The following is a 56,129-nucleotide window of genomic DNA, read 5'->3' as shown; positions in this document are numbered from 1 at the left end:
ATCAACAGCAAACGCTATTGATTGAATTTGGTTGCGGGGCCGGGTTTGTACCGGGCGGCGCATCCGTCGACGGCCTGAGGGTTATGATAAAGGAACCACCCAAACCATCGTAATGTGTTGGTTGCGGGGGCCGGATTTGAACCGACGACCTTCGGGTTATGAGCCCGACGAGCTACCAAGCTGCTCCACCCCGCGTCCGTATTGTGTCACCGTTAAGTACCGTGAGAACTTTCAAACTGGAGCGACACACGAGGTTCGAACTCGTGACCTCAACCTTGGCAAGGTTGCGCTCTACCAACTGAGCTAGTGTCGCATATCAACAGCAAACGCTATTGATTAAATTTGGTTGCGGGGGCCGGATTTGAACCGACGACCTTCGGGTTATGAGCCCGACGAGCTACCAAGCTGCTCCACCCCGCGTCCATAGTCACCATTTAAAGCATGATGAGAGCTTATTAATTTGGAGCGACACACGAGGTTCGAACTCGTGACCTCAACCTTGGCAAGGTTGCGCTCTACCAACTGAGCTAGTGTCGCATATTCTCATAAAGAGAATTGGTTGCGGGGGCCGGATTTGAACCGACGACCTTCGGGTTATGAGCCCGACGAGCTACCAAGCTGCTCCACCCCGCGTCCGTATTGTATCACCGTTAAGTACCGTGAGAACTTTCAAACTGGAGCGACACACGAGGTTCGAACTCGTGACCTCAACCTTGGCAAGGTTGCGCTCTACCAACTGAGCTAGTGTCGCTTTATGAACGTCTTTCGTTGTTCAGGGCTGCGAATTATAAGAGCATTTTTTTGTGATGCAAGTCCTTATCAGTAAAAAAATGATCTTTTTTTTCGTTTGATGAAAAAGCACACAATTTTTCGATATTTTTCCACCTATCGCAACCCAAAGTCCTTGTTTTTAACAAGTATTCAACGATCAAATAGTGAAAATAGTTTCACGATAGAACTTGAGTTCAGCAATCGACTCACGAATATCATCTAGAGCTAGGTGTGTGCCTTGTTTGGAAAAACCATCCAAAACCTCTGGTTTCCAACGACGAGTCAGCTCTTTGATTGTGCTGACATCTACGTAGCGGTAGTGGAAGTATTCCTCGAGCTCAGGCATATGCTTGTAGAGGAAGCGACGATCCTGACCAATACTGTTACCGCAAATAGGCGACTTACCTTTTGGCACCCACTTCTCCAAAAATGCGATCGTCTCACGAATGGCACTCTCTTCATCGTGTTCACTGGCTTGAACACGTGCCACCAGCCCACTTGCGGTATGGGTATTGGTGCACCAATCGTCCATTTTCGCGAGTTCGACTTCAGGTTGATGGATGGCAATAACCGGTCCTTCAGCCAAGATATTCAATTCGCTATCGGTCACAATGCTCGCGATCTCGATGATTTTGTGTGTCTCAGGATCCAGTCCAGTCATCTCTAGATCAACCCAGATCAAATTGTCATCGCTGAAAGACATAACGCCCTCGTCTATTTGTTTTCTGTCAAAAGAGGTACTATACCGAAATTAAATTCAGTAACCAAAATGGTTTGATGCGATTCGCATCAATGAAATATCGTGGCGAAAAAGAAAAAACTGACCAAAGGTCAAGTGCGTCGAGTACGCAGCAACCAAAAAAAGAAACTAGCAAAAGAAGAAACCATCCAATGGGATGAAACCATGCTTGGCGCTGTTAAGCAGGGGCTAGTGATCACTCGATTCGGCCAACATGCGGATATCGAGGACTTGGAAACCAAAGAGATCCACCGCTGTAACCTGCGCCGTGGTATTGAATCTTTGGTGTCTGGCGACCGCGTAAAATGGCGCATTGGTCTGGAATCAATGCATGGTATCTCCGGCGTTGTCGAAGCTGTAGAGCAAGAACATCCATGCTAACGCGCCCTGATTATTACGACGGCCTGAAGCCTGTCGCCGCTAACGTTGATCAAATGGTGATTGTTTCTGCGGTTGTGCCAGAACTTTCACTCAACATTATCGATCGCTACCTGATCGCCTCAGAGACATTGCAAATTGCGCCATTAGTCGTGCTCAACAAGATCGACCTGATCCCAGAAGAAGAGCGAGAAGCCTTCTATCAACTACTCGATGTGTACAAAAACATCGGCTATAAGGTGCTTTTGGTCAGTAAAGAATCGGGGGAAGGCATTGCTGAACTTGAGACGCACCTCAAAGACAAGATCAATATCTTCGTTGGGCAGTCCGGCGTGGGTAAATCCAGCTTAGTGAATGCGCTGATGCCAGAACTCGATGTAGAGGAAGGTGCTGTTTCTGAGAACTCAGGCCTAGGTCAGCACACTACAACCGCTGCAAGACTGTATCACTTTCCATCGGGCGGCGATCTGATTGACTCGCCGGGAGTACGTGAGTTTGGTCTTTGGCACTTAGAGCCCAATGAAGTCACTGAAGCCTTTGTTGAATTCAAACCCTACCTTGGCGGCTGTAAGTTCCGTGACTGCAAACACCTAGACGACCCTGGCTGTCTTCTGCGTGAAGCCGTAGAAGAAGGAAAAATCGATCCAGTTCGATTCGATAACTACCACCGCATCATTGAAAGCATGGGTGAAGGAAAAGCTAATCGTCAGTACTCACGTAGCAAAAAAGCCGATCTGTAGTTCTTAGAACGTTCTGTCATTCTGAGAGAGTCGGACGGGTTTAACAGTCTGTCCGTCTGCTTGTCACAATTTGCTGACATTTGAAGCGATTTCCATTAGTATCTCGCGCCCTGAAGTAATATCAATCAATTAACGTTGGAATTTTAGACAATGGATAAGATTAAAGTTGGACTGCAATACTGGATACCTCAACACGGCTTAACACGCTAGTAGGTAAACTGGCATCAGCAAAAGCAGGCGGTCTGACAACAGCGATCATTCGTTGGTTTATCAAGCAATATAACGTCAACATGGACGAAGCGCTGCACAGCGATCCAAAACACTTCAAAACGTTTAACGAGTTTTTCGTTCGCGAATTAAAGCCGGGAATGCGCCCTATCGCCGAAGGTAAGTCGGTTATCGCTCACCCAGCGGATGCGTGTGTTAGCCAATTTGGCCCTATCACCGACGGTAAGCTTATCCAAGCGAAAAACCATGACTACACCGCTCAAGAACTACTAGGTGGTAGCCCAGAGCTTGCAGCCGAGTTTGCTGAAGGTGAGTTTGCGACTTTGTACCTATCACCACGTGACTACCACCGTGTTCACATGCCATGTGATGGTACGCTGCGTCAGATGATTTACGTACCGGGTGACCTATTCTCTGTAAACCCACTGACGGCGGAGAATGTTCCCAACCTATTCGCACGTAACGAGCGTGTGGTTTGTATCTTCGATACCGAGTTTGGTCCTATGGCACAAGTGCTTGTAGGCGCCACCATTGTTGGTGCTATAGAGCTCGTATGGGCAGATACGGTGACACCACCACGTGGTAACACTGTATACACTTGGGATTACCCTGCAGAAGGCGATAAGGCTATCATCCTTAAGAAGGGTGAAGAGATGGGCCGCTTTAAGCTAGGTTCAACGGTTATCAACCTGTTTGCTAAAGACAGCATTCGATTCGATGACAGCATGGAAAACAATGCACCAACGGTAATGGGTACGCCTTTCGCGCATGCCCTAGGCCTTGAAACTGAAGCTTCTGAGACTTAAACCGACTCTTAATAGCTAATCAACTTAGTAAGCTTAATGATTGAGAACGGCGCCATGGCGCCGTTTTTTATTGCCTATAGCACATCCACCAGCAGCATCACTTCATGATTACCGCATTGATTCTTGACGCAAAACAAAACACGTTCCAAATCTTCCCTCGACTTTTCAAAACTTTAACGCCTGTCCAAGACCGAACGGCGTTTATATTTTAACCTATGCGGCAGTCTCACTTTTAACCCAGGTGCCGCCCCATGCCAAAAATGAATAGCGGGACACTAATTAGGCTACTTATCTGCTTTTTAGTGCCCTTTGGCGTCTTGATGATGCCAATTGATTGGATACCCATCGACGATCTCACGCTGATCCAACACCGTTTGTTGGCCATTTTCCTGCTCGCCGCCTTACTTTGGGTGCTAGAGCCCGTACCTGTCTTTGCGACATCGATATTAATTATCGCCCTTGAACTGGTAATGATTTCAGACAAAGGGTTGCATCTGTTCCGTACCCCACCAGCAGGCCATGATATCGGTGAGCTCTTAGTGTATACCGACATCTTCAGCGCCTTTTCTTCGCCGATCATCATTCTATTTATGGGCGGATTTGCACTGGCGATTGCCGCTTCCAAGTATGAGCTTGATAACAACCTAGCTCGAGTCCTGCTGCGCCCTTTTGGCAACCAACCTCGCTTTATCATGCTTGGCCTGATGTTGATTACCGCTGTGTTCTCCATGTTCATGTCCAATACCGCCACCACAGTGATGATGCTGGCGCTACTTGGTCCCATTGTGGCATCAGCGCCAAAGGGAGACTTAGGCATTAAAGCTTAGTGCTATGTATTCCTATCGCTGCCAATACGGGTGGTATCGCAACTCCTATTGGTACCCCTCCCAATGCCATTGCTCTGCAATACCTAACCGGTGAGAACAGCATCGACTTCCTGCAGTGGATGATGATGGGTCTACCTTTTGTGATTATTCAGCTCACCATCGCTTGGTTTCTGCTGCAAAAGCTCTTCCCTTCTTCAGAAGACAAAATGGTGCTCAAGCTTGAGGGGAAATTCCAGCGCAACTGGCGTGCTATGGTGGTGTATGCCACTTTCGCAGCGACCATCTTGTTGTGGATGACCACCAAATTGCACGGCATGAACACCTACGTGGTCTCAATCATCCCACTTGCCGTGTTCACCTTAACCGGCATCATGGGTAAAGAAGAGCTCAAACTGATCAACTGGGATGTGTTGTGGCTGGTTGCCGGTGGTATCGCCATTGGTATCGGTCTTGATAAAACTGGGCTCGCCGAAGCGCTTGCTCATGCCATTGACTACGAGTCTTTGTCACCGGTCGCAGTGGTGATTACTCTGTCGATTGTCTGTTGGTTAATGGCTAACTTTATGTCCAATACCGCAACCGCTAACCTACTCATGCCCATTGCCGCCGCTATTGGTGCCTCTATGGAGAGTTTGGCCGCCATAGGTGGCTTACAAGGCCTGTTGGTTGTCGTCGCGTTTTCAGCCTCTCTCGGTATGATTCTGCCCGTCTCTACGCCGCCCAATTCATTGGCCTACTCTACAGGGCTTATTGAGAGCAAAGACATGGCAAAAACCGGTCTTATCATCGGTATTATTGGCCTAATCATCGTCTACGCGGCGATGCTGATCTTTACCTAGCCCCCGAAGTGGAATCCTCTTGCCAAGGTGAGAGGATTTCCATTGCACTTTCCAAGACCTCATAGTAAAACCTAGTTAAATCATCGAATAATCAATGGTGCTCGCATCGCAGCACCGAGCAAGGACTAGGGATAGCAATGGGATTTGAATGGCTGGCACTGATCGCTGCCTTTTTGTGGGCAGTTTCAAGCATTATCTCGGTTAAGCCAGCCAAACATTTGGGCTCATTTTCTTATAGCCGATGGAGAATGGGCTGTACCGCCTTGATGCTTTCTTCAATGGCGGCCATCACTGGTGGTTGGGCAAGCGTTGAGTCCGTGCATATCACGCCAATGATGTTCTCGGGTTTAATCGGTATCTTTATCGGGGATACAGCGCTGTTCGCATGCTTGAATCGAATGGGGCCAAGACAGGCAGGATTGCTGTTCTCTTGTCACGCGGTATTCTCTGCCGTACTCGGTTATTTTCTTTTCTCAGAGACCATGTCACCCATTGAGCTTGTAGGTTCAGCTTTAGTTTTTTCGGGTGTTGCTACCGCCATTTTCTTTGGGCGTAGAGGCTCAAACAACAGTAAAACGAGTGAGCTTGAAACCATCAAAGGTAATGTTTGGTTTGGGGTGGGTTTGGGGATCACCGCTGCGCTGTGTCAGGCACTAGGCGGTATTATTGCTAAGCCTGTGATGCAAACCAGCATCGACCCTGTGGCTGCCTCTGCTATTCGTATGATCACCGCATTTGTTGCCCACAGTCTGTTCTTATTTACTGGCGCTAAGCACGCCAAGAGTTTGAACCCTATTAATTGGTCTATTTTTGGAATTACCGCGCTCAATGGCTTTCTCGCCATGGCAGTCGGTATGACGTTGATTCTGTTTGCGCTGCAGACAGGCAATGTAGGCATGGTCGCGCTACTCTCATCAACCACGCCGATTATGGTTTTGCCGCTACTGTGGATTTACACCAAGCAAAGACCCAATAAGTACGCTTGGCTTGGTGCCGTGTTTGCCGTCATCGGCACCAGTATTTTGGTGAGCTAGGCTACAGGGAACGGAAAAGCGACAACCTCATCGATATGAGTTGCGCCCAGCGCGAGCATAATGAGTCTGTCGATTCCCAGCGCGACGCCAGCGCAAGCGGGTAGACCTGCTCTTAACGCCTCGATCAAATGATGATCAATCGGCTGAGGTGTAAGACCCATTTGCAACCGCTTTTGATTATCTTCTTCAAAGCGCGCTAATTGCTCTTCCGGGTTGTCCAGCTCATGGAACCCGTTCGCCAGTTCAATGCCTTTGAAATAGACTTCAAAGCGATCAGCAACGCGCTCATCTTCAGGATTCACTTTAGCAAGCGCGGCCTGTGAAGCTGGAAAATCGTAAACAAAGGCAGGTGCGTCTTTGCCGATTTGAGTCTCAACACCCATACTAAACAGCAGCTGTAATAGCGTATCGCGATCTTGTTCTTTATCAGCAATATCACTCAAGCCTAGTGGTGCTGCAGCTTCTCGTAACGCAGACATCTCTGCACTTAAAGGACAAACGCCAAGGTGCGTGATAAACGCCTGCTGATAAGTCATGCGCTCAGCATGGCCGCAACCAAGTACCATCGTCAGTAACTCGTCCATCTCATCCATCAACTGATGGTGATCAAACCCAACACGATACCACTCAAGCATGGTGAACTCTGGGTTGTGATAACGACCGCTCTCTTCATTACGAAATGCTTTGTTTATCTGATAGATAGACCCACTTCCAGCCGCAAGCAGTCGCTTCATATGAAACTCAGGACTGGTCATAAAATAAAGCTGGCGACCATCGGCATAACCAGGGCCGACAAATTCCGTCTTAAAGGTATGTAAATGCACATCGGTCACCGTGGCATGACTCATCGCCGGTGTGTCGACTTCCATTACCTCTCTTGTCATAAAGAAGCTGCGAATTGACTGAATCAGCTCGGCGCGCTTTTTGAGTAACGCTATAGATGCTGTGGGCTGCCACTGGTTGGTAATCATTATCAAACTCATTAGTTAATGTTATTAATTATTGTAAGTGCGGACTCAAAAGTTCTCAATCACAAGTGATATTAATCACACATCATAGAAATACTATGCCTCGTCATGCATTACCGGAGCAAAAACCTAACTCAGTCAATTTTTTTGCCACGTCGCTTATCTAAACTGATTGCCTTAATAAAAAAGCTTTCAAGCCTTTAACTATAACTCGCGAGCAAAACTCGCTCTCACACACTGGAGGATAACTGTGAAAACAATTACCACAGATATCGCAGTCATCGGCGCAGGCGGCGCTGGTCTTCGTACTGCCATTGCAGCAGCAGAAGCTAACCCAGAAATGGAAGTAGCTCTGATCTCTAAAGTCTACCCTATGCGTTCACATACCGTGGCAGCTGAAGGTGGTTCTGCGGCTGTAATTAAGGATGAAGATAGCCTAGATAACCACTTCAACGATACCGTTGGCGGTGGTGACTGGCTTTGTGAACAGGATGTTGTTGAATATTTCGTTGAAAATGCCACACGTGAAATGATCCAGATGGAGCAATGGGGTTGTCCATGGAGCCGTAAAGAAAACGGTGAAGTGAACGTCCGTCGTTTCGGTGGTATGAAGGTAGAACGCACATGGTTTGCGGCGGATAAAACCGGCTTCCACATGCTACATACTCTGTTCCAAACGTCGATGAAGTACGATCAAATCAAACGATTTGATGAGTACTTTGTGGTTGACCTACTTGTGGTTGAAGGTGAGGTTCAGGGCCTGATTGCAATTCATATGTCTGAAGGTGAACTGGTCACTATCAAGGCAAAATCCGTTGTCCTAGCAACCGGCGGCGCAGGTCGAGTTTATCACTGTAATACTAACGGCGGCATCGTGACTGGCGACGGCATGGCGATGGCATATCGTCACGGCGTTCCACTGCGTGATATGGAGTTTGTTCAGTACCACCCAACAGGTCTGCCTGGTACCGGCATTCTGATGACCGAAGGTTGTCGTGGTGAAGGCGGTATCATCGTCAACAAGAACGGCTACCGTTACCTACAAGACTATGGCATGGGTCCTGAAACACCGGTTGGTGAGCCGAAAAACAAATACATGGAACTTGGTCCTCGTGACAAAGTGTCTCAAGCATTCTGGCATGAGCAGCAAAAAGGCAACACCATCAAGCACCCACTGGGTGATGTGGTTCACCTTGACCTTCGCCATCTTGGTGAAGAGTACCTGCAAGAGCGTCTACCGTTTATCTGTGAGCTTGCAAAAGCGTACGTCAACGTTGACCCTGCAAAAGAGCCAATCCCAATTCGTCCAACCGTGCACTACACCATGGGTGGTATTGAAACCAGTGGGACTTGTGAAACTCGTATCCAAGGTCTATTCGCTGTGGGTGAGTGTGCGTCCGTTGGTCTTCACGGTGCGAACCGTCTAGGTTCTAACTCTCTCGCTGAGTTTGTGGTCTTCGGCCGTGTTGCCGGTGAGCAAGCGGTTGAGCGCGCTAAAGCGTTCAAGGGCTGGGATGACAGCGCTATTGAAGAGCAAGTGAAGGCCGTAGAAGCACGCATTGCTGCGCTAATGAATCAAGAAGGCGATGAAAACTGGGCAGAAATCCGTACTGAAATGGGTCACACCATGGAAGCGGGCTGTGGTATCTACCGCCAAGAAGATCTGATGCAAGCGACGCTTGAGAAGATTGCCGAGCTAAAACAGCGCTATAAGAAAATCAGCATCAAAGACAAAGGCAAAGTGTTCAACACAGACCTGTTGTACGCCATCGAAGTGGGTTACGGCCTAGAAGTCGCTGAAGCTATGGTTCACTCTGCAATCTTGCGTAAAGAGTCTCGTGGTGCACACCAACGTCTAGATGATGGTTGTACTGAGCGTGATGATGAGAACTACCTAAAACACTCGCTAGCCTTCTTTAACGAAGACAGTGCACCAAGCATTGACTACAGCAACGTTACCATCACTAAGTCGCAGCCTAAAGCGCGTCTATACGGTGAAGCGGCTGAAAAAGCGGCGGCAGAAGAAGCAGCGAAGCAAGCCAACAAAGATCAAAATGCGGAGGAGCAAGCATAATGTCAGCAAACCGTATTCAGAAAGTGGAAATCCTGCGTTACGACCCAGAGAAAGACGCAGAACCGTATTTCCAAACCTTCGAAGTACCGTTCGATGAGACCATGTCTGTGCTCGATGCGATTGGTTACATCAAAGACCACCTAGACAAAGATCTGTCTTACCGCTGGTCTTGTCGTATGGCGATTTGTGGCTCTTGCGGCATCATGGTGAACGGCGTGCCAAAACTGGCGTGTAAGAGCTTCCTTCGTGATCATCAAAATGGTCTGAAGATTGAGCCTCTTGCGAACTTCCCAATCGAGAAAGACTTGATAGTCGACATGACGCCGTTTATCGAGCGCCTAGAAGCCATCAAGCCATACATCATTGGTAACGACCGTAAGCCAGAAGATGGTACTAACATCCAAACACCTGAGCAAATGGCGAAATACAAGCAATTTGCTGGGTGTATCAACTGTGGTCTTTGCTACGCGGCATGTCCTCAGTTTGGTCTAAACCCTGAGTTCATCGGTCCTGCTGCACTGACACTGGCGCATCGTTATAACCTCGATAGCGTGACAACGGTGCGGCTGAACGTATGAAAATGATCAACGGCGAGAATGGTGCTTGGGGCTGTACGTTTGTGGGCTACTGTTCTGAAGTGTGTCCGAAGAACGTTGACCCAGCAGCAGCGGTAAACCAAGGCAAAGTGGCGTCTTCACAAGACTTCGTTATTGCCATGCTAAAACCACAGGAGGCATAAAATGAGTAACAGAAAACCTTATGTTCGTGAAATGAAGCGAACTTGGTGGAAAGAACACCCATTTTATCGCTTCTACATGCTACGCGAAGCAACAGTACTGCCGCTAATTCTATTCACCATCTTCCTGACCTTTGGTTTAGGTTCGCTAGTGAAAGGCCCAGAAGCTTGGCAAGGCTGGTTAGACTTTATGGCTAACCCAATTGTTATCGCGATCAACATCGTGGCGCTTGCAGGAAGCCTGTTCCACGCGCAAACCTTCTTCAGCATGATGCCACAGGTTATGCCAATCAAACTGAAAGGCAAGCCAGTCGAGAAGAAGACCATTGTTCTTGCTCAGTGGGCGGCGGTTGCAGCTATCTCACTAGTTGTTCTCATCATTGTATAAGGAGTGAATCGTGATTAATCAAAACCCAAAACGCTCTGACGAACCTGTATGGTGGGGACTGTTTGGTGCCGGTGTACATGGTTTGCCATGATCACCCCTGTGACGGTACTTGTGCTGGGTATCCTAGTGCCAATGGGCATTATCAGCCCAGAAGCAATGAACTATGAGCGTGTGGCAGATTTTGCGACTAGCATTATCGGCGCGCTATTTATTATCGCTACCCTAGCACTGCCAATGTGGCATGCCATGCACCGCCTACACCACGGTATGCACGATCTTAAGATCCATGCGGGTGTGGTTGGTAAAATTGCTTGTTACTTCTTTGCAGCGCTAATCAGTGCACTATCGATTATCTTCATCTTTATGATCTAATCGCCAAGTAAAGATAAGGCCGATGAGCACTCTGCTCATCGGCCTTTTTTATAGTTGCTGTTTTTGTATTTACTGCTCAGGCACCAACTGCTTGGTCTGGTTCATTAGCCCCAAAGCGCCAAAACCGGTAATCACATCAAGATTAGTTGTCAAACCTTGATCTTGCCCACCACCGATGTAGTTTTGCGGCATTTGCACCTGAAAGTTAGTTAAGTTGTTATACAGCGAGTTCGCCACATCACGATTTAGCTCAGCCAGATACACCTCGTGGTTGGCTCCCAATGCGGCGTATTTCGCTTTCAGTACCTCAGCTTCTGCGCGACCCTTTTCTAAAATCGCCTTGGCTTCAAATTCTGCTGACAGCGCATTGGCTTTTTGAATCGCTAGGTTAGCCTCTGCAATGGCTAGCTCTTTCTCTTTATCTACCTCAGCCAGACGCTTGGTTTTCTCAACTTCTACGATTTCCCGCTCGGCAATTTGTCTAGCAACTTCAACTTCTTTTTGCTGCGAAATGATCGCCAGCTCTTTCTGGCGCTGCGCATCTTGAACTTCACGTGTACGTTGGATCTCTTTACGCAGTTGCTCCGTTTCGGCTTGAGCCTTTGACGTTTCTTGCTCTTGGATGGCACGAATACGATCGGCAACCAAACGCTTCTTGTCGGCAAGTAACTGATCAAGCTGTTTTTCCGGTTGCGGGTCGCCAATCGTCACTTGAGTCACCTGAATGCCATATTGCTGCAACGGGTTATCTTGACGTATCGGCTGACCCGTAGCGTCCGCAACGGGCACCGTTTTCCAGACTAACTGCTTAGTTCTCTGCAATTGATTAGCATTCGATTGATCGACCCCAACAGGAGCCAGATCCATCTCTTCCACTTCAACCTGCCTACGCTCTGTCAGGTAAATACCCTCACGCAACTGATCGCCAAGCTTAGATTTGAACTGGTTAAGGCCACCTTGGAAGAACTCTTCACCCGTGTATTGAGTTGCGGTAATGACCGTTACGTTGCGAGCATTTTTAACCAGAAGCGCGTCAATTAAGTTGCTGTTATTTCGAAACTCTCGATGCATTTTCTTCATCGCTTCAGGATCGTTACTGAGCTTAAATCGAAACGTGACGGGTATCTGCCCTATATAGGTGTCAGCAAATCGAACTTGAACCGGATCTTGCGCTTGAAGCCGCTGGTACAAATTCTCTTCAATACTATTACCGAAAGACACCGTGATGACTTGATCGTACTTAGTGATCTTCGATAGGAAAGGCATCCGAAAGTGAATTCCCGGCTCAGTGAAGACATCCAACTCACCTGTTAAGTTATTTTGATGGACATAACTGTAGCCAGCATCTGTCATTAACACCGAGCTATTCACTGTCAATCCAACCGCCAGAATGGGCACGGCATAGACCATTGTTTTAAGCGCACTGTGCAACCACTTACGACGCTCAGTTATTTTCAGGCTTTCTCCTATTCCACGACTTTCCATGTGTTTCTCCTGTTTGTTGTCGTTGCGAAAATTTGGCTTCAAGATTATGCAACTCATTGACAACGTAGTTAATGTATCAAAATGTTAATCACTATAAAAATCGAATAATTCGCTTATATAACAAGGAATAGACGAAGTAATTAACGAAGGAGAAACTTGCGAGTCATTAGACACCAAAAGGACTAATTTAGGGTCAGCGTGACTCAGTAAACATCTGGACACACTCATACATTGTCATTACCACGCTATCGATAAAATCATCAGCGATTAATGACAACAAGAGATGTAACAATGAAAAAGTCTATTTGCGTACTCATGATTTCCAGTGCGCTATTTGGGTGTGGTTCTACCGTCACTATGGAAAAGTCACAGGCAGTTTCCGAGCAGCCTGAATTACTGCTTAAAACCGATGGTACTTTTTGGGGCTTTGGTCCTGAAGGTACCTTCGATATCGCGGGTCGCTACCACGGTAAATACTCGCGCAGCGCTTCTACTAGTTCTTGGTTTAATACCATCAATACCAAAGAGGGAGAGATGGTTGCTGAGGTGACGCGTACTGATAATGGCGAAACTTGGACACTAGTGTGTAGCGGCGGTGGCACCAGCGTCGATATTGGCAGTTTCTCATTTGGCGGTAATGACCCGTATATTTGCCAAATCAGCGAGTCCGGTAAGAGTGTTGGCGAATACAAGATGGAGCGTAAATCGGAAGCCATCAGCTTATCAACCGCCAAAAAAGAACAAGGTTTTATCCGCTTGAACAGCACGCATTTTAACGTTGCTTCCGTGCACGATGGTGAGGGGCTAATGATGAGTGTTGATAACCCACTGGGTTACAGCTTTAGTCGTGGCAGCGTCGAAGTCGCGGCGGCGCAAACCAATGGAAGCATCACACTGCAAACATTAGCGGGTTTGCCAGAAGCAGAAATGGACACTCTTGCACTGGGCACGGTAGCCAGCGCGCTTAGTTGGCGCCCAGAAGAGTAACCGTCTGCCTAGCAACTTTGCTTTGCATCAAATACAAAAAAGGTCGCCATTTGGCGACCTTTTAAATTCTTCACTTTAAGCTGATTACTTAACGCGACCTACGTATTCCGCAGTACGAGTATCAACTTTGATCACTTCACCAATCTGGATAAATAGCGGTACACGTACCACAGCACCAGTTGTTAGTGTTGCAGGCTTACCACCAGTACCTTGTGTATCACCTTTCAGACCTGGATCCGTTTCTGTTACTTCTAGCTCAACAAAGTTAGGCGGAGTCACAGTAATTGGGTTACCATTCCAAAGAGTAATCATACAAGTGTTGTTTTCTACCAACCATTTCGCGTTGTCGCCAACCGCTTTAACGTCTGCAGCGATCTGTTCGAATGTTTCGCTGTTCATAAAGTGGTAGAATTCACCATCTGTGTATAGGTAATCTAGGTCGATATCCATCACGTCAGCAACTTCAACAGTTTCGCCAGACTTGAAGGTTTTCTCTAGAACTTTACCAGACAGTAGCTTACGAATTTTAACGCGGTTGAACGCTTGACCTTTACCTGGCTTCACGTATTCATTTTCTAGAATTACGCAAGGCTCGTTGTCCAGCATTAGTTTAAGACCGCCTTTAAATTCATTGGTGCTAACAGTAGCCATTGTATCCTCTTAGTGTTCTTCGAGTTAAATTTAATGTCGCCTATCATAACCCGAAATCTTGTTTCTGTTGAGCAAAACTGGCTCAAACAGCTATCGAATGCGATCTCAGACCCTTACAAACTGCTTGAGCAGTTAGAAATTGAGGCGACCCCTTGGGAAAACGGACTTAAGGCAAGACGTTTGTTTCCCATGCGCGTTCCTCAAAGCTTTGTCGATCGCATGGAAAAAGGCAACCCGTACGATCCTTTGCTTAGACAGGTGTTGCCTCTTAGCCAAGAGTTTGAAGTCCACGATGGCTATTCAGAAGACCCGCTCGAAGAGCAAGATAACGCGGTACCTGGCCTGCTACACAAATACCACAATCGTGCTTTGATGATTGTAAAAGGAGGCTGTGCGGTGAACTGTCGCTACTGCTTTCGCCGCCATTTCCCGTACAACGAGAACAAGGGTGGCAAAGAGAACTGGCAACAGGCGCTCGACTACATCTCTGACAAACCGGAAATTGATGAGCTCATCTTATCTGGCGGCGATCCATTGATGGCCAAAGACAGTGAACTGAGTTGGCTGATTGAACGTGCTGAACAGATCCCACACCTTAAAACGCTTCGCATTCATTCTCGCCTTCCGGTCGTGATACCGGCGCGAATTACAGAGCAGCTTTGCCACTTGCTCGCAAACACTCGTCTCAATCCTGTACTGGTCACTCATATCAACCATGCCAACGAGATAGATAATGAGTTCAAGCTAGCGATGGCGCGTATTAAAGCGAGTGGTACGACACTCCTCAATCAAGCGTCCTGCTCAAAGGCGTCAACGATAGCGTGGAGGCTCAGTTCGAGCTCAGTCACGCGCTGTTTGGCGCAGGAATTCTGCCGTATTACCTGCATGTACTCGATAAAGTACAAGGTGCAGCGCATTTCTACATCAGTGATGAACAAGCGAAAGCGATCATCCAAGGTCTGATTGCGCGTGTGTCAGGGTATCTTGTACCTAAACTCATGCGAGAAGAAGGCGGCAAGGCGAGTAAAACGCCACTTGATCTGCATCTCGAGTAATTTTTTCCGTCTCGATAAAATGATTTTGTTCGATCAGGCGGTCTTTTAGTCAGATACTGCGCTTTTTAGGAGGCAATGTGGAACTGACACAACTACTCGATATGGGACCATTCTCATGGCAAGCTTTGGGGCCTGTATGATTAATGGCGCCCTTATAGGCTTGAACGCCAAACTCGCGGTAAACCTGTGGGCATTCGCACCGCTATCTTGATCGTCTCAGGCACCTACCTGTTTATGTCTATGGCGGTATCGCTCTCTCCCAACACGCTCGATCAAGCGCGCGTGCTCGGTCAAATCATTACTGGTGTGGGCTTTTTGGGTGCAGGGGTGATGATGACTCAAGACGGTAAAATCCATGGGGTGACGTCGGCTGCGGTGATCTGGGTGTTGGCCGGTCTAGGCATGATGATAGGGCTGGGGCATCACAAAGAATCGGTGATCTTAACGGTGTTAGCACTAACGGTACTACTTGGTGTCGATAAGATTGAAAGCAGCTTTAAGAGCCTACGACGTGGTGTGCACCAAACCATGCAAAACCGCAACCGAATGAGAAAATAACAAGCCCTGCGTATGCAGGGCTTTATCGAATTCTAACGCTCTAAATTAGAGTCTGAATTACTTCGCAAAGTTAATGATTGGGAAACACTTAAAGAAACCGTTGTCTGCACAGTTGATTAGACCAATCTGTACGCCATCGATGTTGTTTGTCTTGTTGAAAAGACCAAACTGGAAGTTAGACTTGTTTGAGAAGCTCGCGATACCAATGTCGGCCATTGTGTAGCCTTCAGAGTAGTTCACCGCACTCCAGTTAAGACCTTTTACATCGTTAGTCACGTTCACTGCCGCAAGGTTCACACCCGTCGTTTTACCTGTGTTCCAGTTGAAGATACCTAGAGAAGCACCTTTCATTTCTTGAGTCACTTTAGAAGCACCAAAGAACAGACCGAAGTTCACACCGGTTGTACGTTGAGTTTCCGACATACCTAGTACAGAGAAATCCACACCTTTCACTTCGTTCACTTGACCGTGAAGAACCGCCAGACGTACGCCACCTACTGCATTTGCATCAGGTGCGTTGAAACCGTTTAGTGATGAGAACATCACTGGAGTGCTTTCAGCAAGCGCCAATGGTGATGCCATTGCTGCTGCCACTGCTAATACTGCTACTGCCTTTTTCATAATAGTCTCCACTGACTTTTTTTATTGTCAACTGATAAGTTTAGGTGATGCTAGTGACGCTGACCATAGGTTTTGTCAGAGATTTGTCATATCCTGCAACACTCTCACGAAATATTGGTTAATTATGAAGCAAGCACAAAAAAAGCCGAAGGTTTCCCTTCGGCTTTGTCAGAATCCTCTGATGGATTACATCATACCTGGCATACCGCCCATGCCGCCCATATCAGGCATTGCAGGTGCGTCTTTCTGAGGTACGTCAGTCACCATCGCTTCTGTTGTGATCATAAGACCTGCAACTGATGCTGCGAACTGAAGTGCAGAGCGAGTTACTTTCGTTGGATCTAGGATACCCATTGCGATCATGTCGCCGTACTCACCTGTTGCTGCGTTGTAGCCGTAGCTGCCTTCGCCTGCTTTCACGTTGTTTGCAACCACTGACTCTTCGTCACCTGCGTTCGCAGTGATTTGACGAATTGGTGCTTCCATTGCGCGAAGTGCAACGCGGATACCTACGTTTTGCTCTTCGTTAGCACCTTCAAGACCAGCTACTTTTGACGCTGCACGGATAAGTGCAACACCACCGCCCGCTACTACGCCTTCTTCAACCGCTGCGCGAGTTGCGTGTAGTGCATCTTCAACGCGGTCTTTCTTCTCTTTCATCTCAACTTCAGTTGCTGCGCCAACTTTGATTACCGCAACACCGCCAGCTAGCTTAGCTACGCGCTCTTGAAGTTTCTCTTTGTCGTAGTCAGACGTCGCTTCTTCGATTTGTTGACGAATTTGAGCAACACGGCCTTGAATCATCGCTTCTTCACCCACGCCATCGATGATAGTCGTGTTTTCTTTAGTGATAGAAACGCGCTTCGCTTGACCTAGGTCTTCTAGCGTCACTTTCTCAAGGTCTAGACCGACTTCTTCAGAGATCACAGTACCCGCAGTTAGGATTGCGATATCTTGAAGCATAGACTTGCGACGGTCACCGAAACCTGGCGCTTTAACAGCCGCTACTTTCACGATGCCGCGCATGTTGTTCACAACGAGCGTTGCTAGTGCTTCACCTTCTACGTCTTCTGCAATAATAAGCAGTGGACGAGATGCTTTAGCAACCGCTTCTAGCGTTGGAAGTAGCTCACGGATGTTTGATACTTTCTTGTCGATAAGAAGGATGAATGGGCTCTCTAGCTCAACAGAACCAGCTTCTTGGTTGTTGATGAAGTATGGAGATAGGTAGCCACGGTCGAACTGCATACCTTCAACTACGTCTAGCTCGTCTTGTAGAGCCTGACCTTCTTCAACCGTGATAACACCATCACGACCTACTTTTTCCATTGCTTCAGCAATGATGTTACCTACGCTCTCATCAGAGTTCGCAGAGATAGTACCAACCTGAGCAATCGCTTTCGTGTCTTCACAAGGAACAGACAGCGCTTTTAGCTCTTCAACCGCAGCAACAACTGCTTTGTCGATGCCGCGCTTAAGATCCATTGGGTTCATGCCAGCAGCAACGGCTTTTAAGCCTTCGTTTACGATAGCTTGCGCTAGAACTGTTGCTGTTGTTGTACCGTCACCAGCAGCATCGTTCGCTTGAGAGGCTACTTCTTTAACCATTTGCGCGCCCATGTTTTGGAACTTGTCTTCAAGCTCGATTTCGCGCGCTACAGATACACCATCTTTAGTGATAGTTGGTGCACCGAAAGATTTATCTAGAACTACGTTACGGCCTTTAGGACCTAGTGTTACTTTTACTGCATCCGCTAGAACGTTTACACCTTCTAGCATTTTAACTCGTGCGTCGTTACCAAACTTAACGTCTTTAGCAGCCATTGTTATTTCCTTATCTAAATTCAGTGGATAGCTTGTTTAGAGTAAAAAATTACTCAACGTCTACTTAATTATTCAACGATAGCCATGATGTCGTTTTCAGACATGATCAGAACTTCTTTACCGTCGATCTTTTCTGTCTTAGTGCCGTAGCCTTCAGCAAAGATCACCGTATCACCTACTTTCACGTCTAGCGGCTGTACAGTGCCGTTTTCTAGGATGCGGCCTTTGCCCACAGCCAGAACTGTACCACGTGTTGATTTTTCTGCCGCAGAACCAGTTAAAACGATGCCACCAGCAGATTTAGATTCAACTTCTTGGCGCTCAACGATAACTCGGTCGTGTAGAGGACGGATATTCATCGGTCGATTCTCCTGATTATTTTCCATTTAGCTTATTAGGTTGCCTTCAAGGCCTTGTGTTGAATATGTTGGGGGCGTTTTTGGCGATCCCAAGGGGAGGATGCCAAAAAATTGTGACAAAAATAACGAAATTTAAGATTGGGTTGCGAAACCTGAGCCGGCGCGCGTCGGTTGTCGCACCAACGGGTTAATTACTGTATTCTAGCCACCTGTTTACCAAGCTTAGAATGCCATGCAAGACAAACACGGCCTGCTGTCCGCGCCGATATCCACTGTGCTTCGAAATATGACCGTGCCTATGGTCTTTGGCATGGTGGCGATACTGGCATTCAACCTTGTCGATACCTTCTTTATCTCGCTGCTTGGAACCCAAGCCCTCGCGGCTATTAGCTTCACTTTCCCTGTGACCTTTGGTGTTAACTGCATCACCATGGGGATTGGTATGGGGCTGTCCACCAATATCGGACGCTTGCTTGGTCAGGGCAATACCCAACATGCGGCGCGTTTCTCCACCCATGGCTTGTTGCTGGCCGTGGTTTTGGTCATGTTGGCTTCCACCTTAGGTCTTTACACCATTGAGCCACTATTCAAGCTATTGGGTGCCAGCGATGACATTATCCCGCTGATCCGAGAGTACATGGTGATCTGGTACTTCACTGTGCCACTGTTGGTGATCCCTATGGCGGGCAACAGCGCCATTCGCGCCACTGGCGATACCAAAACACCGGCTAAGATCATGATGCTGTCAGGCTTTATTAATGGCCTGCTCGACCCACTGCTGATTTTTGGTATCGGTCCGTTTCCTGAGCTTGGCATTCAAGGTGCTGCAATTGCGAGTGGTATCGCTTGGCTAGGAGCCCTGACTGGTTCGCTGTATGTACTCACCAAGCGAGAAAAGCTACTCGGCCAACTCAAACCTTCGCAGCTTTGGCAAGATTGGATTGCGATCCTACGTATTGGCATGCCTTCTGGTTTGTCGACAGCGATGTCGCCAATCTCAGGGCAATCTTAATGAAGATGCTTTCTGTTCATGGCACAGCGGCCGTGGCTGCCTATGGGGCGGCGCAGCGTGTTGAGTCGATTCTTATCTTAGTGCTGATATCACTCAGCTCAGCCTTAACGCCATTTATGTCGCAAAACTTTGGTGCCAAGCAGCCACAGCGCAGCTTCGCGGGGCTATTCCTCAGTATGCGTTTTTCGCTGCTGTTTCAATTGCTGGTCTTTGTGATGATGGTGCCGCTCAGCATTCCAATCTCTGCGCTATTTTCTCAAGAACAAACGGTGCGAGATATCCTTTGGCATTACCTGCTCGTGGTGCCATTTAGCTACGGCTTTCAGGGCATCATCATGATGCTTGGCAGTGGAATGAACGCGCTGCATGAACCCAACAAAGCGTTCATGTGGAGTGCCATGAGGCTGTTTGTGTTTACGCTTCCAGCCGCCGCTCTGGGTAGCATGCTGTATGGTGTCGAGGGGATGTTTATTGGTGTGGCTTTAGGGAATGTCACTGGTGGCGTGCTTGCCTACTTGTATGCACTGTCGGTGAGGCGAAAACATCTGCCTTCATTGGCCAAATAGACAAAAAGCCAAGGCATTGCCTTGGCTTTCTAGCATTCTGCGTCGGCTATCAGTTAGATACCATCACCGCCCATAAAGGTCTGTGACTTGCCGTTAAACTGCTGATCCATATCCAGCGATGGCATATCCGTTTTCGGCTTGCCGACGATCTTCGCCGGAACGCCCGCTGCCGTAGTATGCGGAGGCACTGGCTGAAGCACTACAGAACAAGAACCAATCTTAGCGCCTTTACCCACTTCGATATTACCGAGGATCTTAGCACCAGCACCAATCATAACGCCTTCGCGGATCTTCGGATGTCGGTCGCCGCACTCTTTACCGGTACCGCCAAGTGTTACGTTCTGTAGGATAGAAACATCGTTCTCCACCACGGCCGTTTCACCAATGACGATGCCTGTCGCATGGTCGAGCATGATGCCTTTACCGATACGAGCCGCCGGGTGGATGTCCACCTGACACGCGACCGAGATTTGGTTTTGAAGGTACGTTGCCAGAGCATTACGGCCTTGAGACCACAGCCAGTTGGCAACACGATATCCTTGTAGAGCGTGATAGCCCTTTAAGTACAGTAGTGGCATCGAGTACATAGAGACCGCAGGATCTCGATTCACCGTGGCACAAATGTCACACGCCGCCGCATCGGTGATGGTAGGGTCAGCGTTAAACGCTTGTTCCACCACTTCGCGCACTGCCATAGCCGGCATAGAGGCCGTCTTAAGCTTATTGGCAAGGATGTAGCTTAGCGCTGCACCAAAGCTTTCGTGGTTAATAATGGTGGCATGATAGAAACTCGCCAGCATCGGCTCTTGCTCGGCCTGCTCTCGGGCTTCTCTGACAATGCACTCCCAGACATTTTGTTTTTCACAGTGTTTCATTTTCGATCCTACGATGGATAGTCAGTTATCCGTCGAGCGATTATTGCTGCTCGGCTTTCTTGTCCCTTGCAAGGAGGTCTTGCGCGGCTAAACGCGCATCTTTCCCTTGATACAATACTTGATAGATTTGGTCAACAATTGGCATCTCCACACCCATGCGCTGCGACAGTAGCCACACCTCTTTGGTGTTGCGATAGCCTTCTACTACCTGACCAATGTCTGCCTGTGCGGTGTCCACATCCTTGCCTTGCCCCAAAGCCAGACCAAAACGGCGGTTACGCGATTGGTTATCAGTACAGGTCAGTACCAAATCACCCAGCCCTGCCATACCCATAAAGGTATCTTGCTTCGCACCTAGTGCAGCGCCAAGACGGGTCATTTCCGCAAGGCCACGAGTGATCAGAGCCGTACGGGCATTGGCACCAAAGCCGATGCCATCAGACATACCAGCGCCAATGGCGATAACATTCTTCACCGCACCACCAAGCTGCATGCCAGTAAAGTCATCGTTGGCATACACGCGGAAGGTTTTGCTGCAGTGGATCTTCTCTTGTAGATCCGCCACAAACTGCGCATCTGGAGAGGCAACGGCGATCGCCGTTGGCAGACCAGCCGCCAGCTCTTTAGCAAACGTTGGACCGGACAATACTGCTAACGGGTATTCTTCACCAATGATGTCGTGGGCGACATCTTTAAGTAGACGACCGGTTTCAGGCTCTAGGCCCTTGGTTGCCCAGCAAATACGACTGTCATCTCGCAAGTGTGGTTTGACACTGTTCAAAACGATACCAAATACGTGGCTTGGTACCACAACCAGCAAATCACGGCTCGCTTGTACCGCTTTGTTGAGATCGGATTCAACAATCAGAGACTCCGGAAACTCAATGCCCGGTAGGAATTCGTGGTTAGCACGATCCGCTTCTAGCTTCGCCATGTGCTCTGGTTCGTGTCCCCAAATCACCACATTCGCGCCGTTTCTCGCAAGCGAAATCGCCAAAGAGGTGCCGTAAGAGCCAGCGCCCAATACAGTCATTGCGATTTCTTTTCCATATGCGTTATTCATAACACCACCCAATTTGTCGGTATGATTGCGTTTCGTTGTTATACCCAAGTAACCCTCAAAGTGTAGCCACTCAAGACGACTTGGGTATAAGTTACTGTATGCCAATAAAAAATGCACATCGCGATGCGCTGTGCATTTTCAAAACATCCACTCTTTCTCGCAGAGTTACTCTGCAAGCGAGATTAAGCTTCCGCTTGACCTTCTTGCTGAGCTTGCTGCTGTAGGTAGTTCATGAACAGTGCGTCAAAGTTAACTGGCGCTAGGTTCAGTTGTGGGAACGTACCTTTCATCGTTAGGCTTGAGATAGTTTCACGAGCGTACGGGAATAGAATGTTCGGGCAGAATGCACCTAGGCAGTGTGCAAGTTGACCTGCTTCCATTTGCTCTGCAGTGAAGATACCACCTTGTTGTACTTCACATAGGAACGCCGTTTCTTCTGCGTTTTTCACAGTCACTGTCAGGCGAAGAACTACTTCGTATACGCCTTGACCTAGCTCACGGCTTTGAGTGTCAAGATCTAGCTTAACATCTGGGTTCCAATCTTTCTGGAACATATCTGGCGAGTTTGGCGCCTCAAAGGATACGTCTTTTAGAAAGATGCGTTGGATTGCGAAGTTTTGTTGTGCTTCTTGTGGAGCTGCTTCAGCCATGATGATTTCCTTAAATACGTCTAAATTTGTCAAAACGTTAATGAGTTTTGTTGCAGACTAGCCGAGCCGATGTTTGATGACTAGGCGAGCCTTGAATTCCCGTGGCATTTATCACATCCCTTGGTCATAACTGCCGCGAAATTACTCAAAATTCTGTTTTATTTTTTGCCTTTAATCAGTGGAAGGTTTGCTTCGCTCCAAGCCACTAGACCATTTTTCAGCAAGTAAACTTTTTCAAACCCTGCTTTTGCAAGCAAGTTCGCGCTCTCTTGCGCCGTTTGACCAGTCTTACATACCACAATGATTGGGTCTGATTTGTGGTTTTCAAGGCTACCGAAAGAACCCGCTTTGATATCAGATGGTAAAACGTGAAGTGCGTCAGTAATATGACCACGCTTGAATTCGTCTTTTGAACGAATGTCCACCACAATGCCGTTCTCGCGGTTCATCATGTGAGTCACTTGTGCTGCAGACACTTCTTTGTATGCGGCATTCGCTGATTTAAAGATGTTAGCGATCAGAGCAACAAATAGTGCAACCCACACTAGCGCCATGATCATGTTCTGTTGGAAAAATTCTAAATACTCTTGCATCACTTGTGCTCTTAGATAGTTGAACATTAAATCAGTCGAGGAGTATAGCGGCTTAGCCTCGCCGTGGCGAGAGGGGAAAATGTTTCGAGCAGAGAATTGGGATCCTTCTCCTCGCTTGGTTTCACGCCAAGATGCTCAACGCTATCACAGAGAACGCTATCACAAAGATAGAAAAAACCGATTAGTCAAAGCGACCAAACTCGACGTAATAATAGAGATAAAGCCGAGGTACCTGACGAAAATAGCGTCTATGATTACCTCACGCAGAGAACAAACAGACGAATCAGCTAGATAAAACTGTAACCCAGCAACGGTAATCACAAACATTATTTGATCTGCCACTACAGTTATGGGTAAAAAGTGTAGTAAAATTACGCTAATTTGTTTTCTGTAAAGTTACTATCGATTTGACGAGGTTATAACTATGTCAGCTAAGAAGCCAATGGCTCTAGTGATTCTTGACGGTTGGGGTTACCGTGAAGACAACGCAAGCAACGCAATCAACAACGCAAAAACTCCAGTAATGGATGGCTTGTGGGCAAACAACCCACGCACTCTTATTTCGGCTTCTGGTATGGACGTGGGTCTACCAGACGGTCAAATGGGTAACTCAGAAGTAGGTCACACCAACATCGGCGCAGGTCGTGTGGTATACCAAGACCTAACTCGCATCACTAAATCCATCGCTGACGGTGAGTTCTCTCAGAACGAAGCGCTTGTTGCTGCTATCGACAAAGCAGTGGCTGCAGGTAAAGCGGTTCACCTAATGGGTCTTATGTCTCCAGGTGGTGTTCACTCTCACGAAGACCACATCTACGCAGCTGTGAAAATGGCAGCAGAGCGTGGCGCTGAGAAAATCTACCTACACTGCTTCCTAGACGGCCGTGATACACCGCCTCGTAGCGCTGAAGGTTCACTAAAGCGTTTCGACGAGCTATTTGCTGAGCTTGGTAAAGGCCGCGTAGCTCTCTAATCGGTCGTTACTACGCAATGGATCGTGATAACAACTGGGATCGCGTACAGGTTGCTTACGACCTGCTGACTCAAGGCAAAGCTGAGTTCACTTACGACAATGCAGTAGCCGGTCTTGAAGCCGCTTACGCTCGTGAAGAGAACGATGAGTTCGTTAAAGCAACGGCTATCAAAGCAGAAGGTCAAGAAGACGCAGCGATCCAAGATGGCGACGCAGTTATCTTCATGAACTACCGAGCTGACCGTGCACGTCAAATCACTCGTACGTTCGTACCTGAGTTTGATGGCTTTGAGCGCGCAGTATTCCCAGCAATCAACTTCGTAATGCTAACGCAATACGCAGCTGACATCCCGCTATCTATCGCTTTCCCACCAGCGTCTCTTGAGAACACGTACGGTGAGTGGCTATCGAAAGCAGGTAAAACTCAGCTACGTATCTCTGAAACAGAGAAATACGCACACGTGACGTTCTTCTTCAACGGTGGTGTTGAGAACGAATTTGACGGCGAAGAGCGTCAGCTCGTTGCTTCTCCAAAAGTGGCGACTTACGACCTACAGCCAGAAATGAGCTCTGAAGAGCTCACTGAGAAGATGGTTGCCGCTATCAAGTCTGGTAAGTACGACACTATCATCTGTAACTATCCAAACGCAGACATGGTTGGTCACACAGGTGTTTACGAAGCCGCTGAGCAAGCTATCGAAGCTCTAGATGCAAGCGTTGGCCAAGTCGTAGACGCTATCAAAGAAGTTGGCGGTCAAATGCTGATCACGGCTGACCACGGTAACGCAGAGATGATGGTAGACCCTGTGACTGGCGGTACGCACACTGCTCACACTAACCTACCAGTACCTCTGATCTACGTTGGTGACAAAGCGGTTGAGTTCAAAGAAGGCGGTAAACTGTCTGACCTTGCGCCAACAATGCTTGCCATGACTGACATGGAAATCCCAGCAGAAATGTCTGGTGAAGTTCTCGTTAAGTAATCACTCTTACTGAGATGATTGAAACGCCGATGCCTTTGCATCGGCGTTTTTGTTTGTGCCGTTTTATTTTGCGCTTTTTTGCCTGAAAACTGCCATATATGGATATAATGACAACATCGCTTTGAAGGCACACATTTTGGTCTGTCGTAGTGAACTATCAATCGGTTATGGTTACTATGTCCCAGAATATTGAGCAAACTCTGTCGCTGCGTTTAGTGGAATTAGGATGAAACCAAACAAATTTAGGCTTTTTACCTCTCATACATCAGTACTGCCCCGTTTGTCGACACTGGTGGTGTGTTTAGGGCTGGCACTGCCAAGCGCGCATAGTTTTGCCAACCAAAATGAACTCAGTGGCGTTAAAAGTGAAATTAGCCGACAGCAAAAGTCGCTCTCTGCGCAGCAAAAAGAGCTCGATAACCTGCAAAAGTCGCTTCGTGAGCAGGAAATAGGCATTTCTAATGTCGAGAAAGAGATAAAAGCCACAACGCAAGCGCTCACTCAAGCCAACAAAAATCTCGATGGTTTCCACAAGCAAGTAGAAGCGCTGACCAAGCAGAAAAAGCAGCAGCAAGAAATCCTCGCTCAGTTGGTACAAACTTATTACGTCACCAAGCAAAATAACTCTGCCTCTGGCGTGCTGAGTACCGATCCAGATCAAGACCGCATTAGTCAGTACTATCAATACCTTGCTAAAGCGCGTGCGCAAACCTTAGAAGAGTTGGCTGACACTGAGCTAAAGCTAGCAGAAAGCGAACGAGCCCTAGAACTTGAGCGCAATCAGATTGCCCAGTTACTTGAGCAGCAGAAAGCGAAGCGCGATGCGCTGGCGAAAAACCGCAGCAGTCGACAAAGCACGGTTTCGAAGATCCGCCGAAGCATTTCCAGCGATAAGAACTATCTCGCCGAACTGCAGCGCAACGAAACTCGCCTCAAAGCGGAAATCGCCAAAGCGGCGAAGCGTAATCAAGTTCCGATGGATGGCCTTGGTCGTCAGAAAGGACGTTTGCCGTGGCCGGTTAAAGGCAAAGTGCTGCACAACTTTGGCACCAAGCAAACGGGGCAAGTCAACTGGAAGGGAATGGTCATTGCGGCCAACTATGGCACATCGGTGAAATCCGTTTATTCGGGCACTGTGGTGTTTGCTGATTATCTGCGTGGCTACGGGCTAGTCGTGTTGCTTGACCATGGTAAAGGCGACATGACCCTCTACGGCTATAACCAAACGCTACTGAAAAAAGAAGGCGATAAAGTCGCGGCCGGCGAAACCATTGCCCTGGCTGGAGATACTGGAGGTCAAGACACCTCGTCTCTCTACTTCGAGATCCGCCGCAACAGTAAAGTACAAAACCCAAAGAGCTGGCTAAAACGCTAATCGCATGCCGCTACTCATTATCATGAGTAGCGCGCTTCTGTCACTTCAATGAGCCTTGCTAGCTCGCTCTCTGGCAGGCCATTAATCCCACCCGCCGCTTCGCGCCCGCCACCAGTCGCAAACTGACTGCAGATCTCCCCTGCCCCTTGTTTATTGTTTACTGGCGCTCTAACCGAGACGGTATAGCTAGCTCACCACTCGCATCCGTTCTAGGCACCAAAGAGATATGCGCTTGATTCGGTGATTCATTCGCCAGTCGATTGATCCAAGTCCCCGACATGCGCCTCGCCGCAGCGCTGTCAGGAAGCAATACCACTTTAAGGTGCGCGGATTCATGACGAGTCTGCGCCGCGCTCAATGCTTTTTCATCCTGCTCGAACGCAGTTTTCAGGAAGTGATAAGGCGAGCTTGGATCGCGGAGACAATCAAAAGGATCATGGTAGGCCAAAAGCTTCTGATACAGGTCAACTGGGTCAAAATGTAAATCTTCTAAGCTCTCACCATAGCCGTTGTAATTGACTAAGGTGCCCAGCTCTTTAAGCGCTTCGCGCTGCTCACGGCTCAGTCCTAAATCAGAGGCCAAGCGCTCAGCGCTCGCCAGCATATTGTCACCATAGGCGGCCGCGATTGCCCAGAGCCTGAACTGCCCTTGCAGCTGCTTATCAACAATCAGCGCAGTACAAGTGTTAGCATCAAGATCGATATGAGCATCAAGATGAGGGCTATCCGGAATCGCAGAGGCTTTGTGGTGATCGATATAGGTAATAGGGACATGATGATCCAAAAGCTCATCAAGCGCGGCTTGGTTCTTATCCATGGAGATATCCAGCACCGTCACTGATCTTGCTTGCCCAACGGGCACACGCTGAAGTAAAGCGATATCACGCTTAATACCGGAGATGAGTATCGATGTTTTGGGCTGCGCTAAACGCAATTGCAGTAGGGCTAGTATGCCATCGGCGTCGCCATTAAATACGTCATAATGCACAGTCACACTCATCCTTTCGTCGTCCCTGAAACCACAAACCCTACTAATAAAGTAGGGTTTGTAACAATACGAATTGGCTATATATCATGCCGTTAGCGAGATCAACTCGTGGTCGAGCCCATGATGCGCACGCCATCTTCAAGAAGCGTCAGCTGCTCTTTACCTCTTGAGGTCGCTAGTGGTTTCACCACATGGATCATCTGCAGCATGCCTTGTTGAATCACTTCTTCGGTGATCTTGGTACGTGGTGACATCGCCGACTGATAGCTTAGCCAACCGACCGCCATCATGTGCAGAGTGGTCACTAACGACTTCAGCTCTTTCTCATTGAGCGTCAGTAACTCCAACTCAACAAAAGCACGTAAGATATTAATCAGATTACCTTGCAGGCGCTCTTGTACTTCAATGTACTCTTCGTGCAATTTGGGATCGCGCTGGAGAATTTCCGGCAAATTAGCGTAGAAGAAACGGTACTTCCACATCAGCGTAAAAATGGAATCTAGGTAGTGCTTTAGTAACGCTAAGCTCTCTTGCTGACCTTGTACCGGAGTGAAGCGCTCAATAAGCTCTTGCGAATAGAGGGCAAAAATCTCACGAACGATCTCTTGTTTGTTTCGGAAATGATAGTAGAGATTGCCTGGCTGATCTCAATGTGCGCCGCAATATGGTTGGTTGTCACGTTGCGCTCGCCATCTGAATTGAACAAGTCGAGGGCGGCGTAGACGATTTTGTCACGTGTTTTCATTCTAACTTTTCCTTTCCCTAGTTAGACTTAGTATACGTCTTGAACTAGTACACGAAAAGTTAATAGATTGTGAGATGCACTGGTTAGACCAACGGACACAAAAAAAGCACTCAATTTGAGTGCTTTTCGATTATTCATATTGGCTAAGTAGGTAATTACTCTACTTCGTCCATTTTACCTAGTAGGTTGCGAATGCGCTCTTGCCATTGGCTGTGCTCACGTTGCATCTGCTCAGACTTTTGCTCAAGTTCTTCACGGCTGCTGCGTAGTTCTTCAGCTTGCGATGCAAGTTGTGCTTTCTCTTCTTTCAATTCCTCAACTTCCATCTGAAGAAGAGCGATTGTGTCCACTGCAGTTTGAATTTTTGCTTCTAGTTGTTCCAGTACTTCAAAAGACATCTCGGCCTACCCTTGTTTGATCCTGTGAAATGAAAATGCTTCATCCTATAGTGCCCCATTCTACTCAGCCTAGAGAAGATAGACACGCTCTATATTGCAGATTTTTCACTATTCGGTCAAAAAAGCGCCGCAAACTCACCCAAGCTTTACCTAGCAAGTGCAACATAGCAGAGTTTTGTTTCTCACTATGCTCAATCATTCAAGATTTTAGCGACAAGATCGCGTCCGAACAGAGAAAAAGGCAAACGTTTCCCTTTTGATATGCTAGAATTCGCGCCGTAAATCATTTGTCAATTTTCATTAGATTGGAGTCAGTATGAAGCGCGATTTAGCAATGGCTTTTTCACGAGTTACCGAAGGTGCCGCCCTAGCAGGCTATAAGTGGCTAGGCCGAGGCGACAAAAATGCTGCCGATGGTGCAGCGGTGGAGGTCATGCGCAGCCTACTGAACAAGACCGACATCGAAGGTGAAATCGTTATTGGTGAAGGTGAAATCGATGACGCACCTATGCTGTACATCGGTGAGCAAGTAGGTATTGGTGGTGATGCCGTCGACATCGCAGTTGATCCTATCGAAGGGACTCGCATGACGGCGATGGGTCAGTCAAATGCCCTTGCAGTGCTTGCCGCTGGTGAAAAAGGCAGCTTCTTGAAAGCGCCAGACATGTACATGGAAAAACTTGTGGTAGGGCCTGGCGCGAAGGGCGTGATTGACCTTAATAAGCCACTGACTGAAAACCTGAAAAACATCGCAGCTGCGCTAGGTAAAACCCTAGATACGCTGGTAGTGACAACGCTTGCTAAGCCACGCCACGACGCCGTCATTGCAGAGATGCAAGCGATGGGTGTTCGCGTTTTCGCTGTGCCAGATGGTGATGTTGCCGCTTCTATCCTAACGTGTATGCCAGATAGCGAAGTGGATGTGATGTACTGTATTGGCGGCGCGCCAGAAGGTGTAGTCTCTGCTGCGGTTATCCGCGCACTTGATGGTGACATGAATGGCCGACTACTGCCACGCCACGTTGTTAAAGGCGATACAGAAGAAAACCGCACTGCAGGCCAAGATGAACTCGCACGCTGTGCTGAAATGGGTGTTGAAGCAAACGTCGTGCTGCGTATGGAAGATATGGCTCGTAGCGACAACGTCGTTTTCTCAGCGACCGGCATTACCAAAGGTGACCTGCTTGAAGGCATCACTCGTCAAGGCAACATCGCAACGACGGAAACCTTGCTGATCCGTGGACGCTGCCGCACGATTCGTCGCATCAAGTCTACGCACTATTTAGAGCGTAAAGATCCAGAAATCCGCGACATCATCCTATAAGTCAATAAAGCTTCGTCAAAGGCGCTGATGGTTATCAGCGCTTTTTTTATATCTATGAGAGTCGATACTGCTGGAATGCTCATCTCAAGATTGTAAATCATTTGCTTTATTAACCTTATCCGCCATAATACCCCGACTATCTTTACCTAAGGCTGAACAAACGAACGGATTCACTGATGAAAGCCACCGACCACATCGTAGACATCATAAAACGCGAAGGCGCTGTCACTGCAAAACACATTGCTGAGCGTTTAGGCATTACCACTATGGGGGCTAGGCAGCACCTACAAAGCCTTGAAGAAGATGGTTTTTTGAAGTTTGAGGATGTCAAAGTCAAGGTCGGCCGCCCAAATAGACATTGGTCACTGACCGCTAAAGGGCATGCCCGTTTCTCTGATCGCCACAGCGATCTAACGCTTCAATTTATCGATGCGATTGAGACTGTGTTCGGCTCCGAAGGATTAGATAAAGTCGCCAAAGAGCGCGAGCAAAACACACTTAATACCTATCGACAACACTTTGAAACGCTGACAGATTTACACAGCAAGGTTCGCAAGCTGGCTGAACTAAGAGAAAAAGATGGCTACATGGCAGAGTGTGAAGCGAATGGGGATGGGTATGTCCTAATAGAAAATCATTGCCCCATTTGCATCGCTGCGACGCGTTGCGAAGCACTGTGCCAATCAGAACTCAATGTATTTCAAAAGCTTGTTGGGGAAAACGTCTCCGTTGAACGCGATGAGCACATCGTCCAAGGTGAAAGACGCTGCGTCTACACCTTCCAACCAAAAGACGAATAAGCCGTCTCACTACTGAGACTTTGAAGGCTTTTTATTTTGTCTTCTGTCATTAGCTCCTAGGCTAACTATACACCCCAACTCAGGATCGGGTTAGGCAGTACCGTTAGTTAGCAGAGGAATGCAGACATGGCAGAGTCGATTTCACTCCCTTCATTTGAAGAGCTGGCAGCAATGGCCAAAGACAACCCAGAACAGCTTAGCCAGCTTCGACATCAGTTGTGTGAGCAGTTCATTGCTGGTTGCTCCAGTGATATGCAGCCAAGACTGCACGCCCAACAGTCTCACATTGAACGGGTACTTCAACGCGCCAAAAACCCGATACATGCCAATGTGCTGTTGAGAGAAGAGCTACACAAACAAATCGTCAAATTTGCCGATGCGCTGCAAGGAGACACGCAAACACCTCAATGCAGTGCAGACATCGTTCCTTTTGATCGTGGGCAAGAGTGGCGCTGACCGAGTAGTACAACCTTTAGCACAAAGACAACAGGCATAAAAAAAGGGAAACCAACGCTTCCCTTTTGCCATTTTGAGCCGCTTATTGCTGAGGCTCATCACCATATTGGTTTTGACCGTCAGTGCCTTTCAAGAAACCACACTCCACCAAGATCCAAGCGCCACAGGCTAACGCAGCCAATGAAATCACACTTTGAACCAATGAAGCTGAGCAGCTGTCGCCGGATCCAGTGTCGGCAAACTCATGCGTCCAAATACGAGCGGTACATTTAATAGCAGCCACCAGCTGGATTTATTACGGTCGTGCCAACGCTTAGCCGTGATCGCCAAGTCAGGGATAAGCAGTACCACCAAGAGTACCGGCAATAAAAAGTGCACCACGTTTGGGAATAGATAGTTCAACCCCTGAGCACATACCATGATGGCTAAGTAATAACAGACATTCCACATCCAGAACGTCTTACGACCAATACGGCCATGAAAAGAAAACAGTAACGACTTTAACGACATCAAATCACTCTCATATTAATTAGTAACCTTTTGAAAGCAGGCTTTGTCCATATCGCGGATATTCACCGTCAAACTCTTAATATGGCTCGCCTGCTCTCTAAGTACTTCCATCAGCTTACGCGACAACTCGCGCTTTTGCTCATCCGTTCGTCCAGACAATAGCTCAAAACTGATGTGCACAAAATCTTCGCTATCCCCGTACTCGCCGATCAACCAGTTGTGGCTGCGCAGTGAACGAGACTTCACCGAGTCAGCATCAAACAACCCACAGTTGAGTGTTACACGGTGCAGATCTTCCAGTAGCCCCTGTACATTCAACCTTTCGTCGGCTGTATTCGAATATTCTAAAACCAGATTCGGCATACGACTTCCCTTTTTTTGGCCAATAGCGACAAGGTATAGCAAGCCGCGAGTAAAATGCCGAGAAGTATTCTATTATTCTGTTTACTGGATCACTTGGGCACGCCATTCAGAGCTCTCTAAACGGGGCAATTGTTAGGATAAGATACCAAAGCGATAAAGAAATGACCCCAATCATGATCTACGTGAATTAATCTGTTATATTCTTTCGTAATCACGTTTATTTTTTACATTCGTTTATTACAAACACTGATTTTGGAGAAAATCTCATGCGTCAACCTGTAGTTATGGGTAACTGGAAACTCAACGGCAGCAAAGCTATGGTAACTGAGCTGCTAACTGGTCTAAACGCTGAACTTGAAGGCGTAACTGGTGTAGACGTGGCGGTAGCTCCACCAGCACTTTACATCGACCTAGCTGAGCGTGTTATCGCAGAAGGCGGCAACAAGATCATCCTTGGTGCACAAAACACTGACCTAAACAACAGCGGTGCTTTCACTGGCGACATGTCTCCAGAAATGCTGAAAGATTTTGGTGCAACTCACATCATCATCGGTCACTCTGAGCGTCGTGAATACCACAACGAATCAGACGAGTTCATCGCTAAGAAATTCGCATTCCTAAAAGAGAACGGCCTGAAGCCAGTTTTCTGTATCGGTGAATCTGAAGCTCAAAACGAAGCTGGCGAAACTGAAGCAGTATGTGCACGTCAAATCAACGCAGTCATCGACGCTTACGGTGTTGAAGCGCTAAACGACGCTATCATCGCATACGAGCCAATCTGGGCTATCGGTACTGGTAAAGCTGCAACTGCAGAAGACGCACAGCGTATCCACGCTTCTATCCGTGCTCTAATCGCAGAGAAAGACGCTGCAGTCGCTGAGCAAGTAATCATCCAATACGGTGGTTCTGTTAAGCCAGAGAACGCAGAAGCTTACTTCTCACAACCAGACATCGACGGTGCTCTAGTTGGTGGTGCATCTCTAGACGCTAAGAGCTTCGCAGCCATCGCTAAAGCAGCGGCAGCAGCAAAAGCTAAGTAATCGAACCGATTACCAAGAGCCGGCTCCATTGAGCCGGCTTTTTTATGTCTGCGTGTCTGCCACTTTACTGCGGGCAAACAAAAACCGCTGCCAAGGCAGCGGTTTTTCTATTCTCGAGAGAAGGCTGAATTAGAACAGCTCTTCCGCTACTTTGAATAGGTCAGTGCGAACTGGACGCTTCATGTTCTCGATAGCATCGATGATGTCATGGTGAACCAGTTGCTCTTTCTGGATACCCACACAACGGCCGCCGTGACCTTCTAGTAGTAGGTGAACCGCGTAGTTACCCATGCGAGATGCTAGAACTCGGTCGAACGCTGTTGGACGACCACCACGCTGGATGTGACCAAGCACTGTCGCGCGAGTTTCACGGCCAGTTGCTTCTTCAATCTCTTTCGCTAGCTCGTTCGCATCCATCATTAGCTCAGTCAGCGCGATGATCGCGTGCTTCTTACCTTTCGCAATACCATCTTGGATGTTGCTGATTAGCTGGTCTTTGTTCAGACCTGTCTCTGGAGTAATAATGTACTCACAGCCGCCTGCAATGGCTGACATTAGGGTTAGGTCACCACAGTGACGGCCCATGATCTCAACGATAGAGATACGTTGGTGAGAAGATGACGTGTCACGTAGACGGTCAATCGCATCGATAACAGTGTTGAGTGCCGTTAGGTAACCGATGGTGTAATCCGTGCCTGCAATATCGTTATCGATAGTGCCTGGAAGACCGATACATGGGTAGCCCATTTCAGTTAGCTTCTTCGCGCCCATGTAAGAGCCGTCACCACCAACAACAACCAGAGCGTCGATGCCGTGCTTTTTCAGGTTCTCAATGGCTTTCTCACGAACTTCCACTTCTTTAAATTCTGGGAATCGCGCAGAGCCTAGGAAGGTACCACCACGGTTGATCACATCAGAAACGCTTGAACGGTCAAGAGGCTTGATGCGGTCTTCGTATAGACCAAGATAGCCGTCGTATACGCCGTACACTTCCAAACCCTCTGACAGAGCAGTACGTACCACGCCGCGTACTGCAGCATTCATACCCGGTGCGTCACCACCACTTGTCAAAACACCAATTTTCTTAATCATGCTCACCCTCGATTTGGCAATCTAATTTTAAATTGTAAGTATGGCACCCTCGAAGGCGACATACGGAAATCTTGTTATCGTTACACTGGACTCAGCGTGTTCCCCAAAACACCACTGACGTAACTTTATTACTTATGTAAGAGTATTACAGTTTATACTGGCTCGTACGTTGATTCACATCAGAATCGCACTTTTTTATCACGCGCATTGATAATAGACAATGGAATTTAACATTGCCATTACGGCAAAACCTCCTCCCACAACGTGTCACCATCTACGCCCAGCCTGCTAAAAGTCTTGCTGCTTTTGCTCTGCTTCTTCGTGAAGCACCACAGAATATGGGTCTTGGTGAATGATCACATCCGCGCCTGGAAACGCTTTAATGACCTCTTCTTCTGCTCTGTCAGCAATACGGTGCGCCTCTATAAGAGGCAGATGGTCATCTAACTCTAAGTGTAACTGAATGAAACGAACCGGGCCTGACATGCGCGTTCTTAGCTGATGCACACCAATCACCCCTTCCACGTCAATACACACCTGACGAATAACAACGAGCTCTTCTTCCGGTAATTGACGATCCAGCAGCGACTGTACCGATTCATAGGCCATTTTTATCGCGCTGACTAAGATAAACACACCAATGCCAATCGCAAACACCGAGTCTGCTTGCCCAACGCCATACCAGCTCAGTCCAAGAGCGACCATGATCGCCACGTTCATATATAGGTCGGTTTGATAATGCAGTGAATCGGCCGCAATCGCTTGGCTACCGGTTTTACGAACCACATATTTTTGAAACGCAACCAAGCCCGACGTCACGATTAAGGCGAATAGACTGACATAAATACCCAACTCAGGCGATTGGAGATCATGCGGCCGGAAGAAACGATCGATACCGTTAAGAATGAGAAAACAAGCAGAGCCCGTGATGAACATCGATTGTGCCAGTGCGGCCAGCGATTCGGCCTTACCATGACCAAAAGTATGCTCTTTATCAGCAGGCTGAAGTGAGTATCGAACCACAATCAAGTTGATCAATGAGGCGGCGATATCGAGCAATGAATCGATCAAAGAAGCCAGTAAGCTTACCGAGCCGGTGACCCACCAAGTGATCACTTTCGCTATTAACAGGATGGTGGCTACCGTGGTCGCTGCCCATGCAGCCGTGGTCACCAGTTTCGCGTAATTGTCCTTCATGCGCTGTGTGGTTGTTCCTTGAAGATATTTCTAAACACAAAGCAAGTATACCGATAAATGATGACAAAAATAGAAAAAGCGACCAAAAATGGTCGCTTAACATTCGCTTGCGTTGTCTTAAAAGCGAGGCTCACTCTAGACTCGCTAGATATGCCGATTACTCAGAAGCGCGTTTTTCTGCACGCTTCTCCATTTTCGACCAACATTTTTCCATACGCTCTTGAGACAGCTCTTTAAACTTCGCTTTCTGCTCTGGTGTTAAAATGCTCATCATTTCATGTTGCTTCTCAAGCATCTTCACGCGGCGCTCCGCTTGCTTCTCAACCATTTGCGTTGCCAATGCGTTCGCCGCATCTGCATCAAACGTGTCGGCTAATACGAGATCTTGCATTTGCTGCTGGTGTGCTTGCATTTCTGCTTTCTTAGCCGTGAAATCGCCATCAAACTTCTGTTTCATCTGCGCTTTGTTCGATTCACGTAGCTGCTTCATCTGCTCTTTTTGTGCATCAGTTAGGTCTAATTCGCGGAACATGCGTTTGCCGTCAAAACCGCCACACATGCCTTCGCCACCTTTACCGTGATGACCACCTTTACCACCGCCGTAAGCGAGTGCACTGGCAGAACCTAGTGCGAGTGGAAGAACCGTTGCAGCGATAACCCATTTCTTTGAAAATTTCATAATCTTTACCCTTATGTGATTCATGCCATGGCTGCCTCTGCAGCGCTTGAGTATAGAATAGAAGCTGAGGCGTAAAGCAACGTACAGTGAGCGTAAAGAATCGTAAAGATCGCTTTTTTGAGCCACGAACGCTTTATTATTACAGGGCACAACAAGACCGAGGTAGATCATGGCACACATTCTTCTTATCGATGACGACACCGAGCTAACTAGCCTTCTCAAAGACATCTTAAGCTATGAGGGCTTTGAGGTTTCAGAGGCCAACGATGGTTTTGCTGGCTTAGAGGCAATGAGCGAGACCATTGATTTAGTATTGATGGATGTGATGATGCCGCGCCTCAATGGTATGGATACGCTTAAGAAGCTACGCGAAAATTGGGATACTCCAGTATTGATGCTGACGGCAAAGGGTGAGGAGATAGACCGTGTCATTGGTCTTGAACTTGGCGCCGATGACTATCTACCTAAGCCATTTAGCGACCGAGAGCTGCTCGCACGCATCAAGGCCATATTAAGGCGCACCAGTAACAAATCAGAATCGAGCTCATCCGATGGCATACGTTTTGATGACATTCAGGTATTCCCAGCCAAACAAGAAGCCACGTGCCAAAGCCAGGCACTCGACCTGACCACCACCGAATTTGCGCTGCTGCACTATTTCGTCCAGCACCCAGGGGAAACGCTAACCAAAGAAGCGCTGAGTCTTGAAGTACTCGGCAAGCGACTGTCAGCATTCGACCGAGCGGTGGATATGCACGTCTCTAACTTACGTAAAAAGCTGCCAGAAAAGAGCGATGGTAAGCCAAGGATTAAAACCTTGCGCGGTCGTGGCTACTTACTGGTGAAGGAGTAAGCATGAAACTGCCAAAAATCAGCAGCCTCTACGGCCGAATTTTTGCGATCTTTTGGTTTACCATGTTGCTGGTACTGATTGCGGTACTGGCACTGCCCCACCTCGATCCTCGCGTGGCGAGAGAAGTCTCCACCGAGGGGCTTGGTCAGATAAAAGCATCTCGTGACAGAATTGAACGTCAGTTTGCCAACGAACCAAGTATTGGTCGTATTGTCTATCAACTGGATAAGTCCGAGCGTATGCACAATAAAGACCGCAAGACAAAAGGACCAAGCTTCTTCATTGTCGATAAAGCCGGCAACATCTTAAGTACTCAGAAGCATGTCGACTTTAAAGAGCGTATGCTGAAAAACTTCATTACCTCGGTTGATACGTTCGACAAGCCAATGCAAAAACTCTACGGCCGTTACATGCTGGTTGGCCCTGTACCGATTAACTTAGCCAAGCAAGAGTATGACCTTTATATCGGTATGCGCTGGAATCAACCTCCGCCGTTTTTACTCAGAATGTTTGATAAACCATTCCAACTTTTGTTAGTGGTGATGGCCGTCAGCACGCCGCTTCTGCTTTGGCTGGCATGGGCACTGAGCCAACCTGCTCGCCGTCTTGAGCGCGCCGCCAAGCGTGTTGCCAAGGGAGAGTTCAATCCAGATCCGACTCTAGAAACTGGCACGACAGAGTTTAAGCAAGCAGGACAAAGTTTTAACCAAATGGTACTGGCTGTGAATCAAATGATTTCCGGTCAGCAAAGGCTACTGTCAGACATCTCCCACGAGCTGCGTTCACCTCTCACAAGGCTCCGCATGGCGACAGGTCTCGCGACCCGTAAGCAAGGTGAGAGCGCAGAACTGACCCGCATAGACACGGAAGCCCAGCGTCTTGAGCAAATGATTGCCGAGCTTTTGGAGCTGTCTCGGATGAACACCGGCAGTCATGTTACCCGCGAAAGTCAGCCAGCAAGCAGCCTTTGGGAGGAGATCTTCAGTGATGCTCAGTTTGAAGCCGAGCAAGTAGGCAAAACTTTGCACTTCTCAACGATTCCGGAGCTCTCTATCGCTGGTAATCCTAAGCTGCTCATGAGTGCGATTGAAAATATCGTGCGTAATGCGATCCGCTATGGTGAGTCCGAGATCAATATTGCGTTGTATCAGCACGATGACATGCTGCACATTATTGTTGAAGACGATGGCCCCGGAGTACCTGATGATGAACTTGAAGATATCTTTAGGCCGTTTTACCGGGTTTCTACCGCTCGCGATCGCGACTCAGGTGGTACTGGCTTAGGGTTGGCAATTACGCAAAGCGCGATTCTTCAACATCGCGGCCAAATCATGGCATCACGTAGTGAATTAGGCGGTCTAAAAATGCACGTAGAGCTGCCACTATAAATCAGGCAACGAAGCGATATTGATTCTACACTCTTTGTGGTAGCCTTCCGGCTCATGCTCAACACAATAAGAGAATCAAGCAGATGAAGATCTTCAGCAATTTCGAAAGTGGCAACATTGAGGTTGTCAGCATTGAGAATAAAGACGATATCCAGCTAAAGATACAAAATGACCATCAGTCTAAGTTTTATCAGTGGTTTCATTTCCGCCTAGAAACTCAGGCTGAACAATCCCACACCATCAAGATCCTTGATTTGGCTAAGTCAGCTACCCTGAAGGCTGGAAAGGTTATGATGTGGTCGCGTCTTACGACCGCGAAGAATGGTTCCGTATTCCATCTGAGTTCGATGGCGACACACTGAGCTTCAACGTGCTACCTGAGCGCGGCTCCATGTATTTCGCTTACTTTGCACCGTACTCTTATGACCGCCACCTCGATCTTTTGCACATGGCGCAAACCGAGCACCACTGCACCCTTGAAACCCTGGGTCATACGTTAGACAACAACGATATGTCACTGCTCACTTTTGGCGAGCCAGAAGAAGGTAAAAAGAACATTTGGGTGATTGCTCGTCAGCACCCAGGCGAGACCATGGCAGAATGGTTTATGGAAGGCCTGATCCAGCGCCTTGTCGATGAAACCGACACCACTGCGCAAGCGCTGCTAGAAAAAGCCGTGCTCTACGTAGTACCAAACATGAACCCAGATGGCGCAAACCGCGGTCACCTGCGCACTAACGCGGTGGGTGTCAACCTAAACCGTGAGTGGCAAACACCTTCTATGGAAAAAAGCCTGAGGTATTCCTAGTACGTGAGAAGATGCTTCAGACGGGCGTCGACATGTTCTTGGACATTCATGGTGATGAAGCGATCCCATACAACTTTGCTGCTGGCTCTGAAGGCATTCCTTCTTATGATGAGAGACACGCCGGTCTTGAGAATGCGTTCAAACAAGCGCTACTCACCATTACTCCTGAGTTCCAAGACGACTATGGCTACGATAAAGACGAGCCGGGTAAGGCAAATCTAACCGTCGGTTCAAACTGGGTTGCTGAGCAGTTCAACTGCTTGTCATACACCATCGAGATGCCGTTTAAGGACAACAACAACTATCCAGATCCTTTGTATGGTTGGTCGCCTGAGCGCAGTATTAAGTTTGGTCATGACATGGTGGCAGCGACGCTGGCTGTGACGGATAAGCTTTAAAATCATGACAGCGTGCGCCCTCGCGTGCGCTGTATTCCTCTCCCCGTCGCTTTACTGTCTACTTCAGGTATACTCATCGCATTGTTTAGTATGAGTCGACAGCCACTATGTTTGATATCGCCCTCTACGAGCCAGAAATTGCTCCAAACACCGGAAACATCATCCGTCTTTGTGCCAACTGCGGTGCAAACCTACACCTTATTGAACCGCTTGGTTTTGATTTAGAAGAGAAGAAAGTACGCCGTGCAGGTCTCGACTATCACGATCTTGCGCGCGTAAAACGCCACAAAGACTACGCGGCGTTTCTTGCTTACTTAGAAGAAAACAACCCGAACTATCGCTTGTTTGCTTGCACCACAAAAACCACCGGCCACCATACCGATGCGAAGTACCAGCAAGGTGATGTGTTGTTGTTTGGTCCAGAAACTCGTGGCTTACCTGCAGAAGTGATTGAAAGCCTGCCAATGGAGCAACGCATTCGCATACCTATGATGCCAGATGCGCGCAGTCTAAACCTATCCAATGCAGTGGCGATTATTGCCTATGAGGCGTGGCGACAGTTTGGTTTTGAAGGGGCGGTTTAAGCCCTTTTTAACGAGAGCGTGACCCGAGCCTGAATGTCAGGCAATAAAAAACCCAGCCGAAGCTGGGTTTTCAATACTTACAAGCAGAAACTTATCAATTATTTGATTTTAGCTTCTTTGTACATAACGTGTTGGCGAACAACTGGATCAAACTTTTTGATCTCAAATTTGCCTGGCATGTTACGCTTGTTCTTGTCAGTTGTGTAGAAGTGACCAGTACCTGCAGAAGATACTAGACGAATTTTCTCACGAATGCCTTTAGCCATTGCTTAATTCCTCTTATACGTTCTCGCCACGAGCGCGAATATCAACAAGAACAGCATCGATGCCTTTCTTATCAATAATACGCATACCCTTAGCGGTTAGACGTAGTTTAACAAAGCGTTTTTCGCTTTCTACCCAGAAACGATGAGTTTGTAGGTTCGGCAGAAAACGACGCTTGGTAGCATTTCGTGCGTGTGAACGGTTGTTACCCGTTACAGGACGCTTACCAGTTACTTGGCATACTCGGGACATGAATGTCTTCTCCAAATCGTTTCAGCTCGATATCAACCTTGGTGGCCGAACCTCAATTATAAGAGGCCATAACCATTATGGAATACCCATACAAGGCTATCAAAGGTCGCGCATTATACTAACTTGACATGCATTGCTCAAGACCCGAACAGATCCTTTTTTAAGGATTTGCTGATCTTTTTCACTTTGAGCTGATGTTGGTTGATAATTTAGTGCGCGAATCATAGCAGAAAATCACCAAAACAAAAGCTCTGTATCACAGTTATTACAATAAAAAACGCTTTCTCCTGTTTAAAGGGCTAAATCCAGCCTCTTTCGACAAACGAGACCACTTCCCCATCGCCAATCACAAAATGGTCAAGCACACGAATATCGACCAGTCCAAGTGCATCACTCAATCTTCTGGTGATCCTTCTGTCGGCCTGACTCGGCTCAGCAATCCCCGATGGATGGTTATGCGCCAGTATTAGCGCCGCGGAGTTATGCTCTAACGCGCGCTTAACCACTTCTCTTGGGTATACAGAAGCCGCGTCTATGGTGCCTTCAAACATCACCTCATCAGCAATCACCCGATTTTGGTTATCTAAAAACAATATATAGAAGGCTTCGCGCTGACGATCGCGCAGTATCGACATCAAATAGTGCTTGGTGTGCTCAGGGCTATTTAAGCTATCACCACGCTGCAGGGTCTCTGATAAATAGCGCTGGCTCATTTCCAGTACCGCTTGAAGCTGCACATACTTAGCGACACCAAGTCCTTTATGCCGACAAAACTCGTCATTGGTAGCGGAAAACAGAGCGCGTAGTGAACCAAACTCAGCCAGCAGATCATCAGCAAGCTGAATCACATTCTTCCCTTTTATCCCGGTTCGTAAAAATATCGCCAGTAACTCAGCATCGGAAAGCGCGTGACTGCCACGGCTAAGTAATTTTTCTCGCGGCATGGAGTCTTTGGGGAGCTGATGTAATGTCATAGCTATATAGAGGGGAAAATCAACATTAGGGAAGTTATGACGCATAACATCAAAAGTTGCAGTAAGCAGGTGATAGGCTGCGAGCCTAGAAGGGACTTTATGTAACTGTTCAGTTTGTTAGTGAGGACTCCTTGCAAAGGTGGGAAAATCTTGTGCCAGCGGTACGACAGTAGCGGCGGAGCATGGCTTTTGCTATCTTAGCCGCAGAAAATTGTAAGGAGCAAGCTATGCAAACTTTAGCGGGTAAGAAAATACTGCTTGGTATTAGCGGTGGCATCGCCGCCTATAAATGTGCCGAGCTAACCAGACGCCTAATCGAACGTGGTGCCGAGGTTCAAGTCGTGATGACGAAAGCGGCAAAAGAATTTATCACCCCACTGACGATGCAAGCCGTTTCGGGAAGACCGGTATCTGATAGCTTGCTTGACCCTGCCGCTGAAGCCTCAATGGGGCACATTGAACTGGCTAAATGGGCAGACTTGGTTCTGCTTGCACCTGCGACTGCCGATCTCATCGGTCGCATGGCGGCCGGAATGGGCAACGATTTACTGACCACGTTAGTGCTCGCCACAGACGCCCCTATTGCGGTGTCACCGGCGATGAATCAACAGATGTATCGCAATATCGCCACCCAAGAGAACATCGCAACGCTTTCCCGTCGTGGCATGATGATTTGGGGACCAGCCGCAGGTGAGCAGGCTTGTGGTGATGTCGGTCCTGGCCGCATGCTCGAGCCAATGCAGTTGGTTGAGCGCTGTGAGCAGTTCTTTGGTCCTAAGCCTTGGTAGGAAAATCGGTGGTGATTACCGCAGGTCCAACGCGTGAAGCGATTGACCCTGTGCGCTATATCTCCAACCACAGCTCTGGAAAAATGGGGTTCGCACTTGCCGAAGCGGCCAGTCAAATGGGCGCTAATGTCACTCTGATTGCAGGTCCCGTTGCGCTTACTACGCCAGTTGGCGTTAAGCGTGTCGATGTGACCAGCGCGCCAGAGATGCACCAGGCATCTCTAGACGCTGCAGTCTCTCACGATATCTTTATAGCTGTGCGGCGGTCGCCGATTACCGCCCTGTCGATGTCGCGACGCAAAAAATCAAAAAGACCGCAGACAACAATGATATGCAGATAGCGATGGTGAAAAACCCAGACATTATCGCCGATGTCGCCTCACTCAGCACGTCTCGTCCATTTACCGTTGGCTTTGCGGCAGAAACCCAAGATGTGGAAACTTACGCATTGGATAAGCTTTCTCGTAAGAATCTGGACATGATTTGTGCAAATGATGTCTCTGTTGCGGGTCAAGGCTTTAACAGTGATTCAAATGCGATTACCGTGTACTGGCAAGGCGGACAGCAAGCGCTTGGTAGCGCAAAGAAAATCGAGTTAGGCCGCGCTATTCTCGAGTGCATCAGTGCTAAGCTCATCAACGCATAGCTCTCTGAGGCATAGCTCGCTAACGCTAGGCAGTTAAAGGCCGCGTGGTACAAACACTGCGCCGCCTCACTCCCTCTGCTCGCCCACCTTGCGAGATAGATTGTTACACACTTCAACCATTTAGCACGTTGAACTGTGTGGATAAAACGCGCTTAGGTACACTAACAGATTCACTTATGGGCGTTATCGTGCTGATTTCGGCATGCAGTAATCAAAAGGAATAGGATTTATGTCCGCTACGAGAAAGTCGAACCGAAAAGAGGAGATCCTTCAGGCTCTTGCTCAGATGCTAGAGTCCAACGAAGGGACGTCTCGCATCACGACCGCAAAACTTGCCAAGCAAGTGGGCGTGTCTGAAGCGGCACTCTATCGTCATTTTCCAAGCAAAGCGCGTATGTTTGAAGGACTGATTGAGTTCATCGAAGAGTCGCTCATGTCTCGCATCAACCGCATTTTAGATGAAGAAAAAGACACCCTGACTCGCATTCGTCTGGTGTTGCAATTGATTCTGGCGTTTTCTGAACGTAATCCAGGTTTGAGTCGCATTCTCTCTGGCCATGCTCTAATGTTTGAGAATGAACGATTACGTGACCGAATTAATCAGCTTTATGAAAGAATTGAGACATCTCTGCGTCAAATTTTGCGTGAGCGCAAGATTCGTGAAGGCAAAAGCTTCCCGGTGGATGAAAAGATCCTCGCAGCTCAATTACTCGGTCAAGTAGAAGGCAGCTTGAACCGCTTTGTTCGTTCTGATTTTAAATACACCCCTACGTCCACCTTTGACGAGTACTGGGCGCTGCTAAAACTACAACTGCAATAACGCTAATGAAAATTGACAAAAAACCGGACTTCAGCCTGTCACTGCTGCATCCCAAACACTGGGGCGTGTGGATAGGCTTTGGCCTGTTGGCACTGATTGTCAACCTGCTACCTTACGCGCTGCTGTATAAACTCGGTCGTGGCCTTGGCAAATTCGCCATGCGCTTTGGCGGCAAGCGCGCTCAAATTGCGCGTCGTAACCTAGAGTTGGCATTTCCAGAAAAAAGCCCTCAAGAAATAGACGCCTTTGTGGAAGAGAACTTTAAGAACTCTGGCATGGCGCTCATCGAAACGGGCATTACTTGGTTTTGGCCAACTTGGCGCTTTAAACGTATTCTGGTCGAGAAAGACATCAGTGCACTTAGCAACATGAAGCCAACAATAAAGGCGTACTGCTGTGCTGCGTGCACGCACTCAACCTTGAGATCACCGCTCGCGCTTTTGCTGTGCTGGGGCTCCCAGGGTATGGCGCCTATCGTCCACACAGTAATCCCGCTTACGAATTCATCCAGTACCGCGGTCGTACTCGCAACGGCAACAAACTGATTTATCGTACCGATTTAAAATCGATGATCCGCGTCATGCGCCAAGGTCACCGTTTGTTCTACCTTCCGGATCAAGATTATGGTCACAACAAATCTGTGTTCGTACCTTTCTTTGCCGTAGAAGAAGCCTGCACCACCACGGGCACCAGTATATTGGCTTACACCAGTAAGTGTGCCATCGTTCCAGGATCTGGTTTTAGAAATGCCGATGGTAAATATGAGATCATCGCTGACATCTCCATTGAAGATGAATATCCAAAGAAAGACGAAGTGGCCGCAGCAGCACTAATGAATCAGTACGTAGAGAAGATCATTTTGCGCGCGCCAGAACAGTGGCTATGGATGCACAAGCGATTCAAGTCGGTTCCTGACGAAACCAAAACTAACTCTCGCTATCTGTAACGAGTAGGCATTATGAGCAATCAAGAACATATCGATAAAAACCTCTATGATCCTCGTTTCCAGTGGGCATTTTTACACCCAAAACACTGGGGTACGTGGCTTGGCATCCTGCTTGCGGTGTTCCTAGCTTTTGTTCCCGCGAAGCCTCGCGATCGTTTCGCGCGCTATATTTCCGGGATCATTGTCGGTAAAAATGGTCGCGTTGTCAGACGCACTCGTCTAAACCTAGAAAAATGCTTTCCGGAGAAATCCGAGCAAGAGATCCAGCGCATCGTTGAAGAGACCTTTGCCAAAGCAGGCCAATACCTGCTGGGTTACTCTGAGTTTTTAGTGCGCTCAACCAAGCACAATCAAAATCGTGGTGTGATGATTGGTGAAGAGAACCTACTGCCGCTATTGGATGCGGGCGAGAACGTCATCATCTTGGCGCCGCACGCGTGGGCAGTGGACTATCCTGCGGTTATGCTAGCAGCTCAAGGCCATAAAGTAGCCACCATCATGAAGCCGCAGAACAACCCAATCGGTGATTGGCTGATGCACGTCCAGCGCATGCAGTATGGGGGACGCATCTTTGCTCGCAGCGCCGGCGTAAAGCCGTTTGTTCGCTCCATCAAGGATGGTTACATCGGTTATTGGCTGCCAGATGAAGATCATGGCCCACAAAACTCGGTGTTTGTGCCCTTCTTTGCTGCAGAAAAAGCGACCCTAAAAGGGTTTGGTAAAATGTCGCGTCTGTCTCGCGCTAAGGTGGTACCAGTACTGCCAGCCTACAATGACCAAACTAGCAAATACGAAGTACACATTCTGCCAGCGATCGACAACTTCCCGACGGGAGATGAAGAACAAGACGCACGGGCAATGAACGCCGCCATTGAAGAGCTGCTGCGTGACAAGCCGGAACAGTACATGTGGAACCTATATCTGCTAGAAACTCAGCGCGATGGCAAACGTATTTACGACAATATCTAACGCTGGCTGAGTGTTATCGCCCGTTACCCCAAAAGGGCGAACGACTGCCATGAAAAAAGCGCTTGCCTCGGCAAGCGCTTTTTTATTCTCAGCATTCAGTATCACTACTTCTGGCACACATCGCAAAAGAAAGTGTTTCGCTGACCTATCTTCATCTCTTTGATCGGCTCACCGCAGCCATGACAAGGTTGTTTAGCTCGCCCATATACGTGTAGCTCCTGGGCAAAATAGCCAGGCTTACCGTCCGTTTGCGAAAAGTCTTTTAGCGTAGTTCCACCTTGAGTGATCGCTTGTGCTAGCACCTGTTTGATTTCTGTTACTAGGGTTTGCCATTGATTCAACGTCACTTTATAAGTCGGTGTCGTCGGAAGAATACCCGCACTAAAAAGTGACTCACAAGCGTAGATGTTCCCCACCCCGACCACGTTCGCGTTATTCATAATGAAGGTTTTAATCGCGACCCGTTTATTCTTCGCGCGCGAGAGCATCCAATCCGCATTGAACTCGTCCGTAAGAGGTTCTGGGCCACAGTTATCCAAAAGCTCATGGGACTTACCCGGAGCACACCACAACCAAGCCCCAAAGCGGCGTGGGTCGTTGTAGCGCATGACCTTACCGTTGCTAAGCACCAAGTCAACGTGGTCATGCTTTTCAGCTGGCGGCGGGTTTTCCAATACACGCAGACTGCCCGACATCCCTAAGTGAACAATGGCAGTGCCTTTGGGGGTGTCTAACAACAAATACTTAGCTCGTCTGCGTATTGCGGTTATGGGCTCACCATGTAGATCATGGATCTCTTCCGGGATCCACCAGCGCAACTGACGCTGGCGCACGATGATCTCTTGAATGGTTTGTTCCAATAGATGCGGGCTAATCCCACGGCGAGAAACTTCAACTTCTGGTAATTCTGGCATGATGTCTACGCTTAACTGGTCATTGACTGAGTGGACAAGAAATAGATGCGTTTATCTCGCACCCTGTGGCAGTAGTTCACTGCCTTCAAAGCTTACCGCTACCCATAGGCCATCGTAGGTGCTGAGCAGCCAAAACTGCTCCAACGGGTAAGCGGTAATACGCTGCGGCTCTTCAACCTCGTGATACCACACTTCGATCGTCATCGGATGCTCAAACGCAGGCTTAAGCTTCTGATAGGTGACATTATCAACGGGCGTGCCCTGCATCGCCTTCCAGCGTGCTACGACGCCTTCAGCATCTTGATTCCATTTATTAGGAATCGCGCGCCAGGTATCACTCTGCTTGTAAAACTGGATACCAGCGTAGTTGATTTCTATTGGCTCGACACTTGGGTCAAGCACCAAACCTTCACTCGCCTGCGCTGCTGGCTCCAGCAAATATTGCTTGATCAGAGTCGGCGCAGCCATCATCAACATAAAAAAAGCAATGCCAATGATAAGCACATTGTTCCAGCTACGTCGTGAAAGCTTGATGCGGTTAAATATCATTAGTTCAGCTTGTTACGGTCGTCATCGTCTTTACGTTCAAACTCACCTTCAAAGGTGTTGCCATCGCGCTGATGGTCGCGATGGGAATCAAACGGTCCTTGCTGGAAGTCACCTTGATGAAAACCGCCTTGATGGAACCCTCCAGACATGCTTTTCACGACCACTTTACTCATTAGGTATTTGGCAATGGCCGCGCGCGGTGCTGGCAGCAATACCAGCATCCCCATCGCATCCGTCATAAAGCCCGGGGTAAGGAGCAGCACACCTGAGACCGCCAACATCACCCCTTCAACAATTTGTTGCGCTGGCATTTCACCTTGCTGCAGCTTCGACTGTACTGACATCAGGGTTTGCAAGCCTTGACTACGCACTAGTGAGGCGCCCACTACCGCCGTCAATAGCACTAGGCCGATAGTAGCCATAAGCCCAAAAAACCGCCGACTTGGATAAATAGCCCAATCTCAATGATTGGAACAAAAATAAATAGCAATAACAGTATCGGAAACACACGCTCCTCCTTGGTTTGCTGTCAGTTTACGCCTACCCTTTACTAAACCACAAATAAATTACTCAGATTCAACCGTTAAGCGCACAAAATGAGTTTTTCAAAATATAAATCGACTCAGTTATTGGGGAGAATTTTATGAGCAAAATCTCATCTCACGAGGACTTTGTCGACCTTTGCAATAATTAAGTGAAAAAGGTGATCTGGCTACTATTTTTATGTGCCACTTTGAGTAATATGTACCCCATAAGTCAGGACGTAATAACTAGCCAATTATTCTGGCGAATGGATTCTTAATACAGATTTGGCAAAAAGAACTGTAACTAACGCAGAATTATTCTCTAAGGATCCAAAATATGGCGACAACTACTATTGAGCAAACAGTTGCGACTCAAGCCACTCGTATTGAAGAAGATCTATTAGGCCAACGTCATGTCCCGGCCGATGCTTATTACGGCATCCACACGCTACGCGCTATCGAAAACTTTAATATCTCCAATGTGACCATTTCTGATGTGCCCGATTTTGTTCGCGGTATGGTCATGACCAAGAAAGCCGCTGCGCTCGCCAACAAAGAGCTTGGCGTGATTCCAAAAGACATCGCTCAATATATTATTCAAGCTTGTGACGTGATCCTTGAAACAGGCAAGTGCATGGATCAGTTCCCATCGGACGTGTTCCAAGGCGGCGCCGGCACCTCTGTGAACATGAACACCAACGAAGTGATCGCGAACGTGGCACTTGAACTGATGGGCAAAGAGAAAGGCCAATATGAGTTCATTAACCCAAATGATCACGTTAACAAGAGTCAATCAACAAACTGTGCTTACCCGACGGGCTTCCGTATCGCTGTCTACAACAGCGTACAAAAGCTCATCGATGCAATTGAATATCTAAAAGGCGCATTCGAAGCGAAGAGCAAGAGTTCTCTACCATTCTGAAAATGGGCCGTACTCAGCTTCAAGATGCGGTGCCAATGACAGTAGGCCAAGAATTCCACGCTTGGCAGTCACGCTGAACGAAGAGATCCGTGCTCTAGAGTACACCTCTAAACTACTGCTGGAAGTGAACATCGGCGCAACAGCCATCGGTACTGGCCTAAACGCAGCGCAAGGCTACCAAGAGCTTGCCGTTAAACACCTATCTGAGGTAACAGGTCTGGAGTGTGTACCTGCAGAAGATCTTATTGAAGCGACCTCTGACTGTGGCGCGTATGTAATGACGCACGGTGCACTTAAGCGCCTAGCGGTGAAACTGTCTAAGATTTGTAATGACCTACGCCTGCTTTCTTCTGGTCCGCGCGCGGGTCTTAACGAGCTAAACCTACCTGAACTGCAAGCGGGTTCTTCTATCATGCCAGCGAAAGTGAACCCAGTGGTTCCTGAAGTGGTGAACCAAGTGTGCTTTAAAGTGCTTGGTAACGACAACACCGTTTCTTTCGCTGCGGAAGGCGGTCAGCTTCAGCTTAACGTCATGGAGCCAGTGATTGCACAAAGCATGTTTGAATCTCTGGATATTCTGAAAAATGCCTGTATCAACCTGCGCGACAAGTGCATCGATGGCATTACTGTGAATAAAGAAGTGTGCGAGAGCTACGTTTACAACTCAATTGGTATCGTCACTTATCTCAACCCTTACATCGGTCACCATGAAGGCGACATCGTCGGTAAGATCTGTGCAGAGACCGGTAAGAGCGTAAAAGAAGTGGTACTTGAGCGCGGCCTTCTATCTGAAGAAGAGTTAGATGACATTTTCTCAGTGGACAATCTGATGAAACCTCAGTATAAAGCCAAGCGCTACGAGTAATGACGCCTAAAGGCTCTCCCGATTTGGGGGAGCCTTTTTAGTACCTATTTCTCATTGGTAAAACTTATTCCCTAATATTATCTACAACGTCCGCTTGTCATCGCGTTTGATAACGGACACTCGAAACAAGGATTGACTATGGTTGCTATAGAGCTTGCCGTCGTACTGCTGTTTATTTATTTAGGCGCACGTATTGGCGGTATTGGAATCGGTCTGGCCGGCGGTGCTGGTGTCATTGCCCTGTCACTGGTACTCGGTGTACCAACAAGCCAAGCTTACATCCCGGTGGATGTGATCTTAATTATTATGTCGGTAATCACTGCGATTGCTGCGATGCAAGTAGCTGGTGGTATGGACTGGCTGGTGCAAATTGCTGAAGACTTCCTTCGCAAACATCCAGAAAGAATCACCTTTTATGCTCCCATTGTAACTTTCTTGATGACGCTTATGGCAGGTACCGGTCACACCGCGTTCTCTACGCTGCCTGTAATCGCTGAAGTGGCGAAAGGCCAAGGGGTGCGTCCATCACGTCCACTGTCGATTGCCGTTGTGGCTTCGCAAATCGCGATCACAGCTTCTCCTATCTCTGCCGCGGTGGTTGCATTTGCGGCAATGCTAGCGCCAATGGGGGTCGATTATCTAGCGCTACTGGCTGTGTGTATCCCAACCACCTTTATCGCCTGTATGGTTGGTGCCTTTGTCGCTAACTTCATGGGCAGCGAGCTTAAAGATGATCCTGTGTACCAAGAGCGTCTAGCGCAAGGCCTTATCAAGCTAAGTGACGCGAAAGAACGTAATATTCTACCGACAGCAAAAACGGCGACCTACATTTTCTTGGGCGCGATAGCATTCGTGGTGTGCTACGCAGCAGCGATCTCTGGCTCTATCGGCCTGATTGAAGATCCTGCGCTTGGCCGTAACGAAGCCATCATGACGGTCATGTTGGCGGCAGCGGCGGCAATTACGCTAGTCACCAAAATCGACGCATCTAAAATTCCTTCAGCGGCAACATTCCGCTCTGGCATGACAGCGTGTGTCTGTGTACTGGGTGTGGCATGGCTTGGCTCAACGTTTGTGAACGCGCACGTTGACGGCATTAAAGAGCTAGCGGGCGCGCTACTAGAAGACTACCCGTGGATGCTAGCGATGGTTCTGTTCTTTGCCTCAATGCTGCTTTACTCACAAGGCGCGACAACCGTTGCCCTAATGCCAGCAGCACTAGCGATTGGCGTGGCACCATTGACCGCGGTTGCTTCGTTTGCCGCAGTCAGTGCGCTGTTTGTACTGCCTACCTACCCAACCCTGCTTGCTGCGGTTGAAATGGATGACACAGGCTCAACACGCATCGGCAACTATGTGTTCAACCACCCATTCTTCATTCCGGGCGTGACCACTATCGCGACTGCGGTTGCGCTTGGTTTTGCATTTGGCGGTCTATTGATCGGCTAATCCCTAGCAAATGGATTGCAAAAAGAATTGAGAGCTGCGTTGTATCGCAGCTCTTTTTTTATCTTCGATGAAACATTTCTCGCTATCTTCCTGTCTTAACATCATATAACCTCATTATATTGTTAAACCTTGGTTGCATAGCGTTCATGACTCGACTACTTTCTCAATTTTTGCTGCTTTCCCTAACCACATTGGCGTTGCCTAGCTGGGCTCTATTTGGAGACAACAACACCAGCAATGCCTTTACCCCTAGTGGCACGAATACCTTTGTTCCTGTTGATCAAGCATTTCCAATGAACGCCTATCAGCAAGGCGACCGAGTCTTCATCGACTGGCAAGTCAAACCTGACTATTACCTCTATCAAGACCGATTAAGCTTTAGTGGCGAAAACGTCACCCTCGGCAATATTGAACTGCAACAAGGTGAGCCGTACACCGATGAGTTCTTTGGGGATGTGACGATTTACACCCAGCCGCTGTTTGTTGAAGTGCCATTAAGCCAATATCAAGCTGGCGCAAAACTGATTGTGCAATATCAAGGCTGCGCCAAAGCGGGATTCTGTTACCCACCAGAAACGCGCGTTATCGACATCACGCCATTTAGCTTTGATGCCGTTTCTGATACTACGACTGACACCCAACCAGCAGCGACAACTGCCGCAGACAACAGCAAACCGGCAGCAACACCACAGCCAGCAACAACTGGCACAGCTCCCTCTGGTAGCAATAACGATCTAACCGACAAACTCGCACAAAACTGGTGGACGCCAGCGCTATTTTTACTGCTCGGTATTGGCCTCGCTTTCACGCCTTGTGTATTGCCAATGTATCCGATCCTTACCAGTATCGTGCTGGGCGGCGGCAAGCGCAGCCATAAACAAGCGCTGCTGTTATCTATGGTCTATGTGCAAGGCATGGCGCTTACCTACACCTTACTTGGCCTTGTCGTGGCGTCGGCCGGCATGCAATTTCAAGCCGCGATGCAGCACCCGTATGTGCTTATTGGCTTGAGCATCCTTTTTGTGGCTCTGGCACTGTCGATGTTTGGACTCTATACCTTGCAGCTACCAAGCAGCGTACAAACTTGGCTCAATAACCTCAGCAATCAACAAAAAGGCGGCAACCTGTTAGGCGTGTTTGCCATGGGGGCGATATCCGGCCTAGTGTGCTCGCCTTGTACGACCGCTCCATTGTCCGGCGCCCTGCTGTACGTGGCACAAAGTGGCGACTTGCTGACTGGTGGTGTCGCGCTGTATGCGTTGGCGCTTGGTATGGGTATCCCATTGATTGCCGCTGCGGTCTTTGGCAACAAGCTACTACCAAAAGCGGGAAATTGGATGGAGCGAGTAAAGATCCTGTTTGGCTTTGTACTGCTTGCTGCGCCTATTTTCTTGCTCGAGCGTTTACTGCCAGAATTTTGGAGCAGCGTACTCTGGTCTAGCTTGGGCATCGCCGCCTTTAGCTGGCTGTATCATCAAAAGAATGCACTGCCATTTGGTGGCTGGAAGCAAAGCTGTGTCGGCATTATTGCAATTTTAGGTCTATTTGCGTCAGCGCAGCCGCTACTCAATCACTGGCTTGGCGCACCTACCAGTAACGAGTCCGAGATCAGCGTAAGCTTTACTCGAGTCAACAACCTAGCCGAGCTCAATGCCGAGCTAGACAAAGCGAAACTTGCCGGTAAACCTGTGATGCTCGATTTCTATGCCGATTGGTGTGTTGCGTGCAAAGAGTTCGAAAAGTACACCTTCCACGATGCCAATGTCGAACCTGTCCTTGCTAACTTTGTTTTACTGCAAGCGGATGTCACGCGTAATCAGGTACAGGATATCGAAATGCTCAAAGCGATGGATGTGCTAGGATTGCCGACTATCGAGTTTTGGGATGCGAATGGCACTCCGCTTCCAAGTGCGCGTTTAACCGGTTTTGTTGGCGCCGAGGATTTTCTAGAGCATTTAAGCCAACATTCGCTACTTAAAGAATAACACCTAAGCTTTTGCGTCCGCGTACAGTAAAAAGTCGATTCTGCTCAGAGTTTTGTATTGATTCATTTGTCCAAACTCAGTGCAGAATCAATAATAACGTTAACACTTTTGCAAAATAACTGAGACGCTATGGAACCGAGCTATACCATCATTATTGCTGATGATCACCCACTGTTTAGGAACGCGCTGTTTCAGTCTGTTCACATGGCGATCAGTGGGGCGAATCTGCTGGAAGCAGACTCGTTGGACTCTTTGCTCAGTCTTTTAGAAAAAAACGAAGAGCCGGATCTGATATTGCTCGACCTAAAAATGCCAGGCGCCAATGGGATGTCCGGCCTTATCCATCTGCGTGCCGATTATCCCGATATTCCTATTGTGGTTATCTCCGCCAGCGAAGAGCCAAGTATCGTTTCACAAGTTAAGATGCATGGCGCATTTGGGTTTATTCCCAAATCCAGTGATATGCGCGCGCTTATTGGCGCCCTAAACAAAGTGCTTGAAGGGGAGCCTTACTTCCCTCCAGAACTGCTCATTGATAACAGCGAAAATAATGACCTAGCAGAGAAAATCTCAACGCTGACACCACAGCAATACAAAGTGCTTGGTATGCTCTCCGATGGTTTGCTCAATAAACAAATTGCTTATGACCTCAATGTGTCAGAAGCAACCATCAAAGCACACATGACCGCCATCTTTAGAAAGCTAGGCGTTAAAAACCGAACCCAAGCCGTGATCCTATTACAACAAATGGAATCAGAAGGTTAGCGATAAGATCGCCGACAGTTCATGTCCAAGCTGCTATTATGTAACGGGGCATGAATAGGTTTATTAAAACATTGATACCAGCCACAATACGTTAAATAATAGCGCCGCCAGTTGTTACCGCCTTGGTTATCAGTTCAAAAATGCGGTTCTCCGTCACTGGCTCATGTTATCCCTCTGTTTCACCAAACTCTGGGAGGTTCGCTTTGCTCAGTATTCTCATTACTCAATTCGTCGTGCTTTGGGCTGTCATTGACCCTATTGGCTCGGTTCCCGTTTATCTTTCTCAAACCCAACATCTTGATGTCAAACATCGTCGCATCGTCGCACTAAAAGCGGTCGCCATCGCCTTTGGCGTATTGCTGTTCTTTCTTATCGCCGGTCAGTTACTGCTTGAAGCGATGCAGATACCGCTACCTGCATTCCAAGCCGCGGGCGGATTGGTTCTTCTGCTTTTTGCACTGACCATGATATTTGGTGAAAGCAAACCCGAAGAAGAAACCAAACTGAGCCAAGAAGTCAGCCGCGATCAACTCGCCGATCTCGCCGTCTATCCACTGGCGATCCCATCGATTGCATCGCCAGGCGCTATGATGGCTATTGTGCTTCTGACTGACAATCATCGACACTCTATTATGGATCAGGGACTCACAGCGCTAGTGATGCTCGCCGTACTCCTGATCACTTTGCTTCTGCTACTCGGCGCCACAACGATCCAAAAGTGGATCGGCAATGTGGGTGCCGCCATCATCAGCCGAGTGATGGGCTTAATCCTTGCTGCGGTTGCCGTGAGCAACTTATTGCAAGGTATCAAAGACTTTTATATCTAAATTTGTCGATATACGTTAGACCTTTGGCTAATTTAACATTAGATTAACATCACAGTTTTATTTCCCTTCAAACTCAAGCGCCTGTTTTTATGGCGCTTTTATTATTTCTGCAGTCGACTAAAGTTGCACTGAGTTCTTGTCATCAGCCTGCTACCTTATTAAACGTAACAATACGTTAACGCAAACATGACAAAGGAGAAGGCCATGGCGTTCGAATCATCAGAACAAGCTCAAGCCTATTGGAAGGAAAATCTAGGAATCATGGGTTCCCTACTCGCAGTATGGTTTATTGTCTCATACGGCGCGGGAATTCTATTTGTTGACGCGCTTAATGCCATCCAATTTGGAGGGTTCAAATTGGGCTTCTGGTTTGCACAGCAAGGATCGATATACACCTTTGTTGCGCTGATTTTCGTCTACGTCGCTCGCATGAACGCGCTCGACAAAAAGTACAATGTACAAGAAGACTAAGAGGCGCAAATAATGGATATTCAAACTTGGACGTTTATTCTGGTCGGTATCACCTTTGCGTTGTATATCGGTATCGCAATCTGGGCTCGTGCTGGTTCTACTAGTGAGTTCTATGTCGCAGGTGGCGGCGTACACCCAGTGGCAAATGGTATGGCGACCGCAGCAGACTGGATGTCGGCAGCGTCGTTTATTTCGATGGCAGGTATTATCTCATTCATCGGCTACGATGGTGCGGTATACCTAATGGGTTGGACTGGCGGTTACGTACTCCTTGCACTTTGCTTAGCCCTTATCTACGTAAGTTCGGTAAGTTCACCGTGCCAGATTTCATTGGCGATCGTTACTACTCTAAGACAGCACGTATGGTTGCGGTATTCTGTGCTATCTTTGTCTCGTTCACTTATGTGGCCGGTCAGATGCGTGGGGTCGGCGTGGTATTCTCTCGCTTCCTAGAAGTCGATATTAACCTTGGTATCGTCATCGGTATGGCCATCGTATTCTTCTACGCGGTGATGGGTGGCATGAAAGGGATTACCTATACTCAGGTAGCACAATACTGTGTTCTTATCTTCGCTTTCCTAGTACCAGCAGTGTTTACATCTCTGATGATGACAGGCTCAGTCTTCCCACAAGTTGGCTTTGGTTCTACCATCTCAGGTTCAGAAACCTACCTGCTTGATAAGCTCGACGGACTCACAGAGGAGTTAGGTTTCACCGCCTATACTGATGGGTCGAAGAGTATGGTAGACGTGTTCTTTATCTGTGCAGCACTTATGGTAGGTACAGCCGGTCTTCCACACGTAATCATTCGCTTCTTCACCGTTCCACGCGTTAAAGATGCACGTATCTCAGCAGGTTGGGCACTGGTCTTTATCTCGCTACTTTACACCACTGCTCCAGCGGTAGCAGCGTTTGCTCGCGTTAACATGATCGACACCATTAACGGTCCAGACATGAAAGGGGTTCAAGCGACAGAAGCACCAAGCTGGTATAAGAACTGGGAAAGCACGGGCCTTGTTGGCTGGGAAGATAAGAACGGCGATGGT

40 protein-coding genes, 6 tRNA genes and 18 pseudogenes (1 of these 64 only partly in view) are annotated in these 56,129 nt (G+C 48.2%); 33 read left to right on the top strand and 31 right to left on the bottom strand.

All coding sequences use genetic code 11. The features are described 5' to 3' along the window. Positions 1-118: 118 nt before the first annotated feature. The 7 genes from TZ48_RS07200 to orn all read right to left on the bottom strand — a co-directional run bounded on the left by TZ48_RS07200 (position 119) and on the right by orn (position 1,474). Positions 119-195: transfer RNA gene (locus TZ48_RS07200), tRNA-Met, on the bottom strand. A gap of 42 nt (positions 196-237) precedes the next feature. Beyond that, positions 238-313, bottom strand: a tRNA-Gly gene (locus TZ48_RS07195). Positions 314-343: 30 nt separating this feature from the next. After that, positions 344-420: transfer RNA gene (locus tag TZ48_RS07190), tRNA-Met, on the bottom strand. Between the two features lie 41 nt (positions 421-461). Continuing rightward, positions 462-537: transfer RNA gene (locus TZ48_RS07185), tRNA-Gly, on the bottom strand. A gap of 19 nt (positions 538-556) precedes the next feature. Then, positions 557-633: transfer RNA gene (locus tag TZ48_RS07180), tRNA-Met, on the bottom strand. A gap of 42 nt (positions 634-675) precedes the next feature. Beyond that, positions 676-751: transfer RNA gene (locus TZ48_RS07175), tRNA-Gly, on the bottom strand. Between the two features lie 177 nt (positions 752-928). After that, positions 929-1,474 (bottom strand): oligoribonuclease, encoded by a 546-nt coding sequence (gene orn / locus TZ48_RS07170; protein ID WP_112478708.1) that lies wholly within the window; start codon positions 1,472-1,474, stop codon positions 929-931. 99 nt (positions 1,475-1,573) lie between these two features. Between orn and rsgA the strand changes: the two are divergent. From rsgA to TZ48_RS07150, 4 genes and pseudogenes are all read left to right on the top strand, one after another. Beyond that, positions 1,574-2,628, top strand: a pseudogene (gene rsgA, locus TZ48_RS07165) (small ribosomal subunit biogenesis GTPase RsgA). A 150-nt stretch (positions 2,629-2,778) separates the two neighbouring features. After that, positions 2,779-3,662 (top strand): annotated as a pseudogene (gene asd, locus TZ48_RS07160) (archaetidylserine decarboxylase). Positions 3,663-3,913: 251 nt separating this feature from the next. Further along, positions 3,914-5,328 (top strand): annotated as a pseudogene (locus TZ48_RS07155) (SLC13 family permease). Between the two features lie 137 nt (positions 5,329-5,465). Further along, positions 5,466-6,362 carry a DMT family transporter gene (locus TZ48_RS07150; RefSeq protein ID WP_112478707.1) on the top strand — a complete coding sequence of 299 codons (897 nt, stop codon included), beginning with the start codon at positions 5,466-5,468 and terminating at the stop codon, positions 6,360-6,362. Here TZ48_RS07150 and epmA read toward each other — a convergent pair. After that, positions 6,359-7,333 carry an elongation factor P--(R)-beta-lysine ligase gene (gene epmA, locus TZ48_RS07145; RefSeq protein WP_112478706.1) on the bottom strand — a complete coding sequence of 325 codons (975 nt, stop codon included), beginning with the start codon at positions 7,331-7,333 and terminating at the stop codon, positions 6,359-6,361. The two genes, TZ48_RS07150 and epmA, sit on opposite strands and share 4 nt — an antisense overlap. A gap of 247 nt (positions 7,334-7,580) precedes the next feature. Here epmA and frdA point away from each other — a divergent pair, with 247 nt between their 5' ends. The 4 genes and pseudogenes from frdA to frdD all read left to right on the top strand — a co-directional run bounded on the left by frdA (position 7,581) and on the right by frdD (position 10,900). Continuing rightward, positions 7,581-9,404, top strand: a complete 1,824-nt coding sequence (gene frdA, locus TZ48_RS07140; RefSeq protein WP_112478705.1) for a fumarate reductase (quinol) flavoprotein subunit — start codon at positions 7,581-7,583, stop codon at positions 9,402-9,404. After that, a pseudogene (locus tag TZ48_RS07135) lies at positions 9,404-10,143 on the top strand (succinate dehydrogenase/fumarate reductase iron-sulfur subunit). The gene frdA and the pseudogene TZ48_RS07135 overlap by 1 nt, the downstream one beginning before the upstream one ends. Before the next feature lies 1 nt (position 10,144). Further along, on the top strand, positions 10,145-10,528 hold the full coding sequence (gene frdC / locus TZ48_RS07130) for a fumarate reductase subunit FrdC (protein ID WP_112478704.1): 384 nt from the start codon (positions 10,145-10,147) through the stop codon (positions 10,526-10,528). A 10-nt stretch (positions 10,529-10,538) separates the two neighbouring features. After that, a pseudogene (frdD, locus tag TZ48_RS07125) lies at positions 10,539-10,900 on the top strand (fumarate reductase subunit FrdD). A 69-nt stretch (positions 10,901-10,969) separates the two neighbouring features. Here frdD and TZ48_RS07120 read toward each other — a convergent pair. Then, on the bottom strand, positions 10,970-12,385 hold the full coding sequence (locus TZ48_RS07120) for an SPFH domain-containing protein (protein WP_112478703.1): 1,416 nt from the start codon (positions 12,383-12,385) through the stop codon (positions 10,970-10,972). A 291-nt stretch (positions 12,386-12,676) separates the two neighbouring features. On the opposite strand from TZ48_RS07120, the gene TZ48_RS07115 reads away from it, so the two are divergent. Next, a complete protein-coding gene (locus TZ48_RS07115; protein WP_112478702.1) occupies positions 12,677-13,372 on the top strand; it encodes a VV20781 family protein in 696 nt (231 codons plus the stop codon). A gap of 84 nt (positions 13,373-13,456) precedes the next feature. Here the strand turns inward: TZ48_RS07115 and efp are convergent, their stop codons facing one another. Continuing rightward, the gene (gene efp, locus TZ48_RS07110) at positions 13,457-14,023 is read right to left on the bottom strand and encodes an elongation factor P (RefSeq protein WP_042478865.1); all 567 of its coding nucleotides are present in this window, start codon (positions 14,021-14,023) and stop codon (positions 13,457-13,459) included. A 33-nt stretch (positions 14,024-14,056) separates the two neighbouring features. Between efp and epmB the strand changes: the two are divergent. Further along, a pseudogene (epmB, locus tag TZ48_RS07105) lies at positions 14,057-15,078 on the top strand (EF-P beta-lysylation protein EpmB). 101 nt (positions 15,079-15,179) lie between these two features. After that, positions 15,180-15,636 (top strand): annotated as a pseudogene (locus tag TZ48_RS07100) (MgtC/SapB family protein). Positions 15,637-15,693: 57 nt separating this feature from the next. Here the strand turns inward: TZ48_RS07100 and TZ48_RS07095 are convergent. From TZ48_RS07095 to TZ48_RS07085, 3 genes are all read right to left on the bottom strand, one after another. Then, a complete protein-coding gene (locus TZ48_RS07095) occupies positions 15,694-16,257 on the bottom strand; it encodes a VC2662 family protein (RefSeq protein ID WP_042502231.1) in 564 nt (187 codons plus the stop codon). A gap of 186 nt (positions 16,258-16,443) precedes the next feature. Beyond that, positions 16,444-18,081 (bottom strand): chaperonin GroEL, encoded by a 1,638-nt coding sequence (gene groL, locus TZ48_RS07090; protein ID WP_112478701.1) that lies wholly within the window; start codon positions 18,079-18,081, stop codon positions 16,444-16,446. Positions 18,082-18,149: 68 nt separating this feature from the next. Beyond that, complete coding sequence (locus TZ48_RS07085) at positions 18,150-18,440, bottom strand: co-chaperone GroES (protein WP_031493033.1); 291 nt, start codon at positions 18,438-18,440, stop codon at positions 18,150-18,152. Between the two features lie 232 nt (positions 18,441-18,672). On the opposite strand from TZ48_RS07085, the pseudogene TZ48_RS07080 reads away from it, so the two are divergent. Continuing rightward, positions 18,673-20,018 (top strand): annotated as a pseudogene (locus TZ48_RS07080) (MATE family efflux transporter). A 53-nt stretch (positions 20,019-20,071) separates the two neighbouring features. Here TZ48_RS07080 and cysE read toward each other — a convergent pair. From cysE to TZ48_RS07060, 4 genes are all read right to left on the bottom strand, one after another. Beyond that, positions 20,072-20,893, bottom strand: a complete 822-nt coding sequence (cysE, locus tag TZ48_RS07075) for a serine O-acetyltransferase (protein ID WP_112478700.1) — start codon at positions 20,891-20,893, stop codon at positions 20,072-20,074. Between the two features lie 40 nt (positions 20,894-20,933). Beyond that, complete coding sequence (gene gpsA / locus TZ48_RS07070; protein ID WP_112478712.1) at positions 20,934-21,956, bottom strand: NAD(P)H-dependent glycerol-3-phosphate dehydrogenase; 1,023 nt, start codon at positions 21,954-21,956, stop codon at positions 20,934-20,936. Positions 21,957-22,138: 182 nt separating this feature from the next. Further along, entirely contained in the window at positions 22,139-22,606 is a 468-nt protein-coding gene (secB, locus tag TZ48_RS07065) for a protein-export chaperone SecB (RefSeq protein WP_112478699.1), read from the bottom strand. Between the two features lie 158 nt (positions 22,607-22,764). Further along, positions 22,765-23,199 (bottom strand): rhodanese-like domain-containing protein, encoded by a 435-nt coding sequence (locus tag TZ48_RS07060; RefSeq protein WP_042502229.1) that lies wholly within the window; start codon positions 23,197-23,199, stop codon positions 22,765-22,767. 424 nt (positions 23,200-23,623) lie between these two features. On the opposite strand from TZ48_RS07060, the pseudogene gpmM reads away from it, so the two are divergent. Both gpmM and TZ48_RS07050 read left to right on the top strand, forming a co-directional pair. Next, a pseudogene (gene gpmM / locus TZ48_RS07055) lies at positions 23,624-25,155 on the top strand (2,3-bisphosphoglycerate-independent phosphoglycerate mutase). 226 nt (positions 25,156-25,381) lie between these two features. Then, positions 25,382-26,530 carry a murein hydrolase activator EnvC family protein gene (locus TZ48_RS07050; protein ID WP_112478698.1) on the top strand — a complete coding sequence of 383 codons (1,149 nt, stop codon included), beginning with the start codon at positions 25,382-25,384 and terminating at the stop codon, positions 26,528-26,530. 20 nt (positions 26,531-26,550) lie between these two features. Here the strand turns inward: TZ48_RS07050 and TZ48_RS07045 are convergent. The 3 genes and pseudogenes from TZ48_RS07045 to zapB form a co-directional block, all read right to left on the bottom strand. Then, a pseudogene (locus tag TZ48_RS07045) lies at positions 26,551-27,518 on the bottom strand (DHH family phosphoesterase). A gap of 101 nt (positions 27,519-27,619) precedes the next feature. Then, positions 27,620-28,263 (bottom strand): annotated as a pseudogene (locus tag TZ48_RS07040) (TetR/AcrR family transcriptional regulator). A 155-nt stretch (positions 28,264-28,418) separates the two neighbouring features. Further along, entirely contained in the window at positions 28,419-28,661 is a 243-nt protein-coding gene (gene zapB / locus TZ48_RS07035) for a cell division protein ZapB (RefSeq protein ID WP_042502227.1), read from the bottom strand. 316 nt (positions 28,662-28,977) lie between these two features. Here zapB and glpX point away from each other — a divergent pair, with 316 nt between their 5' ends. The 3 genes from glpX (at position 28,978) to TZ48_RS07020 (ending at position 31,241) form a co-directional block, all read left to right on the top strand. Next, positions 28,978-29,985 carry a class II fructose-bisphosphatase gene (glpX, locus tag TZ48_RS07030; protein ID WP_112478697.1) on the top strand — a complete coding sequence of 336 codons (1,008 nt, stop codon included), beginning with the start codon at positions 28,978-28,980 and terminating at the stop codon, positions 29,983-29,985. A 176-nt stretch (positions 29,986-30,161) separates the two neighbouring features. Next, on the top strand, positions 30,162-30,785 hold the full coding sequence (locus TZ48_RS07025; protein ID WP_112478696.1) for a helix-turn-helix transcriptional regulator: 624 nt from the start codon (positions 30,162-30,164) through the stop codon (positions 30,783-30,785). Positions 30,786-30,911: 126 nt separating this feature from the next. Then, positions 30,912-31,241, top strand: coding sequence for a DUF3135 domain-containing protein (locus TZ48_RS07020; protein ID WP_112478695.1), 330 nt, complete (start codon positions 30,912-30,914; stop codon positions 31,239-31,241). A gap of 82 nt (positions 31,242-31,323) precedes the next feature. Here the strand turns inward: TZ48_RS07020 and TZ48_RS07015 are convergent. After that, a pseudogene (locus TZ48_RS07015) lies at positions 31,324-31,751 on the bottom strand (DUF805 domain-containing protein). 15 nt (positions 31,752-31,766) lie between these two features. Continuing rightward, entirely contained in the window at positions 31,767-32,114 is a 348-nt protein-coding gene (locus TZ48_RS07010; protein ID WP_042502220.1) for a 5-carboxymethyl-2-hydroxymuconate Delta-isomerase, read from the bottom strand. Positions 32,115-32,380: 266 nt separating this feature from the next. Here TZ48_RS07010 and tpiA point away from each other — a divergent pair, with 266 nt between their 5' ends. Next, positions 32,381-33,154: a triose-phosphate isomerase gene (tpiA, locus tag TZ48_RS07005; protein ID WP_042478835.1), complete on the top strand. Its 774-nt coding sequence runs from the start codon at positions 32,381-32,383 to the stop codon at positions 33,152-33,154. Positions 33,155-33,283: 129 nt separating this feature from the next. Here the strand turns inward: tpiA and pfkA are convergent, their stop codons facing one another. From pfkA to TZ48_RS06990, 3 genes are all read right to left on the bottom strand, one after another. After that, entirely contained in the window at positions 33,284-34,246 is a 963-nt protein-coding gene (gene pfkA, locus TZ48_RS07000) for a 6-phosphofructokinase (RefSeq protein WP_112478694.1), read from the bottom strand. 288 nt (positions 34,247-34,534) lie between these two features. After that, the gene (gene fieF / locus TZ48_RS06995; RefSeq protein WP_112478693.1) at positions 34,535-35,443 is read right to left on the bottom strand and encodes a CDF family cation-efflux transporter FieF; all 909 of its coding nucleotides are present in this window, start codon (positions 35,441-35,443) and stop codon (positions 34,535-34,537) included. A 157-nt stretch (positions 35,444-35,600) separates the two neighbouring features. Beyond that, positions 35,601-36,122 (bottom strand): CpxP family protein, encoded by a 522-nt coding sequence (locus TZ48_RS06990; RefSeq protein ID WP_112478711.1) that lies wholly within the window; start codon positions 36,120-36,122, stop codon positions 35,601-35,603. A gap of 169 nt (positions 36,123-36,291) precedes the next feature. Here TZ48_RS06990 and TZ48_RS06985 point away from each other — a divergent pair, with 169 nt between their 5' ends. The 4 genes and pseudogenes from TZ48_RS06985 to trmL all read left to right on the top strand — a co-directional run bounded on the left by TZ48_RS06985 (position 36,292) and on the right by trmL (position 40,153). After that, positions 36,292-36,975: a response regulator gene (locus TZ48_RS06985; protein WP_112478692.1), complete on the top strand. Its 684-nt coding sequence runs from the start codon at positions 36,292-36,294 to the stop codon at positions 36,973-36,975. Positions 36,976-36,977: 2 nt separating this feature from the next. Continuing rightward, positions 36,978-38,363: an envelope stress sensor histidine kinase CpxA gene (gene cpxA / locus TZ48_RS06980; RefSeq protein ID WP_112478691.1), complete on the top strand. Its 1,386-nt coding sequence runs from the start codon at positions 36,978-36,980 to the stop codon at positions 38,361-38,363. Between the two features lie 83 nt (positions 38,364-38,446). Next, positions 38,447-39,569 (top strand): annotated as a pseudogene (locus tag TZ48_RS06975) (M14 family metallopeptidase). A gap of 107 nt (positions 39,570-39,676) precedes the next feature. Continuing rightward, complete coding sequence (gene trmL, locus TZ48_RS06970) at positions 39,677-40,153, top strand: tRNA (uridine(34)/cytosine(34)/5-carboxymethylaminomethyluridine(34)-2'-O)-methyltransferase TrmL (RefSeq protein ID WP_042502212.1); 477 nt, start codon at positions 39,677-39,679, stop codon at positions 40,151-40,153. A gap of 98 nt (positions 40,154-40,251) precedes the next feature. Here trmL and rpmG read toward each other — a convergent pair whose 3' ends face one another. The 3 genes from rpmG to radC all read right to left on the bottom strand — a co-directional run bounded on the left by rpmG (position 40,252) and on the right by radC (position 41,643). Continuing rightward, the gene (gene rpmG / locus TZ48_RS06965; RefSeq protein WP_002535344.1) at positions 40,252-40,419 is read right to left on the bottom strand and encodes a 50S ribosomal protein L33; all 168 of its coding nucleotides are present in this window, start codon (positions 40,417-40,419) and stop codon (positions 40,252-40,254) included. A gap of 13 nt (positions 40,420-40,432) precedes the next feature. After that, on the bottom strand, positions 40,433-40,669 hold the full coding sequence (gene rpmB, locus TZ48_RS06960) for a 50S ribosomal protein L28 (RefSeq protein ID WP_004728407.1): 237 nt from the start codon (positions 40,667-40,669) through the stop codon (positions 40,433-40,435). 299 nt (positions 40,670-40,968) lie between these two features. After that, a complete protein-coding gene (gene radC / locus TZ48_RS06955) occupies positions 40,969-41,643 on the bottom strand; it encodes a RadC family protein (protein ID WP_112478690.1) in 675 nt (224 codons plus the stop codon). Positions 41,644-41,870: 227 nt separating this feature from the next. On the opposite strand from radC, the pseudogene coaBC reads away from it, so the two are divergent. The 4 genes and pseudogenes from coaBC (at position 41,871) to lpxM (ending at position 45,812) form a co-directional block, all read left to right on the top strand. Next, positions 41,871-43,077 (top strand): annotated as a pseudogene (gene coaBC, locus TZ48_RS06950) (bifunctional phosphopantothenoylcysteine decarboxylase/phosphopantothenate--cysteine ligase CoaBC). Positions 43,078-43,306: 229 nt separating this feature from the next. Further along, a complete protein-coding gene (gene slmA / locus TZ48_RS06945; RefSeq protein ID WP_042502207.1) occupies positions 43,307-43,897 on the top strand; it encodes a nucleoid occlusion factor SlmA in 591 nt (196 codons plus the stop codon). 5 nt (positions 43,898-43,902) lie between these two features. Beyond that, positions 43,903-44,843: pseudogene (locus tag TZ48_RS06940) on the top strand (Kdo(2)-lipid IV(A) acyltransferase). A 12-nt stretch (positions 44,844-44,855) separates the two neighbouring features. Then, entirely contained in the window at positions 44,856-45,812 is a 957-nt protein-coding gene (gene lpxM, locus TZ48_RS06935; RefSeq protein WP_112478689.1) for a lauroyl-Kdo(2)-lipid IV(A) myristoyltransferase, read from the top strand. Between the two features lie 104 nt (positions 45,813-45,916). Here the strand turns inward: lpxM and mutM are convergent, their stop codons facing one another. From mutM to TZ48_RS06920, 3 genes and pseudogenes are all read right to left on the bottom strand, one after another. Next, a complete protein-coding gene (gene mutM / locus TZ48_RS06930; protein WP_112478688.1) occupies positions 45,917-46,726 on the bottom strand; it encodes a bifunctional DNA-formamidopyrimidine glycosylase/DNA-(apurinic or apyrimidinic site) lyase in 810 nt (269 codons plus the stop codon). 51 nt (positions 46,727-46,777) lie between these two features. Further along, entirely contained in the window at positions 46,778-47,275 is a 498-nt protein-coding gene (locus TZ48_RS06925; RefSeq protein ID WP_112478687.1) for a hypothetical protein, read from the bottom strand. Further along, positions 47,275-47,783: pseudogene (locus TZ48_RS06920) on the bottom strand (FxsA family protein). The gene TZ48_RS06925 and the pseudogene TZ48_RS06920 overlap by 1 nt, the downstream one beginning before the upstream one ends. Positions 47,784-48,136: 353 nt before the next feature. Between TZ48_RS06920 and aspA the strand changes: the two are divergent. From aspA to TZ48_RS06885, 7 genes and pseudogenes are all read left to right on the top strand, one after another. Next, positions 48,137-49,586, top strand: a pseudogene (gene aspA / locus TZ48_RS06915) (aspartate ammonia-lyase). A 138-nt stretch (positions 49,587-49,724) separates the two neighbouring features. Beyond that, entirely contained in the window at positions 49,725-51,035 is a 1,311-nt protein-coding gene (locus tag TZ48_RS06910) for an anaerobic C4-dicarboxylate transporter (RefSeq protein WP_112478686.1), read from the top strand. A 146-nt stretch (positions 51,036-51,181) separates the two neighbouring features. Continuing rightward, entirely contained in the window at positions 51,182-53,020 is a 1,839-nt protein-coding gene (locus TZ48_RS06905; protein ID WP_112478685.1) for a protein-disulfide reductase DsbD, read from the top strand. A 129-nt stretch (positions 53,021-53,149) separates the two neighbouring features. Next, positions 53,150-53,785 (top strand): response regulator transcription factor, encoded by a 636-nt coding sequence (locus tag TZ48_RS06900; protein ID WP_112478684.1) that lies wholly within the window; start codon positions 53,150-53,152, stop codon positions 53,783-53,785. 203 nt (positions 53,786-53,988) lie between these two features. Continuing rightward, a complete protein-coding gene (locus tag TZ48_RS06895; RefSeq protein ID WP_112478683.1) occupies positions 53,989-54,612 on the top strand; it encodes a MarC family protein in 624 nt (207 codons plus the stop codon). Between the two features lie 204 nt (positions 54,613-54,816). Next, positions 54,817-55,083 (top strand): DUF4212 domain-containing protein, encoded by a 267-nt coding sequence (locus TZ48_RS06890; RefSeq protein ID WP_006075415.1) that lies wholly within the window; start codon positions 54,817-54,819, stop codon positions 55,081-55,083. Positions 55,084-55,095: 12 nt separating this feature from the next. Then, a pseudogene (locus TZ48_RS06885) lies at positions 55,096-56,129 on the top strand (sodium:solute symporter family protein) (it continues 669 nt past the right edge of the window).

It is taken from the genome of Vibrio variabilis (assembly GCF_003263785.1).
GTDB classification, from domain to species: domain Bacteria; phylum Pseudomonadota; class Gammaproteobacteria; order Enterobacterales; family Vibrionaceae; genus Vibrio; species Vibrio variabilis.
The sequence above is the reverse complement of the archived record's forward strand: the minus strand, read 5'-3'. Positions and strand labels throughout refer to the sequence as shown.

What these genes read in the sequence shown, in the direction of transcription:
- orn (WP_112478708.1), bottom strand. Translation starts at nt 1,474, where the DNA reads ATGTCTTTCAGCGATGACAATTTGATCTGGGTTGATCTAGAGATGACT.
- TZ48_RS07150 (WP_112478707.1), top strand. Translation starts at nt 5,466, where the DNA reads ATGGGATTTGAATGGCTGGCACTGATCGCTGCCTTTTTGTGGGCAGTT.
- epmA (WP_112478706.1), bottom strand. Translation starts at nt 7,333, where the DNA reads ATGATTACCAACCAGTGGCAGCCCACAGCATCTATAGCGTTACTCAAA.
- frdC (WP_112478704.1), top strand. Translation starts at nt 10,145, where the DNA reads ATGAGTAACAGAAAACCTTATGTTCGTGAAATGAAGCGAACTTGGTGG.
- TZ48_RS07120 (WP_112478703.1), bottom strand. Translation starts at nt 12,385, where the DNA reads ATGGAAAGTCGTGGAATAGGAGAAAGCCTGAAAATAACTGAGCGTCGT.
- TZ48_RS07115 (WP_112478702.1), top strand. Translation starts at nt 12,677, where the DNA reads ATGAAAAAGTCTATTTGCGTACTCATGATTTCCAGTGCGCTATTTGGG.
- efp (WP_042478865.1), bottom strand. Translation starts at nt 14,023, where the DNA reads ATGGCTACTGTTAGCACCAATGAATTTAAAGGCGGTCTTAAACTAATG.
- TZ48_RS07095 (WP_042502231.1), bottom strand. Translation starts at nt 16,257, where the DNA reads ATGAAAAAGGCAGTAGCAGTATTAGCAGTGGCAGCAGCAATGGCATCA.
- groL (WP_112478701.1), bottom strand. Translation starts at nt 18,081, where the DNA reads ATGGCTGCTAAAGACGTTAAGTTTGGTAACGACGCACGAGTTAAAATG.
- TZ48_RS07085 (WP_031493033.1), bottom strand. Translation starts at nt 18,440, where the DNA reads ATGAATATCCGTCCTCTACACGACCGAGTTATCGTTGAGCGCCAAGAA.
- cysE (WP_112478700.1), bottom strand. Translation starts at nt 20,893, where the DNA reads ATGAAACACTGTGAAAAACAAAATGTCTGGGAGTGCATTGTCAGAGAA.
- gpsA (WP_112478712.1), bottom strand. Translation starts at nt 21,956, where the DNA reads ATGAATAACGCATATGGAAAAGAAATCGCAATGACTGTATTGGGCGCT.
- secB (WP_112478699.1), bottom strand. Translation starts at nt 22,606, where the DNA reads ATGGCTGAAGCAGCTCCACAAGAAGCACAACAAAACTTCGCAATCCAA.
- TZ48_RS07060 (WP_042502229.1), bottom strand. Translation starts at nt 23,199, where the DNA reads ATGCAAGAGTATTTAGAATTTTTCCAACAGAACATGATCATGGCGCTA.
- TZ48_RS07050 (WP_112478698.1), top strand. Translation starts at nt 25,382, where the DNA reads ATGAAACCAAACAAATTTAGGCTTTTTACCTCTCATACATCAGTACTG.
- zapB (WP_042502227.1), bottom strand. Translation starts at nt 28,661, where the DNA reads ATGTCTTTTGAAGTACTGGAACAACTAGAAGCAAAAATTCAAACTGCA.
- glpX (WP_112478697.1), top strand. Translation starts at nt 28,978, where the DNA reads ATGAAGCGCGATTTAGCAATGGCTTTTTCACGAGTTACCGAAGGTGCC.
- TZ48_RS07025 (WP_112478696.1), top strand. Translation starts at nt 30,162, where the DNA reads ATGAAAGCCACCGACCACATCGTAGACATCATAAAACGCGAAGGCGCT.
- TZ48_RS07020 (WP_112478695.1), top strand. Translation starts at nt 30,912, where the DNA reads ATGGCAGAGTCGATTTCACTCCCTTCATTTGAAGAGCTGGCAGCAATG.
- TZ48_RS07010 (WP_042502220.1), bottom strand. Translation starts at nt 32,114, where the DNA reads ATGCCGAATCTGGTTTTAGAATATTCGAATACAGCCGACGAAAGGTTG.
- tpiA (WP_042478835.1), top strand. Translation starts at nt 32,381, where the DNA reads ATGCGTCAACCTGTAGTTATGGGTAACTGGAAACTCAACGGCAGCAAA.
- pfkA (WP_112478694.1), bottom strand. Translation starts at nt 34,246, where the DNA reads ATGATTAAGAAAATTGGTGTTTTGACAAGTGGTGGTGACGCACCGGGT.
- fieF (WP_112478693.1), bottom strand. Translation starts at nt 35,443, where the DNA reads ATGAAGGACAATTACGCGAAACTGGTGACCACGGCTGCATGGGCAGCG.
- TZ48_RS06990 (WP_112478711.1), bottom strand. Translation starts at nt 36,122, where the DNA reads ATGAAATTTTCAAAGAAATGGGTTATCGCTGCAACGGTTCTTCCACTC.
- TZ48_RS06985 (WP_112478692.1), top strand. Translation starts at nt 36,292, where the DNA reads ATGGCACACATTCTTCTTATCGATGACGACACCGAGCTAACTAGCCTT.
- cpxA (WP_112478691.1), top strand. Translation starts at nt 36,978, where the DNA reads ATGAAACTGCCAAAAATCAGCAGCCTCTACGGCCGAATTTTTGCGATC.
- trmL (WP_042502212.1), top strand. Translation starts at nt 39,677, where the DNA reads ATGTTTGATATCGCCCTCTACGAGCCAGAAATTGCTCCAAACACCGGA.
- rpmG (WP_002535344.1), bottom strand. Translation starts at nt 40,419, where the DNA reads ATGGCTAAAGGCATTCGTGAGAAAATTCGTCTAGTATCTTCTGCAGGT.
- rpmB (WP_004728407.1), bottom strand. Translation starts at nt 40,669, where the DNA reads ATGTCCCGAGTATGCCAAGTAACTGGTAAGCGTCCTGTAACGGGTAAC.
- radC (WP_112478690.1), bottom strand. Translation starts at nt 41,643, where the DNA reads ATGACATTACATCAGCTCCCCAAAGACTCCATGCCGCGAGAAAAATTA.
- slmA (WP_042502207.1), top strand. Translation starts at nt 43,307, where the DNA reads ATGTCCGCTACGAGAAAGTCGAACCGAAAAGAGGAGATCCTTCAGGCT.
- lpxM (WP_112478689.1), top strand. Translation starts at nt 44,856, where the DNA reads ATGAGCAATCAAGAACATATCGATAAAAACCTCTATGATCCTCGTTTC.
- mutM (WP_112478688.1), bottom strand. Translation starts at nt 46,726, where the DNA reads ATGCCAGAATTACCAGAAGTTGAAGTTTCTCGCCGTGGGATTAGCCCG.
- TZ48_RS06925 (WP_112478687.1), bottom strand. Translation starts at nt 47,275, where the DNA reads ATGATATTTAACCGCATCAAGCTTTCACGACGTAGCTGGAACAATGTG.
- TZ48_RS06910 (WP_112478686.1), top strand. Translation starts at nt 49,725, where the DNA reads ATGGTTGCTATAGAGCTTGCCGTCGTACTGCTGTTTATTTATTTAGGC.
- TZ48_RS06905 (WP_112478685.1), top strand. Translation starts at nt 51,182, where the DNA reads ATGACTCGACTACTTTCTCAATTTTTGCTGCTTTCCCTAACCACATTG.
- TZ48_RS06900 (WP_112478684.1), top strand. Translation starts at nt 53,150, where the DNA reads ATGGAACCGAGCTATACCATCATTATTGCTGATGATCACCCACTGTTT.
- TZ48_RS06890 (WP_006075415.1), top strand. Translation starts at nt 54,817, where the DNA reads ATGGCGTTCGAATCATCAGAACAAGCTCAAGCCTATTGGAAGGAAAAT.